Raw genomic sequence first — 57,671 nt, 5'->3', positions numbered from 1 at the left:
GTACAAATTTTTTTTCCTACAACCCTATTCAGGCACTTCCTGTAATTTTTTTGAGCTAAATGCTACAGGCTTGTCAGAAAAGAGGCTTTTTGTAAAAGCCCAGACTGATTTAAATAACTCAGAATCACGGTATTGATTTAAGGCGGATTCACTCTCCCAGTGCGAATAGGTCATGAAAATATTTTTTTTATTTTCATCGCGCCATAGTTCCAAATGCCTGCAACCGGGAAAATTTCGAATACTTTTTTTATGACTTTCAAAATTTTCCAAAAAGGCCTCAACCTTGTCCTCCTGAAAAGTCATCCTTACCACTCGAATCAGCATAGCCTATGGATTGAAATTAATGTACACCACGCTCTCAAATTTCAACCCCAATAGATTTCCTCCATGACCATGGTTGATCCCTATTTCTAAAAGATCCAAGCTATTGAAGAATGCAAAGCAATCACCAGGCTCTACCTGATCACAACCTTTGTGTAGCCTGTCCAAACTTTCTCTTCCAAATTCTATGGTAAAGCTTCCTGGGTTGAGTTTCTCAAAAATATCTTTCGGAATGTTGGTGATCAAATTGCCATATCGATCCACTCGCATGACATGCCCGATGATTTGCTCTCTCGTCGCTTTCGGGTTACGGGGCATCAACTTTCTGAAGTTTGACAATGGTCCGCCGAAGTCGTGAATTGCTGCTCCAGAGGCAACTTTTGCTGCAATGGGAGCCAAAATATCTTTGGTTGGGAAGGAGGTGTCTTTCAGGTGTATATCTGCAAACTGAACCATAATTCCTGGGTCATGATCTGCCAACAAACTTAAGATTCCATTATTCGGGCCGATAAAAATATGCTCTTCCAATTTGACACCGATATAACCTTGTGTCATGTTTCCGGTTGTATTGATAGCTACCAAATGAACGGTGCCTTTTGGGAAATCCCGAAAAGTAGCCTTCAAAATAAAGGCAGCATGAGCTAAATCAAAGGTGTCAATATTATGAGAGATGTCTATAATATTCAATTGCGGATTGATGGCCAACATTTTGGCTTTCACCGCAGGAACGTAATAATCTTTATCCCCAAAATCAGAGAGGAATGTCACTAATGCCATAGAAGCAAGTCAATTAAAATTATGTACTTTTGTTAGTGGGGGCAGGGACAAAAATAGAAATTTTATCGGTACCCTCTCAAGCATATTTAATCAAAGAAACAGTTTGGTAGAAAAAGTAATTACACTGGAAAATGTGCCACTGGCCGAGTTTTTAGGTCAAGCTAATGAAAATATTCGCCAATTGGCACAAGCATTTCCTCAATCCAAAATAATTTCCCGCGGAAATGAAATCCGCATTCAAGGAGGAGCGCCTGAAATTCTGAGGATTAATAACCTGATCAATTTATTGCTGGAACATGTAGATAGATTTGGTCACTTGACTCCTGAAAATGTCAAAGATTATTTGGACGTTGAAGGGGTTCCTTTCGAAGAAGCAAACAGAGATCAGGTAATTGTCTTTGGAAACAAAGGCTTGGTCATCAAGCCAAAATCTCCCAATCAGCGAAAACTTGTTGAAGCTGCCGTTAAAAATGATCTGGTATTTGCCTTGGGGCCGGCAGGAACCGGAAAAACCTACATAGCCGTTGCTCTTGCAGTACGAGCCTTGAAAAACAGGGAAGTAAAGAGGATAATCATCACCCGGCCTGCGGTCGAAGCTGGAGAAAATCTTGGGTTTTTGCCCGGAGATCTACAGGAAAAGCTAGATCCATATCTTAGGCCGATTTACGATGCCCTTCAGGATATGGTGCCACCGGAAAAACTGAAATATTATCAGGAAACAAGAGTAATCGAAATTGCTCCATTAGCCTATATGAGGGGAAGGACTCTACATGACGCTTTTGTCTTGCTGGATGAAGCTCAAAATACCACCTCTGAGCAAATTAAGATGTTCTTAACCCGTATGGGACCTAATTCAAAGGTGATTATTACTGGGGATCAAACACAAGTTGACTTGCCTGTAAGACAAAAATCAGGTTTGTCAGAGGCCTTGAGAATTCTAAAGGATGTCAAAGGTATTGGTATAGTCAACCTGAGTGGAAAGGATGTGATCAGGCATAAATTGGTGAAAGCGATCATCGAAGCATACGAAAAAAATCAAGCAGAAAAAGATCAGATTAAAAATGAGTCTCCTGGTAGAAAAAGTGACAGGTAAAGCTGGGATGGATCTCGCTCTCAACATAAGACATACAGTTTTCGTTATAGAGCAGGGAGTCAATCCGGAAGATGAATACGATCAATTTGAGGATGAGGCTACCCACTTTCTGGCTTCCCTGAATGGAAAAGCAGTAGGAACAGCAAGGTATAGATTTACTCCTTATGGAATTAAATTGGAGAGATTTGCTGTTTTAAAAGAGGCTAGAGGCAGAGGAGTAGGTCAGGCATTGGTCTCGGCAGTTTTAAGGGATTTGATGGTGAATGAAAAAGCCATCGGAAAAGTCAGATATCTCCATGCTCAACTTTCCGCAATTCCATTATATGCCAAGTTTGGCTTCAAGAAAGTTGGGGAAATGTTTGAGGAATGTGAGATTCAGCACTATAAAATGGAGCTGGCATAGAGTTACATAAGATTTTAATTTAGAAATATGAGAAAGGTATTATTTGGTATACTACTTACAGCCATTTTAGGACTCACGGCAGAGGCACAGCAGGTGATTTCCAGCAGTTCAGGGATTGGAAGCAGATCCGTCTATTCGAATGAGGTCAAAGTCAATTTTCTAAACTTGATTGCGCTGGGATCCATTGAGGTTGGGTATGAAAAGTTCCTCTCTGATGACCATGCTTTGGACTTACAAATCATGTTCAATGATCGCTTTGGATATAATTCCGAAGGACAGGGCAAAAATTACAAAACCAACTCCGTTCAGGCGGCCATGAATTTTTATTTTGGTAATAATCTGAATGGCAGATTCTTTATTTATCCCTTGGCAAAATTACGTTTTGGTGAATTTGAAGAGCCTTCTGACGGGGGCGTAAGAGTCACAAATATGAATTCGTTTATGCTTGGTGCTGGCGCTGGCTACAAATGGGAAGTATCTGAGCATTTTGCTTTTGGACCTTATGTTAGTATTGCTCGTGGATTTAGTGATGAAGTGGCTGATCGCTTTACTAGAATTGAACTAAATGGAGGGTTTAGTCTAGGGTATAGATTCTAATTTCTCCACTCTTTAATTTTAGCTCCTTTGCGGAGCTATTTTTTTGCTGTAAATTCTTTAACTTAAGAGTTAATTTTTAGAGTATGAGATTTTCTGAATTCCCTTTTTTGAGGTATTTGATATTTTTTCTTCTAGGGATAGGTCTGGCAAATAGGGATTTTGAATTTCAGCCAATTTGGGTTGGAGGAGTCTTAGGGATACTTTGGATTTTTTATGTTCTGGCAATATTATTTTTCAAAAATCGGATTTGGATAGCGCCACTAGCATACGCCCAACTATTTCTGGCAGGAGTTTTTGTAGTCCAACTTCATCAAAAGCCAAGCACTGAGCAACCTATACTCGGTACTCCTTTGATAGCAAAAACTTTACAGTTTGACATCGAAAAGCCCAGATCCCAACAAAACTTATTACAAGTTTATGCCTACCAAAGAGATGGAAAATGGATCAATTCAAAAGAAAAAATTCTGCTCTATCATCAGGATTCGATTTCATTGATTCCAGAGAGTATCCTGCTCATTAATAAAGCCCCAGAACTTGTTCAGGGTCCAAAGAATCCTGGAGAATTCGACTACAAAGCCTTTCTTCAGAAAAAGGAAATTAATTACACTCTATTTCATCCAGGAGGTTTGAAGTTGATAGATGATAATCATCTTACTTCAAATACCTGGCTTTCTCCTATTCATTGGAGGCAAGGATTGGCGAATTTGATTCAATCAAAATTAGCTGATCCACAGGCTCAAAAAGTTGCAAAGGCTTTGCTATTGGGGCAGAAAGATTCCTTGGATAAAAATATCAGAGCTGAATTTGCAGATGCAGGAGTTATGCATGTATTGGCCGTTTCAGGATTGCATGTTGGGATTTTAGTCTCGGTCTTCTTATTTCTGGTAAAGCCATTCAAGCTAAAGGGATGGAAGCTCAAAGTATATCTGATTGCGGTGGTAATCATCATTTGGCTTTATGCAATGATTACGGGTTTTTCACCTTCTGTCGTTAGGGCTTCTGTTATGTTTACCCTGATTACCTTGGGACAAATGAGAGACAGAAAACCTTCAATTTTTAATGTTCTTGCATTTTCGGCCATCTTAATGATAGCAATTGATCCTGAGGTAATTTTTGAAGTTGGATTTCAGCTTTCTTATGTTGCTGTTGCAGGGATCGTTTTATTGCAACCCATGATCACCAGATGGTGGTTACCTTCTTCTCCTTGGATTGAATATTTATGGCAACTGGCAGCTGTTTCGATTGCTGCTCAACTTGCTACCTTCCCTTTGACAGTCTTTTATTTTCATAACTTTCCTCTTTGGTTTTTACCTGCAAATCTTCTGATTATACCTCTGACTTTTCTGATCATGCAAATCGGGATTCCCTTTCTTATTCTAGGCTGGATTCCGCTATTGAGTGACTTTTTGGGTTGGGTACTGAATTCACTTTTTCAACTGGAGCTGTGGATTTTGAATCTTTTCAAAAATATTCCAGTCACAAAACTGGATGAGCTGACCATATTCCCTCTGACCATGTTTTGTGTTTGGGGCAATTTGTTGATATGGGCTAGCTGGGATTTGTTTCCAAAAAAGAGGCTAGTTTATATAGCTTGTTTCCTGACATTTTTATGGGCAGGCAATCGGGTTATTAATTCCTTGATCAAATCTAATTCTCAGCTGATTGTTTACTCCGGAAATGAAGGCTTCGCATTTGATTATTGGGATGGGAAGCAATTGAAATCTTGGAATCAAGGAGTAGGAGTGGAGGAATTGGATTTCAAGGTCAAGCCAAATAGAATTTTGAATGGCTGGGGAAAGTGGCCTGAGTCTCTGCAAGCCTTTAGCCTCGAAAAGAATCTCTTATTCTTCCCAGAACTGGAGCTTTTAATTGATATTGAAAGGGGAATGATTAAGCATGAATATGCTTCTTTTTCTAAAGTGGAATATTGGCAGGAAAATGAATGGATCGAGCAAGAAAAAAATGCACCTTTAGAAATAGGGAATTCCTCTGTCAGAATTCTTTTTTAACTACCTTTTTTGACTTTCCCTGAATCTCCTCCTAACTTGATTGCACAGAATAGAAAACCCAAAAAAATGGATAAAGCAGTATTAACACATATTGAAAATAGATTAGGGACAATCACACTGAATAGGCCCGAAAAGCGAAATGCTATGAGTCCGGACTTGATTCAAGCTATGAAATCGGCATTGGTCAATATGGAGCATGATCCGGCGGTCAAAGTAGTTAGGATTAAGGCTGAAGGAAAAGCCTTTTGTGCTGGCGCAGACTTAAGTTATTTGCAGTCCATGCAGAATTACTCTGAAGAAGAGAATCTGCAAGACAGCGAAAACTTAATGGAGCTCTTCGATCTCATTTACAACTTTCCTAAAATCATTATAGCACAAGTTCAGGGGCATGCATTGGCAGGAGGCTGTGGCTTAGTTACAGTTTGCGATTTTGCCTTTTCTGCGCCCGATGCATTATTTGGCTATACGGAAGTAAGAATCGGTTTTGTGCCTGCTTTGGTTTCTGTATTTCTACAAGAACAAATCGGAGCGGCCAAAACTCAGGAATTATTACTTTCTGGGGATTTGATTTCTGCAGAGAGGGCAGCTAATCTTGGTTTGATTACCCAGGTGACTCCAGCAGAGCATTTGGATCAGGTGGTTTTAGATCATGCGGCCAAGCTAATCACTCATAATTCGGCTAATTCTATGATGGAGACCAAGAAACTTTTGAGAAGTTTAAATAAAAAGGAAAGAAATCAATCTCTGAAGCATGCGGCGGAAATCAATGCCAAAGCGAGAGCTCATGAAGACTGTGTCAAAGGTATTTCATCATTTTTAAGTAAAGAAAAACCTACTTGGTAAGTGGAAAACCGGGCGCAAGAAATATTAAAGCAGGTTTTTGGATGGGATGATTTTAGACCAGTCCAAAAAGACGTTGTTTTTTCTGTTCTTGACGGAAAGGACACACTTGCTTTGATGCCCACTGGAGGAGGAAAATCTCTTTGCTATCAAGTGCCTGGGCTGGTAAAAGACGGTGTTTGCTTGGTTGTAAGTCCATTGATCGCCTTAATGAAGGATCAAGTGGATCAATTGAAAAGACGAGGGGTGTTGGCTGCCGCGATTTTTTCAGGAATGAGTTATCGGGAGATAGACCGAACCTTGGACAATTGCATCCACGGCAATTATAAATTTCTCTTTGTGTCTCCGGAAAGATTGAAGTCAGAGCTGTTCATCGAGCGGTTTCGGCAAATGAATATCAATCTCATTGCAGTAGATGAAGCCCATTGCATTTCCCAATGGGGATATGATTTTAGACCTCCATATTTGGAAATCGCTGAAATCCGAAAATATCATCCCAGTATTTCAGTTTTGGCTTTGACGGCTTCTGCCACTCCGCAAGTTGAGGCAGATATTTTAGAAAAGCTGGAGATGAAAAACCCGGAAATTTTCAGGCAAAGCTTTGCTAGGGAGAATCTGAGTTACAGCGTGCGCTTGGTGGAGAATAAACTTGAAAAGGGCTGTGAAATATTGAACCGGGTTTCTGGCTCAGCAATTTGGTATGTTAGGAATCGTCAGGCTACCCATCAAATTGCGAAAGCATTGAATCAATTGGGAATCAAGGCAGGAGCTTATCATGCAGGAATGTCCATGGCTGATCGGAGCAAGCAGCAGGAGTTTTGGATGAAGAATCAGCTGAGAGTCATGGTCAGTACCAATGCATTTGGAATGGGGATTGACAAGCCGGATGTTCGAGTAGTGATCCATTCAGACTTGCCGGAAAATTTGGAAAATTATTACCAAGAGGCTGGCAGAGCAGGCCGGGATAGAAAGAAGGCTTATGCTGTCTTACTCAGCAATGAGGCAGATTTTGAAAATGTCCTAGGCAGGGCTGCTTTGGTTTATCCTCCCATTGACTTTGTGAGGAAAGTATATCAATGTCTGGCCAACTACTTTCGAATTGCTGTAGGGAGTAATATGTTGAGCAGCTTTGATTTTGAGTGGGGTGAGTTTGCAAACACCTATAATCTTGGAGTATTGGAGACTTTTTATGCTTTAAAAGTTTTGGAAGAGGAGGGGTTTATTGGTTTGAGTGAAAGCTATTACAGTCCTTCAAAAATTCATTTTTTAGTAGGTCCTCAGCAGTTGTATGAAATACAGATTGCCCATGCCTCCCTTGATCCTGTGATTAAACTATTGTTGCGGACTTATGGGGGTAATCTCTTTTCCGAGTATATGAAGATCAATGAGTTCAAACTTGCCAAGGCACTGGAGACCTCAGAAGCTAAAATCATTAAATCCTTGGAGAAATTAGGGCAAATGGAAGTGGTGGATTATGAGAAAAGAAAGGATAAGCCCCAGATTACTTTTATTACCTCTCGGTATGATGCTGCCAAGTTGCCATTGAATACGAAAAGAATATCCTTGCGCAGAGAGTTGACTTTGGAAAAAGCTAAGAGCATGGTTGCATACGCTCATCAGGAGGTGATTTGTCGAACACAATTCATTCAGGAATATTTTGGAGAAAAGAGTGATTCACGTTGTGGAATTTGCGATTGGTGTGTGGAAAATAAGAAAATGGAGGATCCTGCCTGGGTGGAGAAAAAATTGAAAAAGCAGATTATCGAAACTTTGAGAAGTAATGGGGAGTTATCTCAGAGTGGTTTATTGGAAAGCCTGAGAATTTCTGCCAGCGAATTTACATTGGAGCTTTTGAGAAAGCTCACTGATGAAGGGGTCATAAGGCAGCACAAAAATGGAACTTTGAGTATCGACTAATATGGGTAATTTTCTGGATGATTTATTTGGTAAGGTCTTCAAAGGATCGGGCAAAGCTCCGGTTAACGTAAAGGAGAACTTTGCAATAAAGCCAGAAGATTTGGATGAAATTGATGATTGGTTAGAGTCAGAGGAGGGCTCTACTCTGATGAATTTGATTTACAAAAATTACCACCTGAAAAGAGCCCAAATAAACGCAAGTCCCCAAGTGCATGTATTCGAATCTCCTTATGCAAATGGCTTTGCAGTAACCTATGATTCCCCTTTGACCCAAAAATCTTTTTCCAATCTTTTCTTGGCTTTCTCCCGACGAGTCTTAGCTTTGGGATATCAGCAGGTAAGTTTGGACAGGAAATTAGAGGAAATCAATGAACAGGTGAAGTCTACCGAAAAGTTTTACCTCAAACCTCCCTTGCAAGCTCCTGCAGAAAATGAGCTGATTTCTCAGTTATATGGGAATGTCAGCATAGAAAAGGTGACTATTGACAATCAACCCAGCTACCTAAAATTATTGGTGACTGTCTATTCGGATAGGCTATACCAAAATGCGAAACCCTTCGACCAATTGATGGATCGATTATTCAATGCTACCTGATGGACAGAATAACACTTAAAGAACAACTCGAAAAATACCGAACTCCCTACGAGGAGGAATCGGCTTTTATTCAGGATTTTATTCAACTGACAGAAGATCCAATAGCTTTCAACAGAGAGCGATTGGCAGGCCATTTTACGGCTTCTTCCTGGATCGTAAACCCTGATCGAACCCATACCCTTTTGACGCTTCACAAAAAGCTAGGTAGATGGTTGCAGTTAGGAGGACATGCAGATGGGAATGAAAATCTCATGGAAGTTGCCCTGAAAGAAGCTGAGGAGGAGAGTGGTTTGAAAAATCTTCGTCTGGTAGAAAACAGCATTTTTGACCTTGATAAGCATATCATCCCTGAAAGGCCTCATGTACCAGAGCATTTTCATTATGATGTTCGCTTTATGATTGAAGCCGACCTGACAGATAAATTGGTGATTAGCAATGAAAGTGTTTCTCTTGCTTGGTTTACTTTTGATTCTGTCGTGGATATGATCGGATACAATCCTTCCATCCTGAGAATGTTGGAAAAAACCAGTAAATCAGAAATCTTACTTTGAGTATATGGAAATTGATCATCTCTTGAAAGAGTTTGATTTTTCTACCCCAATTCAAATCCGCTTCTCGGATATTGATGGGTACATGCATGTCAATAACGGCGTATATTTTAATTATTTTGAGCATTCCAGAGCTGATTTTTTACATAGCAGATGTGGCTGGAATATCATGGAAGTAGGGACAGTGGTTGCTAGGATTGAAATGGACTATTTCAAGCCCATTCACTTGGAAGATGAAATTAAGGCTTTCGTGAAATGTGTAAGAATTGGGAATAGTTCTTTTGTCTTAGAGCAATATTTGCTTGGAAATGATAAATCAGGACAACAGATCCTATTTGCTAAATGTATCTGCACCATGGTTTCGGTAGACATGAAAACCATGAAACCCACCCCAGTTCCTGAAATTTATAGAGCTAAATTGGCTTTTAATCCTGAAAAACAGGCCTGATTCCCTATCTTTGCGCCTTAAATCAGAATCACGTGAGAAATTTATATTTACTGGGCTTATTAGCTTTTATTCTAATTAGTTGCAGCCCTAGCGAAGAGGAATTGATGCAGGCTGGAATGGAAAAAATGGATGGTCAAGCCTGGGCTGAAGCTATTTCTTATTTCGATCGAGCGCTGGAACAAAACCCATCTAATGCAACTGCTCTCAACGCAAAGGGAGTGGCGCTTTTTCAACAGCAGAAGTATCAAGAAGCTATTCCTGTTTTTACCGAAGCAATAGAAGTTGATTCCAGCTCATATAAGCCGTGGTTTAATCGGGCAAATTCCAATTTGGAATTGGGGAATTTCAAAGAGGCAGTTTCTGACTACAACATGGCAAATGGCTTAGATCCTTCTCAGACAGATATTTATTATAACCGAGGATTGGCTCTTTTGGGGATGGAGGCATATGAAGATGCTATTTTGGATTTTGATGCTGCCCTTCAAGTGAATCCCAACCAAGCTTTAGTGTATTTCAATAGAGGTAAAGCTCAAATTGGTAATAATGATCCGATTGGTGCAATGGAATCTTTGACCAATGCCGTCAATTTAGATGGAAGAAATGGAGCTGCATATTACCTTTTGGGTGTAACCAGAATGAGTGCCTTGGGTGAGAGTGAAAAAGAAGAAGGTTGCGCCGACTTGAAAATGGCTCTATCCTTGGGTTATACAGATGCTAAATCCTGGATTGACGATTTTTGCAATTAAATGGCTGAAATCGGGAAAGATATTATTCGTGCTAAGTCCTTATTGGAGGCAGGAAAGCTGGTAGGTATTCCAACTGAAACGGTCTATGGCTTAGCCGGAAATGCATTAAATCCCGATGCAGTGGCTTCCATTTTTGAAACTAAAAAAAGACCCTCCTTTGATCCTTTGATTATACACTCCGATTCAATGGAGAAGATCAAAAGATGGGTGCTCGAAATTCCCGAGAAATTAAAAATCCTAGCCGATGAGTTTTGGCCGGGACCTTTGACTTTATTGCTCCCTAGAGAAGCTATAGTCCCAGATTTAGTCACTTCGGGTTTGGATCGGGTTGCTGTTCGAATTCCTTCACACCCCTTGACTTTGGAGCTTTTAAAAAGCCTGGAATTTCCTTTAGCTGCTCCCAGTGCTAATCCATTTGGCTATATCAGTCCGACAAGGCCTGAGCATGTTCAAAAGCAATTGGGCGATCAGATCCCCTATATTTTGGATGGAGGTGCCTGTAAAGTGGGTTTGGAAAGTACTATCGTTGGCATAGAGGATGAACAAATCTTTATCTACCGGTTAGGAGGATTGGACGTCAGGGAAATCGAAGCGCTAGTCGGGCCAGTTCAAATTAAAACCCACAGTTCAAGTAATCCAGCTGCGCCGGGTTTGTTAGAAAGTCATTATGCCCCTACCAAACCTTTTATTCTTGGAGATTTGGATCAATTGATCCAAGATCACCAGAATAAAAAGGTGCGAATGGGAATTCTTAGTCTTCAGCGAACCTTCTCTAACTTGCCAATAGAATCCCAAATGATCTTGAGTGAAAAAGGGGATTTAAAGGAAGCTGCACAAAATCTTTTTGCTGCAATGAGAGCTTTGGATGAGCAAGACTTGGATTTGATTTTGGCAGAAAGAATGCCAGATCATGGACTAGGCAAGGCGATTAACGATAGACTGAATCGAGCTGCCGCCAAGTAAAAACAGTCTACTTTACAAATTCATCATTCTAGAAAGTCGCTTTTTGCCTGAAACTTTGATAAATTCAGGCCTATTTTGATGATATTTTGAAAATTAATTCAATTCAATTTTATGAATCCAAGAATCAAGAATGTAGATAATCTCAGTTTCGAAGGGAAAAAAGCATTAATCCGGGTAGATTTTAATGTGCCTTTGGATGATAATAATAATGTTACGGATGATACCCGAATTCAGGCAGCAGTCCCTACTATAAATAAGATTTTGAAAGACGGAGGAGCTGTGATTTTGATGTCCCACTTAGGCAGACCAAAGTCTGGCCCTGAGGATAAGTTTTCATTAAGACATATTGTTGTTGCTCTGGAAAAAGCTTTAGGCACATCTGTAAAATTTGCTCCTGATTGCATCGGGGATGAAGCTAAAAATATTGCAGAGGGATTGAAAGGGGGAGAGGTATTGCTTCTTGAAAACCTACGATTCTACAAAGAAGAAGAAAAAGGCGATGAGGAATTTGCCAAGAAACTAGCTCATTTGGGAGATATTTATGTGAATGATGCCTTTGGTACAGCCCATAGAGCGCACGCTTCCACAGCAGTAATAGCCCAGTATTTTGACATCAGAGTTTGTGGTTATTTGATGCTATCTGAATTGAAGAATGCAGATATGGTATTGGGTAATCCAGAGCGCCCTTATACTGCTATTATGGGAGGAGCTAAGATTTCTGATAAGATTTTGATCATTGAGCGTTTATTGGACAAGGTAGACAACCTGATAATTGGTGGAGGTATGTCCTATACATTTGCCAAAGCTCAGGGAGGCACCATTGGGAATTCTCTATTGGAGGCAGACAAGATGGATTTTGTCTTGGAATTGATGGAAAAGGCAAAAACCAAAGGAGTGAATTTAATCCTTCCTGTCGACACAGTGATTTCAAAAGCTTTTGCAAATGATGCAGAGCAGGGAATGGCTACAAGTGGTGAGATTCCTGATGGATGGATGGGCTTGGATATTGGGCCTAAAACCCGTGAACTATTTGCGGAGACTGTATTAAAGTCCAAAACAATTCTTTGGAATGGTCCTATGGGCGTATTTGAAATGGATTCTTTTGATAAGGGAACTAAAGCAATTGCAGAAGCGGTGGCTCAAGCTACTAAAGATGGAGCCTATTCATTAATTGGCGGAGGGGACTCTGCGGCTGCGGTCAATAAATTTGGCTACGGAGAAGCAGTTTCCTTTGTATCCACCGGTGGAGGTGCATTGTTGGAGCATATGGAAGGGAAAGTTCTTCCGGGTGTGGCAGCATTGGAGCCCTAAGATAGAATCAAGGCTCCAGATTTTAGATAATAGAAAATAGTCATCTAATTTCTTTTGTTTATGAAGGTGAAAATGAAAAAAGGTCTCTGGAAACAGGGACCTTTTTTTATGAGAATCTAAAGAAAACCCTTCTAGAGGAATCAAGAAGGGTTTGTAATCATTTAAATCGGAATTATTGCCTAATAGAAATACTATGTAACGGAAAGATAGTTAAACCATTCTAGTCTTTTTCGTATGCTGGGGGATAAATAGAAGAAGTGATTTTTGGAACAGGTAGTGTTTTTAATTCCGAAATATCTAATCAAATTTTTTTAATAAATAAGAATTAGATATAAAACTAAAATAAAAGTAAAATTTCAACGAAAATATTTGTTTTAGTTTATTTCGGTTCTTATCATTGATTACTTAATCTTTTAATCAAATTTTTATGAAAAAATCTATCTATCTATCTATCTATCTATCTATCTATCTTACTTTTTGTAGGATTAGGGATTAGTTCCTGTCAAGAGCATGGGCAGGATATCACCGGTACGGATCTCACCAATACCCTAGAAATCTCAGATCCGGATCTCTATGAACAAAAGCTGAAACAGCTTTCCCTATATATGGGAGAGGTATTCAAGGATCGAGAAGCTTTGCGTGAGCTCTTTGAGCTGGCAGAGGCTGATGAACACAAGGAAGATATTGACTACAGCTTGAAGCGACTGTTTGAAACCAAAGAAAATCCAATGACCCGACAGCGTTCAGCCATAGTTAATGCCTTCTATAATAATGCAGCCAATCATCGGGCAAGTGGAGAGGACTTGGATCCGCAGGAGCTTATTGACTTTATCAATGTAAATGATATTAGCATGCTGGCGCCTTATATGATCGGCTACTTTCATCCAGACTCTATACAAGAGTTGACAGTATCTTGGTGGACCGAGAAGATGGAAGAAGAGGCTTTAGCAGTAAATCCGGAATGGGAAGGAGAGACACCGGGCTATCGACTAAGACTGGGAGAGGATAGAAATTTCATTCGATTCCGGAAAAGCTCTGCCAATTATTTCACTTCCAATCAATTACTAGTTGGGGATGATTATGCGGTTAATAATCCTACGGTGGTATTTGGAAACTTTGAGGATGGGATTCTGCCTCCTGATGATGGAGGAATTGGTGGAGGAGGGAGTAATGATACACTTTTTCCAATTGTAAATTCGGCTCGTTGTCAAGATTTAAACAGTAATAGTATTGTAAGGTTAACCATGCCAAAATTTAGATTGACCAGCTCAATAAGAGCATGGCCTCATCCAGACCGAATGACAGTTGTTGTAGTTTTAGGGACTAATCCAGGAGGTAGTGCATATGAAAATAGACCCTTTTTTGAAGCTGAAGTTACTAGAGGGGCAGCGAAGGACCAGCGATGGATTACAAGTCCTTCATCTTTTTTGGTTAATAATTGGCAAAACCGACAGGTAGATTTGGCTTTTGTGGTGTTTAATAGGAGACCTTGGTCAGGAAAGGAGGAATACAATGCAGTCGTTAAAATAAAAACTGATGAATCGGGGAATACTAATACAGAAATAACTCAAGAGTTAACAATTGGAGGGTGGCAAAGATCTCAAGTTCATGGTAACGCAACATTTAATAGGTGTGGTACTATTATTGATCCTTTTCGGGATAAAGGCTTTGGATCAGAGACTCATCAAAATAAATCCTACGGAATAGAAAAACTAAATAAGTTTGAGTTTTTGTTAGTTCCTGAAATTACTATCTAATGAAAACAGTTGTTTTTACAGTAATTGCATTTATGATTGTCGGAAGTCTATTTTCTCAAAATTTGCCTTCATTCAATTTGCAAACCCGCTTTGGAGTACAATCAGACCTTCCAAATGGCGAGTCTGTTTTTGGAGGAGGATTAGGGGGAGTTCTTAGGTTTGCTTCTATTGATAATCCATGGCAGATTGGTTTGTATGTTGATAAGTTTTCCAACGATGAATTATCAGAGCTGAATTATCATGGCTATAAACGCTGGTCTGCAATGATTTCTGTTGGAAAGATGTGGAAGACTGGGTGGAGAATTGCCAAAAAGCAATTAAGGATTGGGGGAGGGGTTTTGTTGATTTCAACTCTCCATCTTCGTGCAGCCCCTGGAGGAGATTATGCGACTGTTTCAGCACCCAGTTTCGGTGTTTATACTCGAATAAACTATCCATTAATAGAATTTGGGAATTCGGAGGTATTATTGTTCACGGATCACAGCCTTTTCGGAGAAGGTTTTATGCGTAACCTCCTCGGTATTTCTTATCCCTTGGGGAAAAAGTTAAATTGAACTAAGTAAAAATAATAAGGCTGACTCTTTATGTCAGCTTTATTTTGGTTCGATAACTGGGTTTGGGATTACCCGATAGAAATCCAGTTGAATGCAGAGACAGGCGTTCCTTTACTTACTCCGTCAAGGTATTTAGCGATGATTTGAGAGTTATCTTTTACAAAAGATTGGCTGAGTAAAGTGTTCTCTTTATACAACTTGTTCAATTTACCCATGATAATTGCAGAAGCAGTAGCTCAGGCTACTAAAAACGGAGCTTACTCTTTGATTGGCGGAGGGGACTCTGCAGCTGCAGTCAATAAATTTGGCTACGGAGAAGCAGTTTCCTTTGTATCCACCGGTGGAGGTGCATTGTTGGAGCATATGGAAGGAAAAGTTCTTCCGGGTGTGGCAGCTCTAGAGCCATAAAAAACCTGAAGTTATTTGAAACGGCTGGGTAACCTCAGCCGTTTTTTTTATTTCCATTAAATCAGGATTTGCTCCTTTTGGGCGGTGAGTTCAATTATTCTTAAATAAAAAATCTGTGCTAATCTGCGGGAATAGTATTGAACCACATAGGCCACAAAGATCACATAGGTTTTTATGGTTTTAGCTAAAAAGATGAGTAAAGTACTGCTAGGCTTCAGTTTTAGATTAGATTCCAGTTGTTTCTCCTTAGAAGAGCAGTAGTTTACTTTTTAAATAATCTGCGTTAATCTGCGAATCCAATCCGCGCTGATCTGCGGGAAAATTATTGAACCACATAAGCCGTATAGTCAACATAGTCTTAATTGTTATAGCCACAAATTGAATAGTGCACAGCTTGGTTTAGGTCTTGGATTAAGTTTCAGTTATAATTCCTGAGGAGAGCTATGGTTGTTGCTATTTGAATATGTGTTGCTAATCTAATTAATCCCTAAAGCATCGGAATTACCATTTTTACTTGATGAATCAAAAAAATAAGGGTGTTTTTAAATTGGGTTTTATATAAATAAAAGAATATAAAATGTAAATAAATACTGTTTAAATCTGTATGTTTTTTATAACTAAGAAAAAGTATGAATTAATATGTCAAAAGAATCTTTGATTAGTTACCTTTACTAAAGATTTAAATTACAGATTCATGTTTGAGAAAAAAATTTTGGTAGCCTTGGTTATGACTCTTCTGTCTTTTAAGGCTTTTAGTCAGGAAGAGAAAGGTAATAAGTTGATTTATCGAGTTGGGGCTGGGCCTTCCATAGAAGGGAATCAGGGTCAATGGGCAATTAATTTCATAAACGAATTGAGTTTTTATCCTTCCGAAAGATTTTCTATCAATCCCTCGCTTACATATTTTACTGTAGTTGGTGAGTTTGATGGAAGTGGGAGGTTTTGGCAAGATGATTTTGAAATGCAGGATTTTCAAGAATTCTCTTCCAGCCTTTTCACCGATGTTAGATTGAATTATGATGTAATTCGAACCGCAAAGGATTTTAGAGTCGGCTTGGGATTTGGTCCCTCCTTTCAATATGGGGGCGAATCCTCATTTGGTGGCTGGTTTCAGAATGAACAGGGAGAAATGGAAGGAATTATTAGTGTGGAGAGGTTTGCCCGCTTAGGATATGTCACACAGGTAGTGTTTGATTGGCAAGGTAAAAATGAAAACAGGAGAAATACCTTAGGGGTAAGTATGTCCTCCTTTTCTGGGTATTGGCCCTATTACCTGATGGTCAATTATAGGCTTGGTTTCAAGCTGAAGTGATTTGACTGCAGGACAAATCAAGTCAAAAAAAAGCTGACTTTATTCAAGTCAGCTTTTTTTATGTTAAATCGGTTAATTCAATTATCCGATAGAGATTCTTTTGAAAGCAGAAACAGTCATGCCTTTGCTTACATTGTTTAGGTACTGAGCGATAGTCAAGCTGCTGTCTTTCACAAACTGCTGGCTTAACAAAGTGTTCTCTTTGTAGAACTTGTTCAATTTACCCAAAGCAATTTTTTCTAGCATTTCTTCTGGCTTGCCTTCTGCTCTTGCTTGCTCTTTACCTACTTCGATTTCACGCTCTACAGTAGATGAGTCTACACCATCTTTGTCAACGGCTACAGGGTTCATCGCAGCAATTTGCATTGCTACATCTTTACCTGCTTCTTCTACATCGGAACCTGAAGTGTTGGTCAATCCTACCAATACACCCAATTTACCGTTGGAGTGAATGTAAGGAACTACTGCTTCAGCTTTCACTACTTCGTAATGAGAGATTTCGATTTTTTCACCGATTTTACCGGTCATTTCTACGATTTTCTCAGCAACCGTGATTTTTTCAAATGGAAGAGCAAGGATTTCTTCGATAGAAGAGGCTCCCTTTTCTACTGCTAAGGTCAAAAGAGTAGTTGCGAATGCACCGAATTCTTCATTTTTAGCAACGAAGTCAGTTTCGCAAGTCAAAGAAAGGATAGTGCCTGTAGCTCCATTGTCAGATACGTTAGTTACTACTACGCCTTCTTTGGTTTCTCTGTCAGCTCTGGAAGCGGATACTTTTTGTCCTTTTTTTCTGAGGATGTCTACAGCTTTATCGAAGTCGCCTTCTGCTTCTGTCAAAGCTTTTTTGCAGTCCATCATACCGGCACCGGTCATTTGTCTCAGTTTGTTTACTTCTTGTGCAGTAATTGCCATTGTGTGATCTGTTTGTATGATTAAACGATTTTTATTCTTGGTTTCAACCCCTAAATAGGGTTGGGGAATTTGGGCCTTGCTTCCAAAAGCTAGTCAAAGGCCGAGTAGAAACAAAAAATTGAACACCGACCGAGGCCTGATGTTCAATTTTTGTTAGTATATCAAATCAAGTGAGTTTTTACTCTTTGGTTTCAGCGTCAACAGCTCTTTTTGCTTCTTCCTCTTCAGAAAGTTTAGCATCTTCTTTGTCTTTCTTACGCTCAGAAAGACCTTCTTCGATAGCTGCTCCGAAAGCTTTAACCAATAAGTTTACTGACTTGAATGCATCATCATTGGCAGGGATAGGGAAATCCACCTCATTTGGGTTGGAGTTTGTATCTACCAATGCAAAAACAGGGATACCAAGCTTTTGTGCTTCAGCAATCGCAATGTGTTCTCTTTTGATATCTACGATGAAAAGAGCCGCAGGAAGTCTGCTTAGGTCAGCGATACCGCCCAATACAGTTTCCATTTTCTCCTTCTGACGAGACACCATCAGCCTTTCTTTCTTTGCCATGTTCTTGAAAGAGTCTTCCTTCATCATTTTCTCAAGGCCAGACATTTTCTTCAAGGATTTGCGGATCGTGGCAAAGTTAGTCAACATACCACCCAACCATCTTTCGGTTACGTAGGGCATGTTAAGACGACGAGCTTCATCTGCTACCAAGTCTTTAGCTTGCTTCTTAGTAGCGACAAACATTACTTTTTTGCCTGAGCGTACGATTTGCTTGATTGCTGCGGATGCTTCATCGAGGCAAGCAAGCGTTTTGTTAAGGTCGATAATATGGATTCCGTTCTTCTCCATGAAAATATATGGAGCCATTCTGGGATCCCACTTTCTCGTCAAGTGTCCGAAGTGAACACCAGCATCCAGTAAGTCTTTGTATTCGATTTTTGACATGAATAAAATTGTTTTCTATTGATTGAAGAAAAGATCCGATTAACGCTTGGAGAACTGGAATCTTCTTCTTGCTTTTCTACGTCCTGGCTTCTTACGCTCGACCATTCTAGGGTCACGAGTCAAGAATCCTTCTTTTTTCAATGGACCTCTGTGCTCTTCGTTGAATTCGCACAAAGCTCTGGAGATAGCCATTCTAGCTGCCTCAGCCTGCCCTTTGATACCACCTCCGTCTACATTGATTTGGATGTCGTAGTTTCCGTCTTCTCCTACCAAGGCAAGAGGCTGCTTTACCACAATCTGGTGCAAATCAAATGGGAAGTAAACTTCTAGTGTCTGATTGTTTACGGTGATGTTGCCTTTTCCCGGAGCCATGTAAATTCTGGCTACAGAGGTCTTTCTTCTACCGATTTTGTTGATCATTTCCATGAATTAGTCGATTAAAGAGTGATGGTTTTTGGCTGCTGCGCTGCATGTGGATGCTCAGATCCTTCATACACGTACAGATTTCCGTACAATTTCCTACCTAATCTGTTTTTTGGCAACATGCCTCTGACAGCTTTCTCTACCAAAATCGCTGAAGATTTTTCTTTCAACATTCTAGGTGTAGAGATTCGCTGACCACCTGGGTAACCTGTGTGACGCACATATACTTTGGCATCCCACTTGTCACCAGTCAATCTGACTTTGTCTGCGTTGATTACAATGACATTGTCACCGCAATCCACATGAGGAGTGAAGCTAGGCTTCGTTTTTCCTCTTAAGATTTTCGCTACCTCACTGGCTAATCTACCCAATACTGCTGCTTGGGCATCCACAATCACCCATTGCTTTTCTACAGTCGAGTTGTTAGCCGATACGGTCTTATAGCTTAAAGTATCCACTGTGTAACTGTTTAATTTTTAGCTTGTTAAATATATTCGACCCCCAAAAAGGGACACAAAGATAGAAGTATTTTATTTTCCATGCAAAATATTTCCAAGGCTAATCCTGATTTTCACAGGTTTAGCATAAAAACACCGAATTTTTTATTGCTTTTTCAGACTGATAATCAGGCTGTTTTTTCCAACTGATGGACCAAAACCTGAAAATCTTTGGGATAAGGAGCATTGACGGTGATTCTTTTTCCGTCCAATCCTTCAAACCCGATCGAAAAAGCATGCAAAGAAACCCGCTGCATGATGGGTAATTCTTCTGTCTCTTTTTTCAAATTGAAGCGGCGCTTGAGCGAAGAAAGGTATAATTGCTTACCTCCGTACAGCTCATCTCCGCAAATCGGAGATTGTAGGTAGGCCAAGTGTACCCGGATCTGGTGCAATCTACCCGTAATGGGTTTGCATTCGATCAATGAATGTGCCCTGTAGGTCTGTATCGTATGAAAGACCGTCTGAGCAGGCTTGCCTTCCTTGCTGACTTTGGCTACACCTTTGGCGGAAGCAAGTAGGTTACGATCCACTGTCAGGTGTTCGTATTCCCGGATGCCTTCTACCACAGCATGATAGATTTTGTCCACTTTTCTATTTTCAAACTGGATGGCCGTGTGCCTGTAGGCCTCTGGATTCTTGGCAATCACCAGACATCCGGATGTCTCCTTGTCCAAACGATGGCACAGCTGGGCATCTGCTGTGTGCATCTTGGCAAGGTCCAGGATGTTCTGCGCCTCATGTCTATCGTCTAAGCTCGACAGGTAAGGCGGCTTGTTGATTACCAGGTAATCCTCGTTTTCAAACAGAATGAGTTTTTGAAAATCTATTTTTTTCATGGATTCGCCTGTGCCTCTTCAAAGAGGCTGCAAAGGTAGGGAAATGATTGCTCAAAAAAAATCCTTCCGAGGGGAAGGAATTCTGCTTTCTATTCAAGGATGATTAGCGCCCTTTGGTGATTATAAAACCAGCTTTGATATGTGAAGGATCATTACTGTATTTTAACTCACCTTTATGAAAGACTTTTTGAATGTGTTTCTGGTTGAATTCTTTATCGTATACAATTTCTGAGTAAAGCGTGTCTGCCTCGTTTTCATTCCATTGAATCACTGTCACTTCGGAATCAATGATTAATCTCATTTGATGGTATTTTTCATCCACATGCGGAGAAATAATCCAAAAATTCCTTCTCATGTTGGAGTGCCCTCCATTAAAATACTCTTCCAGCTCTCCCGCTCGCTCATAAAAGATTTTGATGACATTTTCCCTGAAGGACTTAGCCCGTTTTTGATCCAAAAGGTCATTGCCTTCCCTGTCTTGGACTTTAAGGTTAATCGCATTATTGCCAATAGGGCAACAAGGATCCATATGCTTATCGCAGGAAAAAGTACCGAAAGCAAAAATAATTAATACTAGTTGGGTAAGATGTTTCATCAGTTCTAAAAATTAAAACGCAAGAACTAATGTACTAATTTTAAATAATTAATCCGTTGGACAATGAAATAAAAGTAAGATTGATATTTATGGCTAGTTTCATGTATTGAGAACACATTGATATCAAAGGGGGAAATCGAGGTTGAACTATTAGTCAACTTCTATGTTTTTTTCCAATTCCTTCTCCTTCACTAAAGGCAAAGAAAAACTAAAAATTGATCCTTTACCCACGGTCGAACTTACAGAGATCTTACTTTTATGACCTTCTAATATGTGCTTGACAATAGCCAGTCCGAGTCCGGTTCCGCCTTCTTTTTTGTTCCGGCTTTTTTCTACTCGATAAAATCGCTCAAAGATTCGCTTTAGGTCTTCAGGTGGGATTCCCTGTCCATCGTCTTTGATGTCTACTTGAATGTGGTTTTTCTGAGTCTTCAGAGATATTTTGACCTCACCTTCATCATGATTGTATTTGACGGCATTGAAAATCAGGTTTTGACAGACTCTATAGATTTTCTGCCTATCAGCATGGGTTACATAGCTTTTATCAGAGTCGTATTTAAATGAGATATTGACCTTTCTCTTGGATGCCTTATGCTCCAATTCCTCAATTACTTCATCTATCACTTCTTTTAAATCAAAGTCTGTGTACACAAACTTGATTACTCCGCTTTCCATTTGATTCAGGGTTAATAAATCCTGCACCAGATTATCCAGAGAATCCAGACTTTTGGCTGCCCGCTTGAGGAACTTCATCCGAACTTGCTTATCATCGATAGCTCCGTCCAGAAGTGTATGGATATAGCCTTGCGTTGCGAAAATTGGAGTCTTCAGCTCGTGGGAAATGTCAGCTATAAATTCCCTTCTGAACTCTGCGTTTTTTTGCAGCGCATCAATCTCTTTTTGCCTGGCTATCGCATAGGAGTTGATGACATTATTTATCCTTCTCAAGGGAGAAATAGAGGACTTGGAGCTTTTGTCAGAAATCTCTGATAAATCTTTCTTCTGGATTTTTTCCAAGAGGGAATAAATATTTCCGATCTCACGAAAGACCAAAAATTCCAAGGTAATATTGATCAATAAATAAGAAGCGGAAAAAGATAGTCCGAAAGCTACCAATATTAAGACAGGAGTAGAGTCTTGTAATAGTGATAAAAATGCTGCTACCATGACCGAAATAGCCACGGCTAAAATCAAAGAAATACCTCGGGAGCTTGCAAGCATGAATTAGGAACCCAAATCGAATTTATATCCTACACCTTTTACAGTAGTGATGTAGTCATCTCCGATTTTTTCCCGAACCTTCCGTATATGCACATCCACCGTTCTGGCAAGTACAAATACATCTGATCCCCAGATATTCTGAAGCAACTCATCTCTACTGAATACCATATTAGGGTTTTTGGCCAGGAAATACAATAATTCAAATTCCTTCTTGGGCAGCGTAATGGTTTTGCCGGATTTTTCAATGGTATAGCTACCCCGGTCGATCAATAAATCCCTGATTTTTATCTGAGCTAGATCCTGATCTTTTTTCGATTCTCTTCTAAAAAGAGCGGCAATTCTACTCATCAAAGCCCTAGGCTTAATAGGCTTGGTGATATAATCATCTGCTCCTACATCAAAGGCGGCTACCTCTGAATATTCTTCCATTCTGGCAGTCAGGAAAATGACAAAAGTATTTTTCAGCTCTGGGATTTCCCGGATTTGACGGCAAGTTTCCACCCCATCCTGGTGAGGCATCATAATATCTAAAAGTATCACATCGGGTTTGAACTTCGAAGCAGTTTTCACTGCCTTGATCCCATCTTCGGCAGTTGCTACCTCATAGCCTTCTTTTTGTAGGTTGTACTTTAGAATCTCAACTATGTCTGGCTCGTCATCTACGACCAGGACTTTGATTTTCTGTTTGTCGCCCATGGATTGTTTTTGTTAATTCTTTCAAATTAAAGAATATTTGGAGATTGCTGCCAATTTTATTCAGGGATAGGAAAAACTACGGGGTGTTTTTAAGCCAGAACTGCCCTAATTCCAATCCGAATGTTAAGTAAATATTAATTCTTTGGATTAATTGTAACGTAATCCTTTGGCAGATTTGATGTCCAAATTGATGGAGCCGAGGAATAAGTTGGCCTTGATTTTAACAGGGATTTTATTTTGATCCTGTGTCACCCACACCTTTACCGGATACTCACCTCGAAAAAGGTTGTTTTTAGGTAGCTGGGGAGAAAAAATGTAAGTATCCTTGGTGCCGATCTCTGTTTCGAGTTTTTCAGTTCCCTCGTAAATTAATTTTATGTTATATATTTCTTTATCAAAGAATCCACGAATGACCAATTGGTCTCCCGGCTTCAGATTTTTGAGGTTTAAGGTTCTCAAATAATAAAACCCACTGACCAAGTCCTGTACCTGTCCGGGTAGCTTAAACTCTCTTTCTTCCTTCAAAGACTTATTTTCCCGGTCATAGAGTTGCATGAAGGCTGTTTGATTTTTTTGATCAAAAGTTACTTTTTCATGCTTCCTGTATTTACCCTCTTCAATATGTCTATAAGATAGAGATGGAAGTTTGGAGTCTATGTCTATCAATGTTCCCCAATTGTCATTTACTTTTCCGAAAATAGTTGCGGCTCCTTTCGTCTTGCCATACACATCAATTTTGTAATGAGGCTTGCTATCTTGTAAATGAGGCTTCCGGGCTATTTCCATTTTTGCATCTGCCAGGTTGAACCAGCCATAGCTCACTTCGAAATTCAACTCCTCACCAAAGGTGTATGGCTCCGTTGCGGAATTTTGTGAAAAAACCGGATGAACGAAGAAAAAGAGGAGAGAGAAGTAGATGAATTTTGGGTTGAGCATAAATTTTTTGACAATACCTGACAAAAACAGTGTAATTTCAGATTATATACGAAAAAGCGTGCCGTTTGGGACTTAAAATTACGAATTTGTCAGAGATTTTAAGAGTTCGACAGTTTTTGGCGGAGGACTTAGCAATCTTTAACTTCATACTTTGATTCTATACTAATAAACACATGAGTAATAACGCAGAAAAATTAAAAGCACTTCAACTCACCATCGATAAGCTCGAAAAAACCTATGGAAAAGGGGCAGTGATGAAGCTGAGTGATAATAAGGTGCAGGACGTGCCGGCAATCTCCACCGGATCATTGGGCTTGGATATGGCTCTGGGTGTAGGAGGTATTCCTAGAGGTAGAGTGATTGAGATTTATGGACCTGAATCATCCGGTAAGACGACATTGACAATGCATTGTATTGCAGAGGCTCAAAAGGCAGGCGGTTTGGCCGCTTTCATTGATGCTGAACATGCTTTTGATAAGAGCTATGCAGAAAAGTTGGGAATTGATACCGAAAACTTATTGATATCTCAGCCAGACAATGGTGAGCAGGCATTGGAAATTGCGGAACACTTGATTCGTTCTGGAGCCATTGACATCATTGTCATTGACTCAGTGGCAGCATTGGTGCCTAAGGGTGAACTTGAAGGCGAAATGGGAGAGAGTAAAATGGGCTTGCAAGCTCGTTTGATGTCCCAAGCCTTGAGAAAACTGACGGGAGCTATTAATAAGACTGGCTGTGCTTGTATTTTTATCAACCAGTTGAGAGAGAAGATCGGGGTCATGTTCGGAAACCCGGAGACTACAACAGGTGGTAATGCTTTGAAATTCTATGCTTCAGTTCGATTGGATATCAGAAGAATCGGCCAGATCAAAGAAAGTGCTGATAATATTTTGGGTAACAGAACCCGAGTAAAAGTGGTGAAAAACAAAGTGGCGCCTCCTTTCAAAGTGGTGGAGTTTGACATCATGTATGGTCAGGGTATATCCAAAGTTGGAGAGATCATTGATTTGGGGGTAGAGTTTGACATCATCAAAAAGGCTGGATCTTGGTTCTCCTATAATGGAGAGAAATTGGGCCAAGGTAGGGATGCAGTTAAAAATCTATTGCTTGACAATCCGGAGTTGATGGAAGAGCTGGAAGGAAAAATCAAATCAGCTTCAGGGCTTTTGCCAACTGAGCCGGTTGCGGATATGGAGGAGTAAGTATAATTAAACAAAAAAAGGAGAGCTGTTTAAGCTCTCCTTTTTTTATGTTTAGTTGGATCGAATTGCTTCTACAGGATCCAATCTTGCAGCGAGTGTTGCGGGAACAATCCCTGACACGATACCAATCATTGAGGAAACGCCTAATCCTAGAATAATATTGGAGAATGAAAGGACTAATTCCAAACTCCCTAATTGTACAAAGCTGAGGAAATAAACTAGGATAATCCCTGTGCCTCCTCCTATTAAGCTGAGGCAAATAGCTTCAAATAGAAACTGAAAAAGAATGAAATAATTTTTTGCTCCCAGAGACTTTTGAATACCGATGATATTGGTTCTCTCCCGGACAGATACAAACATGATATTGGCGATACCAAATCCACCAACCAGAATAGAAAATCCACCGATGACCCAGCCTGCGGCTGAAATTACATCGAAAATTGACCCAATGGCATTTTGAATAAATTCGGTTTTATTGAGGGCAAAATTGTTTTCCTCTACTGGTTTTAGGCCTCTTTTGGCACGAAGGAGTCCGGTCATTTCATTTTCCAGAGCAACCAACCCAATGTCTTCTTCTCTGCCTTTTGCTGCAATCGTAGGCTCAATTCCATTTCTTCCGGTGTAGAAAAGTTTGGTAAAAGCTCCATAAGGGATCAAAGCAGCTTCATCTTTAGATGGTAAATCAAATAAGCCTTCTCCCTCTTCCTCAAATATTCCCACCACGATGAATTTCATTCCTTTCATCTTGATCTCCTTGCCAATGGCAGTTTGATTGGGATAAAGTGTGTTGGCAATGGTTTTTCCGATGATTGCCAAGTTCCGCGAGGCATTAATTTCCATTTCTGAAAAGTAGCGACCTTCTTCCAAAGCAATTTCATAGACGTCCTGATAGGTATAGGCTACTCCAGTGAGCTGAGTTCCCTGAAAAGCGTTGCTTCCGGCTTGAACAGTGGTGGTGGCAGAAGCTGAAATGGTTACTGCTTCAGCTGAACTTAGGCGTTGTTCCAGAAATCTATACTCAGCAACAGTGGCGCTTGGGCGTCTGAAATATTTCCACCAAGGATAATCCTGAGGACCAGATGCAAAAGGGAATCTATCCACTCGCATTACATTGGTACCAAGAAATGAAAAGGAAGATTTGATGTTGTTTTCCAAAGAATCCACCAAAGTGAACACTGCGATGATGGCGAAAATCCCCACTGTAACCCCTAGGAGGGATAATATGGTACGAGTCAAATTGGATTTGAGCGCACTGATTGCGAAGCGGAAACTTTCCCAGGTGAGTTGGAAAAAGAGCATGCTTTTGGGTTTTGATTAAAACAATTCATCAAGTTAGCGGATTTTGCCTATTATGTTATTATCTTTGCATTTTTTAGAGTAATTCTAAATCAAAATAATCAAGCTCTTACATCTAAAGCTTCTCTATGAAATTATCAGATTTCAAATTTGACGTACCAAAGAAACTTATCGCCCTTTATCCGACAGATAACCGAGATGAATCCCGGTTAATGGTGGTTCACCGGAAAACAGGAGAAATTGAGCACAGATCATTCAAAGATATCATCGAGTACTTCGGTGAAGGAGATGTATTTGTAACCAATGACACCAAGGTTTTCCCAGCAAGACTTTACGGAAATAAAGAAAAAACGGGGGCAGAAATTGAAGTTTTTTTGCTCAGAGAATTAAATCCTGAGTTAAGACTTTGGGATGTTTTGGTAGATCCTGCCAGAAAAATCCGTGTAGGTAATAAATTGTATTTCGGAGATTCCGACCTAGTAGCCGAAGTAATCGACAACACCACATCAAGAGGACGTACTATCCGTTTCTTATTTGATGGAACAGAAGAAGAATTCCACAAGACGATTGATACTTTGGGAGAAACTCCTCTCTTGAAGGAGATCATCGACCGAAAAATTGAGCCGGAAGACAGAGAAAGATATCAGACTGTTTTTGCTAAAAATGTAGGAGCAGTAGCCGCACCTACAGCTGGGTTGCACTTCACTCCGCATTTGTTGAAAAGACTGGAATTGCAGGGAGTAGAAGTAAGCCCAATCACTTTGCATGTTGGCTTAGGCACCTTCCGTCAAGTAGATGTGGAGGATTTGACGAAGCATAAAATGGACTCTGAGAATTATGATATCCCAGAGAAGACCGTGGGTTTGGTCAATGAGGCCTTGGATAATAAAAAGCGTGTTGTTGCAGTTGGAACTACTTCCTTGAAAACCATAGAATCTTCCGTGACTGCCAATGGCAGGTTGAAAGCTTCAAGCGGCTGGACTGATAAATTCATCATCCCTCCTTACGAGTTTAAAATCGCCAATGCTTTGATCACTAATTTCCACTTGCCAGAGTCAACGCTGTTAATGACAGCTTCTGCATTTGGTGGATACGATTTGATCATGAAAGCATACAAAGAAGCAATCAAAGAAAAATACCGTTTCTTCTCTTACGGGGATGCGATGTTGATCCTTTAAAATATAAAGCTCCCTTCATGGGAGCTTTTTTTGTATTTTCATTTTTTGATAATCTAAGGTTAAACTTGCTAAGCATCATACTGCCTACATTTGCCCAAAATTAGAATATGAAGAAAGCTGCTATTTTGGTTGCCGGAGGGAAAGGAACCCGGATGGGAGGTCCTGTTTCCAAACAATATTTACCAATTGCGGGAAAGCCTATTTTGATGCATACGCTGGAAGTTTTTTCAAAAGCCGAACCAGAGATAGAGTTGATCTTAGTCTTACCTGAAATGGATTTTGGGCTTTGGCAAGGATTGGTAGAAAAGCATCATTTTTCAATTGCACATCATATAGTAGCAGGGGGGAACTCCAGATTCCAATCTGTGAAAAATGGAATAAAGGCAGTTTCTTTCAACTCTGGACTGGTTGCCATTCATGATGGAGTCAGACCTTTCGTTAAGGCATCTGTAATTCAGGATAGCTTTCAGGAGGCTGCTCAAAAAGGAAGTGCCATAGCAGTGGTTTCCTTGAAAGACTCCATTAGAAAGTTAACCGATGATGGAAAATCATTCTATCAGGAGAGGCAGTATTTTCGCTTGGTACAGACTCCTCAAACTTTTCAGTTGGAAAAAATACGCAAAGCTTTCGAAACCACAGAACTCCCTCAGTTTACTGATGATGCTACAGTTTATGAGCATCAGGGTTGGCAGGTAAGTTTAATTCCAGGAAATCCTGAAAACATCAAAATCACCACCCCGGAGGATATGGATTATGCGGAATTTTTAGCCAGCAAAAAGTAAAGCTTAGAAACTATCTCCAAATCTTTTATAGTACCAGAAATCCTTCAAATAGTAGAATAAACCTTTGCTCTAGCGAAAGCCAATCCCCCTTTCAAAGTGGCAATTGGGATTTAAGTCAAAATATTTCTACCCAATCCTAATCCATACTAGTTTCTGGATTTTTCTACCGACAAGCCAAAACTTCAAGCATTTTCACCGACTTTTTGTATGTGTTCACCGACTTTTTGCGGGCTTTGCCTATTTGAGATTGGGCATATTGGCTTCTCAGGATAGTTTTGAGCATCATTTTAAACAAAAAAGCAATGGCAAAATATTCTAACCCTAAGTCCAGCAACGATGGAGGATTGGTTTTCGGATTTGTAATCCTCGGTATAGGCTTATTACTCCTTTTAAGGAAGCTTGGAATTTTTTACCCGGGATGGTTACTTTCCTGGCCAATGATCTTGATCGTGATTGGTACGGTCGTATTAATCAAGCATAAATTCGAGTCATTCTTTGGCTCAATTTTGCTCGGTTTTGGTCTCTATTTCTTGCTCGAAAGAGAGTTTGGATTTGATTTCGGAATCGAAAACTACATTTTCCCGGTAGCCTTAATTCTACTTGGTCTGTATTTGATTACTCAAAAGCAGAAGGAGAAAAGGATCTTGGATAATGTACAGGAGCAAATCCGAAATAAATCATTCAAGTCCAGTTCTGGAAGTTCTTTTTCTTCCTCGGATGTGGAAGACGCTCAGGTAGAGTCTGACAAGGATGACTATGGGACTTCTGCCACTGGAATGGGCGGAGTTTCAGGAATTTCCTACTCTGACCGCGTCAATATCGATGCGATTTTCAGCGGGGTGAATAAGAGAGTGCTTTCCAAAAACTTCCAAGGAGGTAAACTAACAGCAGCTTTTGGAGGCATAGATTTAAATCTTAGCCAAGCAGATCTAAATGGGGTGGTAACCATGCAGGTAGATGTGATTTTTGGAGGCATGAAGCTGATTGTTCCGCCTCATTGGGATGTGCGTACTGAAGTAACCAACATAGCCGCAGGGGTAGAGGATAAGCGTATCTACAGACAATCGGAAGTAGATCCTGATAAGGTGCTGGTTTTGCGTGGAACCATTCTATTTGGAGGTTTGGAAATCAAATCATTTTAACGAACTTCCTTCAAAACTTTAAGATTTTGTTTTCCAAAGCATTTTCTTCCCCTTCCAAAGCCAATTGGGTCATTCAAGGAGCCGGAGTAATCTGGCTCCTTGCCTGTATCCTCATTCTCCTTCATTATCAAGTTTCCTTCAAAATAGCATTGACCGATGCTGCAGTGTATACCGGCTTATTCATTGGTGCGGTTTTGATATTGGATCGTGTTTTTAGCTTTTATTCTCCAAAAGGGAGAAACGTCATCTTACTGTTAATCTTACCTCTCTTCCTCAGTTTAATCGGTGCTGTAATTCATCGCTTTGGGCTGCAATGGTTTTTCCAAGATGAAGAGGAATACTATTCATTTCTCCAGCAACATTTTTATCTCAGATGGGCCATCTTGGCCTTGGCTGAGGTCATGGTGACTTTGCTGGCAATTGTAGTCGCAAGATTAGAGCAGCAGGAGGATTCACAAAAGCGGGAAATTCACATGATGGAATTATCCCGAGAGGCTGAATTGTCCCAGTTACGGCAGCAGTTGCAACCTCATTTTCTATTCAATAGTCTCAATTCCATTAATGCATTGGTTGTTTCTCAGCCCCAAAAGGCAAGACAAATGGTTTTGCAACTTTCCGATTTTTTGCGTGGAACTATTCGCAAGGACTTAAAGGCTTGGCTTAGTTTGGAAGAAGAGCTTTCATTTCTCAAGCTCTATTTGGAAATTGAAAAAGTGAGGTTTGGACATAGACTTCAGGTAGAAATTGATGTGCCTGATCAAATATTGGAAATGAAAATCCCTCAGTTACTCATTCAGCCTTTATTGGAAAACTCCATCAAGCATGGACTGTATGGTGTGACAGGAGAGGTGATGATCAGTCTGAAGGCTTTCAAAGAACAGAATTACTTGATTTTAAAACTTACAAACCCCTTTGATCCGGAATCGCCCTCACCGGGAGGAACCGGTTTTGGACTGAGTTCGGTCGAACGCAGACTCTATCTTTTATTTGGAAGAAATGATCTCCTAGAAAAGTCCAGTGAAAACTCCCTGTTTTCCATTCAACTCAAAATACCCCAGCTGAAATGATCCGTACTTTAATCATAGATGATGAACCCTTGGCTGCTTCGGTAGTGGAGGAATACCTGCAAAACTATCCTCAATTTGAGATTCTGGAAATTTGTCAAGATGGCTTTCAGGCCATGAAAGCTATTCAAAAGCATGAACCTGATTTAATTTTTTTAGATGTTCAAATGCCGAAAATCACGGGCTTTGAATTATTGGAACTCTTGGATGAACCACCTGCTGTAATCTTTACCACGGCTTTTGACCAGTACGCTTTGAAAGCCTTTGATGCAAAGGCAGTGGACTATTTACTCAAACCCTTTTCACAAAGCAGGTTTGAGCAGGCAATAAATAAATTTCTGGAAAGCCGGAATGGAGGGGAGCCTACCAGTACCGAAAGAATTTCAGATATGGCTGAGAAAAGCAATCGTTTAGTCGTTCGAGTAAAGAATGAAATTAAGATCATTCCAGTTGCTGAAGTCCAGTATTTCGAGGCTCAGGATGATTACATCGCCATTCACACAGACTCAGGGAAGTATTTGAAGAAAATGACGATGAAGTCCCTCGAGGATGCTTTGGATCCAGATAGGTTTGCGAGAATTCATCGGTCTTTTATGCTCAATTTGAATTCTATCACCCGAATCGAACCCTATGAGCGGGACAGCTATTTGGTTTATTTAAAAAATGGAGAGAAGCTTCCTGTCAGTAAGTCTGGCTATGCCAGGTTGAGGCAGGTTTTAGGTTTATAAGCCCATAAAGAGGCTGATTAAAAACCTCAGTTTTAGTAAAATTCAGAAAAAAGCCCCGAAAAAATCCGGGGCTTTGGTATTAATATTCGTCCTCGTTGAAGAAGAAATCATCTTTGGTCGGGTAATCCGGCCAAATTTCTTCGATAGTTTCATAAGGCTCTCCGTCATCCTCCAGTTCTTGGAGGTTTTCCACTACTTCTAGTGGCGCACCAGATCGGATGGCGTAATCAATCAACTCATCCTTGGTTGCTGGCCAGGGAGCGTCCTCAAGGTAGGATGCTAATTCAAGTGTCCAGTACATAGTGTTTATTTTAAAGGTGTTCCGGATTTTAAGGTTGCAAAATTATCTTTTTTTTCTAATATGTAATCGTGTACTGATTATTTGTAAGAAAGTTGCTTCAAAATATAATTTTTTACGTCAACTTTTCTCTTTAATCCTGACAGTTTCTTCTTCATCATAATCTCGAAATCACTGCTTCTAACCTGGAAATTATCCGTATTTCCCTGAGCTGTATTGTATTCCGTTTGATCTCTATGAAGTAAGTCTTTCAGTAAAGCAGTTTTGATCTGATTTTGTTCCTGAGCAGATTTTTTATCAAAATCAGGATATTTTCCATGGACCAGTTTTTCCAGAAATGCTTTTTCAAAGACTATATCCGAAAAGAACTGAAATGATCTTGCCAGCAAGTTGGCATCTTTAGGTTTTCTAGGAGGAAGTTTTCTCCATTCCTGCTGAATCTCCTTAGCCTGATTGATCAATTCTGGAGTGGTAGGTTGACCTGCCAGCTTTTTGATCTCCTCAGTCAAGGTTTCAACTTTTTTCATCACCTCACGGGGATGCATCTGAGGGCCAGGGTTGAGCGTACGCTTATATCTGGAGAAAATTCTGTTGTTCAAGCGAGAAAACTCATCCCACAGAGGCTGCCTTTTTTCTGCAGGCACCTTTCCGGCTGATTTCCATTCTTTCTGAATTTTCTTGCTGATTTCGAAAGCCATTTTGGCGTCGGGAAGATCATGTGCTTCTCTTGCCTGAACAACCAAGGCTTCATAGACTTTGATGTTTTCTTCTGCCTGAAGAGCCATTCCTTCAAAGAAATGTCTTCTGTTTTCGAAGAAATGCTGTACAGCATCATTGAATTGAGTTTCAATTTCTTCCTGAATCTCCTTTTCAACTGGACCGGTTTTGATCCAGCGCATTTTCAAGTCTTTATAAAATTCGGTTGTGGCTTTCCAGTCAGTATCGTCCTTCATAGACTCTGCTTCCAGAATCAAGGCTTTTTTTACTTCCAGGTTTTTAGCCCGATTAGCCTGTATAATTTCATTCAGGTATTCTTCCTGCTGATTGAGTTCTTCGATCAAAGGGATAAAATCTCCCAAGGCATCTGATTCATACAAGGAATCTCTCAGGTGAATCAGTTTCATTAAAAAGGATCCCTTATTCTGGTTTTCCTGAATATCGGATTTCAATTTTTCTACCTTTTCTTTGATTTGCTCAAATCGATCCTCGAAATAAGCGATGGTAGAGGCTTCATCTTCTTTTACTTCACCGATCTCCCTATCTGCTTTTCCAAGAAATCCCTTCAAATAAACTTTATTGTCCTTAATGTATCCATACGGATGCTCCATTGTTCTACAGTAGGTTAGGTGGTCGTTTTCAATTTTCCGCAAATTAATTAATTCAAAAGCACTTATCCTAAGAAAGGGCTTTTTTTGCATCTTTGCTGTTTAACGCAATTTCTCAAGAAAAATTCATCGCATGAGCGCAGAAAAAATCATCTTTTCCATGGCTGGAGTCTCCAAAGTCTATCCGCCACAGAAAAAAGTACTCAAAGATATTTATCTCTCATTTTTTTACGGAGCCAAAATCGGTGTCCTTGGTTTGAACGGTTCGGGTAAATCTTCCTTGCTTCGGATTATTGCCGGAATTGATAAAGACTACATCGGAGAAGTAGTATTCTCCCCGGGGTACACTGTTGGAATGCTGGAGCAGGAACCCAAATTGGACCCAAGTAAAACCGTCAAAGAAATCGTTGAAGAAGCGGTAGCTGACACGGTCAATTTGCTAAAGGAGTTTGAAGAAATCAATGAAAAATTCATGGATCCGGCTCTAATGGAAGATCCGGATGCGATGGATAAATTGATTACCCGTCAGGGAGAGGTTCAGGAGAAGCTAGACGCCGCCAATGCCTGGGAACTGGACGTGATGCTGGATAAGGCAATGGATGCTCTTAGACTGCCTCCTAGTGACGCCAACGTGGCCAACCTTTCCGGTGGAGAAAAAAGAAGAGTGGCACTTTGTAGGCTGCTACTTCAGGAGCCAGACGTTTTACTACTTGATGAACCTACCAACCACTTGGATGCAGAATCTGTGCATTGGTTGGAGCAACATTTGAAAAACTACAAAGGAACTGTCATCGCCGTAACTCACGACCGTTATTTCTTGGATAATGTTGCAGGTTGGATTTTGGAACTGGATAGAGGAGAAGGGATTCCTTGGAAAGGAAACTATTCTTCCTGGTTGGATCAAAAGCAACAGCGATTGAAGCAGGAAGAAAAGACCGAATCCAAACGTCAAAAAACCTTGGAGCGAGAATTGGAATGGATCCGAATGTCTCCTAAAGCAAGGCAGTCCAAAGGAAAGGCACGTTTGAATGCTTACGATAAGCTAGTTGGAGAAGAGGCGAAGGAGAAAGAAGCCAAGCTGGAATTATTTATTCCCCCAGGGCCAAGGTTGGGTGCCAAGGTGATTGAGGCTAATAATGTTTCAAAAGCCTATGGTGATAAATTATTATTTGAAAACCTCAGCTTTGCATTGCCTCAAGGTGGTATTGTTGGGATTATTGGTCCTAATGGTGCAGGTAAATCCACCTTATTCAAACTGATTACTGGGCAGGAAAAACCGGATGCCGGGAATTTTGAGGTAGGAGAGACGGTGAAATTGGCATACGTGGATCAAGAGCACGATTCATTGGATGCCAATAAAACTGTTTACCAGACGATTTCGGAAGGAAATGAACTGATGAAATTGGGGAATAAGGAAGTGAATTCCAGAGCTTATGTGTCCAAATTCAACTTTGCAGGTTCGGATCAGGAGAAAAAAGTAGGAGTATTGTCTGGCGGAGAGCGAAACCGAGTTCACTTGGCTTTGACTTTGAAAGAAGGAGGCAACCTCCTGCTTTTGGATGAACCTACAAACGACTTGGATGTGAATACGCTTCGGGCTTTGGAGGAAGCTTTGGAAAATTTCGGCGGCTGTGCGGTGATCATTTCTCACGACCGTTGGTTCCTGGATAGAATCTGTACGCACATCTTGGCATTTGAAGGAGATTCTCAAGTTTACTGGTTTGAAGGAAACTTCTCCGATTATGAAGAGAATAAGAAGAAAAGGCTGGGCGATGTGACACCGAAACGAATTCGGTATAAAAATCTGAAGTAAGCTTGGAAGTCAGAAGGCTAAAATCAGAAAGCTGAAACAATGCCTCTCGAGGAGAAATCTTCGAGGGGTTTTGTTTTTTCAAATCGAATTTATTTTGTTAGTTTATAATTACTCAATCAATTTATCAACGCCTATTTTATCTTGGTAAATTTTCAATAATATCAGAGTTTTTGTTCTTAGTTTATCAAGTTGATCTATGCTAAAAATTATTCCGTTTTCTTTTCTTTCCTGTGGTGCGATTTGGGGGCTAAATTCATGATATGTTTTTTTTAAACTCTTCAAATGAATCTCGTGTAATCGGATTGATTGAAACCAATCAAACAAATGCTGGAATTATCTTTTTGGGATTTTTGGCTTTAGCCTTTTTTATTGACTTGATGGAAAGAAAATGAAAGATGAATTAACTTAATCAATTATGAACCCACTAATTTTTCTTTTTCCTGCTTTACTGATTTCTCAGCTTATCTTCATCCGATTTCAAAAATTGAGATTATTGGGTAAAGTACTTTATCTACTAATTGGGTGTATCAGCCTTGGATTTTGCATTTATATAATTCTTTTTCCATTTTATTTTAGAATTGAATAAAGCTCATGAATCAATCAACTATAAAAGAAGGTAAATCCATCTCTCGGGATTTCTTTTTTTCGTTAGCCTTAGCCTTCATGACGAAACTTCTAATTGAGGGGATGTCCTCTACCGAAGAGGTTACGTCTATTCACCTTTCTGTTATGACTACATCAAGTTTTATTCTAATAAGAACATTCCCTTTTCAAAAGTCGACAAAATGAACAGGTGAAACATTTAGTGCGAAAAGCGAATTTAGGCCTTCATTCCTTACTGGCTATGAAATAAAAATTAGTTGCTTATCTAAATTGAATAAACCTTTGTGGTATTGGGTTTTGATTGTTTTTTAAAGAACTCAAATTTTTTTGTTCTGATTTTTTACTGATCAAGAGCTTTTTTCTCCAGAATTATTCGTGATCTGCTGGAGTTTTGGAATAAAATTTCAAAAAAATTAGATTTAGGTTAAAGTTAGATTTAAAGGGTAAAAAATTGAACTAATTCTATTTTGGAAAAATAAAATCTTTTTTAGTTTTTAGTGTCTTCTTACAATCATTATTTCAATTGAAATGATTTTTCTGAATCTTTTTGACTCAAAATAAGGCGCTGAATTTTTCGAAGAGCGTAATTATAATTTGATCAATAAGAATTCATGAATCATGAATTAAAATTCTTTTTAAATCTTTATGGAACTGCTGTCCTATCTAAAGTCCTTTTTCAAAAACCCTACAATCAACGAGCCTTACACTCCTTTACCATGGAAAGATTTTGTTGTTTTATTGGTTTTAGTTTTGATTACCATTATACCGTATTCTTTTTTCCTAGAATTTTTGGGTATAGATCAATTTGATCATAAGCTATTAGATCTTCTAAAGAAGAATAAATGGCTATTTGCTTTTTTGGGGGTTTTCTTGGCACCATTAATTGAGGAACCAATTTTCAGATTGCATCTAGATTTAAAAAAATCTTCACTTTGGTGGAGTTTGGGGCTTTCTATTTTGGTGATTAGTGAACTTTGGTATCCAGCGGCATTACTAATGATCTATCTGATCCTATTATTAATAATGGTTTATCGTGGTGTTCAACCAAACAGAAAATATGTGATTTTTATTTCAGCCGCCTTATTTGGCCTAGTCCATATGATCAATTACACTGGTTTTGACTTTGGTAAATATTATTATTGGGTTCCTTTTTTAGTGGCTATTCAATTTTTTCTGGGATTGATTTTAAGTTATATCCGCCTCAAACACGGGATCAAATGGGCGATTATATTTCATGGTACTTACAATGCAATACTAGTGATTCCAGCTGTTTACTTTTTAGATCCGAATAGTTTGTGAGTAATTCTGGAAAAGAATGGAGAATGGGAGAAAAATAAATGGATGGAGAAATGATTAACTCAAAGAGCTTTAGTTTTTAAATTTATCAATTATGAGCAAGCGTCGACTCCATTTCCATCTTTCCATAATCTTGTTTGCTTTATTTATTGGTGGTCTATCAAATTGGCAATCAGGCTTTTGGATGGAGGGGCGGAATAAGGTTCCAAATTTTACTGGAATTACTATGGTCTTATTGATGATCGGGCGAGGTGGAATGGTTTTGAGAGGTTTTAAAAAAGGGAAGAATTAAGTTGATTCTATGGAAAAAAAAGATAGAAGTCTTTTAATCGCCTACACAGTTCTGTTCATTGCTTCCCTGTTAATTGGTGGATTTTCGTGGTGGCACAGAGGACTTGTGACTGAAGGCAAAAATTATCCGAATCCCATTATGGTTTCGATGTTTTTAAATTGTATTTGGTCCGGTGTGGGTATAGTTCAGCAGTGGAAAAAGGCAAAAAAATTGAATGAATAAGGCATAAAACTTGGGATCCTCAGTTTAATCTTTTTTCTCTTCTTTATTCAAAAAGCCGAAAGAGACCCTCGATTGGTTGGGAAATGGACAATGTTGTATTCCAAAGATGGAAATGGAGAAATCATCAAAGATGAATTTTACGGAAAGAGCTATGTGGAAACCTTTACAAAGGATGGGAAGTGGATCATTGATCCGCAGTTCTTTCGAGATGATGCAAAAAGGTTGGGGATAAATGCTCCTATTGACTATTCCGCCATTCCAATTTTCCAATGGAAGACAAAGGATAATCAAATCCTGGAAATGAACACCAGTGAAGGGAGTCAGACTATTCGATATGGCTTTTTAGGCGACACGCTGATTTTTGGCTATCCCAACGCACACACGAGATATCTTTTGAAAAGAAAATGAGTCAAAAAACATTCAAATACCTGCATGCTTTCATTTTTCTCAGCCTTGGTCTTTTGTTAGTTGTAAAGTACTTGGACTTGTTTCCACTACCTACATGGATTTTGGGAGTAGTTATAGCATGGGCAGCAATCGCTTTTTTTGCGGAGGGGATGAGGAATAGGAAGAAATAAATTTAGCTAGACTATTGAAAATCAATTGGTTTTAAAAGCTTGTATTGATAATACAAGATATTGAGGGCGGGATAAAGTTTAATTAGATCTTACTTAAAAAGTTAAAAAAAATACTCTGGAGGTGGGAATTTTGGAGGGTTTTTGAAATGAGAAAATCTCAATGTTTAGGTGCTTTAGTTCAATTGGATTACAAAAACTAAGCGCTGTAAACTATATAAAACTTAAAAGGATAGTTTTTCCACAACTTTAAATTTCAATTTTTAAAGAGTCTCGACAATTTCAATGTTATTTCCACATGTGTCGTTAAAAACTGCGAACTTCCACGTTCCCATGGTTGATGGTTTTACGCTGAACTCAACTCCAAGTTTTGTTAGCCGATCATATTCTTCATCGACACTTTTTACATCAAATTGTGTGTAAGGCATTCCTGCTTCCATCAATGCATCTTGATAGATTTTACAGGGTTCAAAATGGTTTGGTCCTGGCTCCAATAATAACTCCGGCCCGTCCTGCCATTCTGGTGAAACTAATGTTAACCATCTAGTTCCCTCACCTAATGGCAAATCTTTCTTAATTATGAACCCTAATTTTTCAGTGTAAAATTTTAAGGCCTTTGCTTGGTCTCGAATTGGAATGCTGATAAGTGATACTTTCATTTTGATTTATTTTTACCTCTTGCCAAAGTTGAGAATCATACTGTTAAATTACTTCTTGAAAGTTGCTGTTTTTGATATTCTCTTGGAGATTTTCCTGTTTTTGTTTTGAAGAGTGAGCTAAAAGAACCTAAACTCTCAAAACCCACTGCAAAACAAGTTTCGGTTACATTCAATCCATTTCTTAAGGTTTTCTTAGCCATTTCAATACGTTTATCTATTAAATATTGCCTTGGTGTAATTCCGTAATATCTCTTGAAAAGTCTAAGTAAGTGATATTTTGAGGTAAATCGAATGCTTGAAAGAAACTCCAAGTTCAGTTCTTTCTCATAATTATTGTCAATATACTTTCTTGTATTTATCACTGCCTCTATCTGCATATCGTTGGAAAAACAGATATTTTTCAAGTGGCTCAATTTTTCTTGGTAGAATGTCATTTCTAATAAATATACCTTTTATGGTTAATTTATTGGTAAACTCGTTTATTAAAAAATTTTCTATCGAAGATTATATATGAGCTAAAATTTGTTGATAGTTGTGTGCTCCATTCCCTATTTCCTCCTCAACTCCAGCACCGTAATCTCCGGCCAAATCCCTACCCGCCCAGGAAAGGCTAAAAATCCAAAGCCCCGATTGACGTGGAGGTATCTACCCAATTCTTCGTAGAGACCAGCCCATTTGGGATACCGGAGGGAAGCGGGACTCCATTTGATAAATCCAGGAATCTCTATTCCAAACTGCATCCCATGCGTATGCCCACTAAGTGTCAAATGAATAAACTGAGAGAAATTTTTCACTTGTTCATCAAAATGGGAGGGATCATGACTCATCAGGATTTTGAAGCTTTTTTCTTTAAGACTGCTCGCAGCTTTGGCTAGATCGCCATACTGCGCAAAGCCTTTCCCCCAGTTTTCCACCCCGATTAGATCGATACTCGCATTTCCTTTATTGATAGGAAGGCTTTCATTTCGTAGCAACCTGAAGCCCAATTCTTCGTGGACTTGGAAAAGCCGCTGCATATTCTGCAACTTGGCTTCACGACTCGGCCAAGACATGTAATCTCCATAATCATGATTGCCTAGGATAGAATATTTGCCCATTGGAGCCTTCAGTTTTTTAAAGGTCTCGATCCAAGGCTCCATTTCTGACGCCTGATTGTTGACTAAATCACCGGTAAACAAGATAACATCCGAATTCTGCTGATTAATTAGCTCTATGCCATATTCCAGTTTCTTTTTGTTGTCAAAACTACCTGAATGAATATCTGAAATCTGAGTCAGGGTGAACCCATCAAATTCCTCAGGAAGATCATCAAATTCCAAGGTATGCTTCATCACCCGATAACGGTACTTACCAATCAGCACTCCATGGAGAATCCCTAAAAAAGGAATAGCGGCAATTGCTAAGGCTGCTTGGCTGATAAATTTTCTTCGATCAGGTAAAAAATCTCCTTCCCTGTTTTCAGCCAAGGAATAATATCCGCCAGTAATAAATCGAAGTATATCTTCCCCAAAAAGAAAGGCGATAATAATCAGCTTTGGAATCAAAGACAGAAATAGAAGTGAAATCATTTTTCCATAAGCGGGGCTGAGCGCACCTCTTTCGAATGACAGAAAACTATAGATGACAAATAGGTAAATGAAAATGGAAAAAGCCCAATACCCAATTTTTACCCAAGTTTGAGAAGGGAAAAGCGTCTTAAAGGCTTGGAAAGAATACCAGTCAATTAGGCCAATAAATAGGATGAAAAGAGAGATTCGAATAAGGATTGAAAGCACGTAGCGAAAATATTTTTGATCATTCTAAATGAGTAACTTCATTCACTCTGAATTTACCTGAACGTACTGCAATATAGCAAGTTGGGTATTAACAAACTGAAGTCCTGAAAATAGCTGCGAATTTTCAAATTCCTTTTGTCGGAGGAATTCGGGATAAACTTTTTCAAGGTGAAAAAAACAAAGCCGGACATGTGCCCGGCTTTGTTGAAATTAAGGTTTAATCAGGTTTTAGTTTTTAATAATTCTATGAAGGGTGCCAAGATCTCCAACCCGGATAAAGTATAAACCATTTGCCAAGTCCTGCATAGCGAATTGAACATCTGTGCTGGTTGCTATCAATGATTTCACTAAGCGGAAATTGCTGTCATAGATATATACCTGTGCAGGTAGAATTTCCGGATGAATTCCATCTATCGTCAAGATATTGGAAGTCGGATTAGGATACATTCGAATCTGTTCATCTTTTCTGTCAAGTTCTGTTGCTACTTCCTGAACTTCTTCCTCCAGCTTTCTTGCTGCCTCATCCAAAGGTTGACATTCAGGGCTTGCATTTAGAGGTGCTAGATATTTTGGTCCTATGAAAGTAGATCCATCAGTAAACTGAACCTTATTTGCATAAAGCGTTCCTTCCAATACAGAGTTTTCTGCAAAATCCACTGAAGCAAAAGGAGCAAGGATATTTCCTTGGAAGAAGGTATTTTTAAATCTGACAGGTTCATTTCCTGAATAATGAATGCTCACCATACTTTGTGCTCCATCGCTTCCAGCGAGGTACTGCTGATCGGCATGAGGCAACCATTTTCTCACTTGAATCAAAATTGGTCCATTGCTCACATCGAAATTGATAGTGGTATTTTTGCCTGAAATTTTCCAGCTGTCAAAATTGTACACTCCGCTTTCCAGATTCAGTATAGTGCCTTCCAGCATATCAATGGATCGATAAGTGCCCGGTGCAAGGTCCAAGGAATTCCCTTTTTTCAATTGAATTTTCTCTTTGGAATTGTTGTCTGGTACTTCCAAAATCGGCTGGTCAAATGAAACTACACAGTCAGACTCTCTACTAATCGCACCCAATGGAAGAAGGGCCGACTTCTTTTGACTATCTACTTCTTTACCCAGTTGCATGTAATCAAAGACGACTCTTGACTCACCTCTTAAGATAAGCTCATTGGCCACATAGATATCGCCGACGATTGTTACAGGAGCTCCGCCTTGCAGGGATACATTTTCAAAAATCATGTCACCAGCAGATCCGACTGAACCTTGAGACTCTGAGAAGTTCTTGCTGAAGTATACCTGCTCGAATCCATAAATACTGAAGTCACTCAATTCATCTATGACTTCCGCGCCCAAGTCTACGGTGTTAATAATGTCTGGGCCCGTTATCTCCTGCGTACATTGGTTGAAATTATTTTCTACAAAAGTTCCTATTGGGCTTACCCCAGTCGCTTTTGCAAATACATCATATTCCACAGTTTCAAAGCATCCGGATTCAGAAATAGATGCGATTTCAGGAGTAATGATAACCAATACTTCAATGGTGAATGAATCGCCTACTCCAATTTGATTTCCATTGGCTAATAAGTTTTTATCGATTTCTCCATCAAATTCAGAATTAACGATCAATCCATTACTGCTAATGCAATTGACAAAGAAATTCGATGCATCTTGAAAGCTTTCAGAAAGGTCAAAAGTTGACTGTACTTCGCTGAGCAGAACATCACCTTCGTTGCTTAGCGTTATTTCATAAACCACCTGCCTTTGACCACCGCCGATATTCAGGATATCCTTTGTGATTACATCTTTGACTTCAATTACCGGATTTTCGGGATCAAGTAAGAAGCCAGGAAGGTCAAGAATTTGTGTTCCTTGAAGGTTGAAAGAATGGTCCAGTATCTTTTTCTTGTCTACTTCAACTTTTGGTGTTTCTTCGTCGATTAAGGTGAAATCAACAACTCCTGCAACCTTCACTTCTCCAAATCGAATCTGAGTGCTTTCAAATACCGTTTGACTGGATTGACTATTGAAATCGCCATTAATAAAAGAATTTCCAGTGACGGGTACCGGAGTACTGATATCTGGGAATTGAGCTTCGATATACTGTCCAGCTAATAGTTGTACTGAGTTGCCCGAAGAAGTATAAGAAATAGATCCATCTCCATTGTAAACTGTAAAGCTCATTGCCTGTCCCAAATTAACGACCAAGTTTACTTTAGGGTCAAACTCAAATGCCATTTCTTGATCTATTGTCAAGGTTGGCGAAACGTCCCCAGCATCAATGCTACCCAGGCCACTTCCCAAGCTTGCAGATGTCTTTATTCCTGCATAATCCAAAAAAGAAGTAATATCATAAGAAAGCCTTGAAATTGCTGATTTAGTACCTGCTACTTTTAATTTTCTCCCGCCATTTAAGGCCTCAAAATTCAATTCTGACGCCAATGAATTCTTAAATACTCCTTCTATTTCAGGTAGCGTGACGGGAGTTCCTTCAGGAAAATCCGGGAAGGAAATAGTCACCTGATTATCCCCTTGAAAAGTAGCTGCCTTTAAATCGCTTCCATTTCTTCTATTGTAGTCATTCAAAAATCTTTGTCCAATATTGAGGATAGGCTCAACACTAGACCATCTACAATTTAAGAGCCTTGACTCATTAGAATTTTGGCCAAAAGCATCTTCACAGAAATTGATCAATGGTGGCAAACTGGGTAAGCTTCCTTCCAACAATGTGAATGTTTTTCCTTCATTGAAAGAGACGATAGTCTCACATACACTACCGAGTGGGGTTGAAACTCCAATTGCTGCAGTGGCGCTCAGGCCAATTCGGGTTGAAAAAGAATAATCATCCAACAGGGGGCCCAATTCTTGATTGAAAAACGGAGGACTTACCTGAAGTTTATTCGGGTTTTGTGATTCCAATATTTCGTAGGAGGTTTTGATATGAATAGTCTCTCCACAGGCAAAAGTGTTTGCTTCGGGAAATTCTACCGAAACTAAAACCGGATAGTCTATGCCGATATCGGATGTCCCGACAGAATGAATTTGGTAAAAACCTCCTGCTTTGATCGTAGCCTCTGCACTAAAGGAGGGATTGATAGATGAACATGAGAAATCACCAGCTCCAGAAGCCAAATCTATAATAGCACTTGGTATACTAATTCCTGCTTGAGATAAAATCCTTTGGGCAGCGCTTGAACCTATACTTCTTGATTGGGGACCGGAAGAGAATTCATGCGTGAATGTAACCCTTGAACCACCTCCTACATTCGGATTAGGGTCTAGGTTTACATTATTAAACTCTTCCTGAAAGCGGAGATTTTGTTGCACCGAAGATGTGCTTCCTCTGGTTTGCCCAAAGGTAGTGAGGGGAAAGACTAGAAGGCAGATTAGCCCAATTAGCCTTGACAGGTAAAATTGTTTCATCGTTTCAAATGATATTTGGTTAGTGTTTGATTAAATGGTCAGGGCGATCATTTTTCAATAACTAATAATCCAAATACATTTTACTGCATATGAAATATTTATAAATATATGTGAAAATTATTTGATGCCAAAGAAAATTCTGTTTTTAAAACTCATCAATCATTCTCCGGTCTTTAAATTGTCAATTTTTGAAAGGAATTAAGGGTTTTAAAAAGAAAAACCAATTCTCTTTTCTGCTAAAAGCATTGAATATGATTTACTTTGTGGAGGAATTTTTCACTAGCCTATTGACCTATGAGACAGTTGCTGCTCCGCCCGGGAGCTGAGGAATTGAATTATGAAATCCGTGGAATCGTAAAGAAAGCACGGCAAATTGAATCCTTGGGATTTCCCATCACTTGGGAAAATATCGGTGATCCTATCCAAAAAAGTAATCAGGTGCCTACTTGGATGAAGGAAATCATTTCAGACTTACTCAAAGAAAATAAAACCTATGGATATGCTGATTCCAAAGGAATGCCTGAGACTAGAGCGTTTTTGGCAAACTTGACCAACCATCAGGGAGGTGTTAAATTGAGTGCTGATGATATCCTTTTTTTCAATGGACTTGGAGATGCAATTGCAAAACTATACCAATTTCTGATCCCTACAGCAAGGATAATCGGCCCATCTCCCGCCTACTCAACTCATAGCTCAGCGGAGGCAGCCCATGCCAATACAGCTCCTATCACTTATAAACTGGACCCGGATAATCAATGGCTTCCGGATATGGATGATTTGTACATGAAGGTCAAGTACAATCCCTCCATTGTTGGAATTTTGATTATCAATCCGGACAATCCTACCGGTATGGTCTATCCCAAAGAGGTATTGGAAGGTTTTGTGAAAATTGCTGAAGAGTTTAACCTTTTATTAATAGCTGATGAGATTTATCAAAACATCACCTACAATGGAGTTAAGGCAGTAGCTCTGGCAGAAGTAATCGGAGATAGACCGGCAATTTCTTTGAAAGGCATATCCAAGGAGTTTCCTTGGCCGGGAGCTCGCTGTGGTTGGATGGAATTTTACAATCGCGAAGCATCCAAGGAGTTCTCCAAACTTTGTCAAACATTGGAAAATGCCAAGATGATAGAGGTATGTTCCACCATCCTACCCCAACTGGCAATTCCTAAGATCATGAGTCATCCTGAATACAAAGCGTACAGGGAGAAAGCCAATGAAGCTATTGGTAAAAGAAGTGATTGGATGGCAGAGATTCTTGGCGATATACCTGGAATTAAATTCAACCCTACACAGGGAGCATTTTATAATACCATTGTTTTTGAAGAGGGAGTTCTTAAATCTGATCAGTCCTTAGAAATTGAGGACGCTAGGGTGAAAACCTTGGTGGAAGCATGGGTTGCAGATAAGCAAATGCCCTTAGATAAGCGCTTTGTTTACTACTTGCTTGGTTCCGAAAGAATCTGTGTGGTTCCTATTTCCTCATTTTGTTCTGATCTGCGGGGCTTCCGCGTAACGCTATTGGAAGAAAAAGAAGAAACCTTTAGAGATACTTTTGAGAGATTGGGGAAAGCGATTCGGCGTTATTTGAAGTCAAAAAGCTAAAATAAGTCTGAAGTCTGAAATCAAAAAGCTGAAAAAAAAGTCCCAGGTCTTAAGTGATGAACCTGAAATCAGGGTTCATCAAGAATTTCTTTTGGCATTGATCACCATAGATGTGAAAATGGCAGTGAGTTCATTTGACTCTTTGAGTAAAGGGAGAATTCTTTCTGAACCTAGTAGCTCGCTATCCATAATTAATTCAAGCCAAAATACAGTTTCGTCTGCCTCTTCTTGAACTACGGATAGTTTTGAGATAAACTCAGCTCTAGATCTGCCTCTTTGTGAGGATCGATAGTTGGCACCAACTGAGGTTCCAGACTTAATCGATTGTTTACCTAATTCGAAGCCTGCGGTATTTTTTGGCAATTCTGAAACAAGTTTGATTACTTCAAAGGCAAATGTTTTCGTTCTTTCTTTCAGATCTCTATCCATGATGTTTTTTTAAAAAGTTTCAGCTTTCATACTTTATCCTTCTGATTTCAATGCTCTCTAACCCTCAATTTCAGATCTGGATTGATTTCTTCCTCCTCCACATCTATAGATGGTAAGCTCTTCAGGTCTGGTTGCCCGGCATTGATCCAGGCGGTATACCAAAAATCAGCGATGGCTTTGATGCTTTTTTTCATCTGCCTCTGTACCATCCCGTCTAGTTTTTCAGCATAGGCTTCAGAAAATTCTTTAGAATAAACCCGTACGGTCAGATTATTCCGCTCCTCAAAACTGTACTTTCTATCCGAAGGGAACTCCCGGCTTAGCTCTTTTTCAAAAAGTAAGACTGAATCAACCTGGCTGTGTGTTTGGGCTACGATTTCCCAAATAGCATGTTGTGGTTTGGCTATATAATCAGCCTTTCCCACCCAAAGACTGTAATCAGTTGCCTGTAATTCAGGAATCCGACTCTCCCAAAAGCCATGAATGCCTTCTTGCCCGGTTAATTGCCCATTGTAATTTTTTGTCGTGTGAAGCGGTACATGCAGATCCCCTATATAATGTCCCAGATCGGCAGAGATTCTGAGAATGGCTGAATGATTCCTTTCAGAAAATGCCTTAGTCAGATTTAAAAAAGTAAAATAGGCTGCCCAAGGTCCTATGCCATTGGCGCGCAAACTATCTTCCCCAAATTTTTCAACTGCCTCATTCCAATAAATTGGCAAAATAAAAAGTGCAGAATCTCCGTAATGGTCCAAATCTATGTAGTGCTTTTCCGCCTCACCTTTTACAGCGTACCTTCTGCGGTCAGGATTGACTGCTTTCTCCGTGATGAACTGAATATGAGGCTTATACAAAACCATCATTTCCGGTGGTAAAGAATATACCGCCATTCTGTTGATTAAGCTGTGCGCATAAAAGCCCCAGTAAAATGGGCTAATTATGAAAAATGTCCCATAAAAAATGGAAAGGATAAAAATCTTCATACCTAAAATTAATCAGAATTTTCTAGGAGCAAAAGTTAAAAAATGCAGTATATTTGCACTTCGAAGCAGGTTTATTGTAGAATTTTCAATTCTGGAAAAACCATGCTAGCAAAGGATTGTTTGAATTTCCTTTGGCAGAATTAATTATTTACAATAACTTTGCACTCCAATTCGGTATAGGGGAACGTAAAAGAACTTTATTTAAATCAAGATATGGCAAATCACAAATCAGCTCTTAAGAGAATTCGTGCCAACGAAGCGAAGCGTTTGAGAAACAGATATCAGGCCAAGACCACCAGAACTTTCATCAAAAGACTGAAGGCTGCTACTGATAAGGTAGAAGCAATGGAGTTGTACCAGAAAGTCTCTTCTATGTTGGATAAATTGGCTAAGAAGAATGTGATTCACAAAAACAACGCAAACAACAAAAAATCAAGATTGGCTAAGTTCGTGAATGCTCTTGGTTAATACCTGATAAAAAATCTCTGAAAACCCTGCTTGTCGGGGTTTTTTTTATGCCTGAAAATCAATAAATTTAGTTTTCAAACTTTTTAATTGATCAGGTATGGAGAATTATACATCCCTCAAGATTTCTCAGTTGGCAGAAGAAGATAGGCCTAGAGAAAAACTTCTACTGAAAGGAAAATCCGCTTTAACTGATGCCGAGCTCATTGCTATTTTGATTGGTTCAGGTACGCCTTCGGTCAGTGCTGTCGACTTATCCAGGCATATTTTGGCTTCGGTCAACCATGACTTGGCGTCATTAGCTAGGCTGAGTATTCAGGATCTTAAAAAATTCAAAGGCATAGGAGAGGCCAAGGCTATCAGTATAGTCAGCGCCATGGAGCTAGGTAGAAGAAGAAAAGAAAACGAGCCACAGCGGAAAGTTAAAATTGGTAGTTCCCGCGATATCTATGAGCTTATGAAACCAGATTTATTGGATGAGCACGTAGAGCATTTTTATTTGGTTCTCCTTTCCCGCTCTAATCAAGTGATCAAAAAACATCTGATTTCCTCAGGAGGTACAGCGGGTACGGTCGTTGACGCAAAAATCATTTTCAAGGTGGCTTTGGAGCATCTCGCTCAATCGGTAATTTTGGTTCACAATCATCCCTCAGGTAGCCTTACTCCATCGGAGCAAGACAAAAGACTGACAGACCGATTGGTGAGAATAGGAAGAGATATGGATTTGCCTGTATTGGATCATTTGATTTTTACTGATTCAGGTTATTTCAGTTTTGCGGATGAAGGGATTCTTTAGGGTAAAGAATTAAGAGACGAGAGGCGAGAAGCGAGACACTCCAATTTGTAGTCAAGTAGAGATCTTACAGAGATTTGGTCAAATCCTGAAAAGGTTTCAGGATAGATTGTAATTTTGAGCAACACTTGAAGAGTCCTGCTGTTGGTAAAAGGGAGTGCGGGAAAATCGAAATAGATCCATGAAGACAAATCACATACTTCTCATCTTAGTATCCTTGGTAGTAATTGCTGCGGTAGCCTACATGCTAACCAGTGCAGAGAGCCCGGAGGTCTATCAGGAAAAAATTGAAGCGGAAAGAGAACGTCAGTACAAGTTTATCCGGTTTAATGTGGAATCCCCTTTGACAGAGGAGCAGAAGCGTGATTTTAAGGAATTGAATTTTTATCCGATTGACCCTAATTATAAGGTCAAAGCAAGGCTAATTCCTGTGGAAAACAGAAAAGTAAGGGAAGTTCCGATGACAGATGGTTCTGTGGAGCGTTATATAGAACATTCCTATGCAGAATTTGAGTTGGGAGGAAAAACCAATCGGCTTTTACTCCTGCAGTCTGTTAGTGAATCTGATATGCGTAATTTCTTCCTGGCTTTTGCAGACGAAACCAGCGGAAGAGAAACCTACGGTGGAGGGCGCTATATCAATGCCCGTCAAGATGGGAAGAACTCTATTACGATAGATTTTAATTTGGCATACAACCCATACTGTGCGTACAATCCCGATTATGCCTGCCCTTTGCCTCCCAAGGAAAATATTTTGAATATTTCCATCCAAGCAGGCGAGAAAAACTATAAGGATTAAATAAAAATTACAAATTTAATTTGGTTTTTCATTTTTTTTTTTTAAACAGAACTTTAAATATTTTATTCATTCAAATTAAAATTTTCTATGAAAAAGCTATTAAGTCTTACTTTTGGATTGCTATTTTTATTTAGCATTCAAGCTGTTCCTTGTACTGCTGAATTTGCTTGTGCAGACGGATCAACTATTAAATGTACTGGAAATTCTAGCTGTGAAGCTGGTGTTGATAGTGTAATTTGTACAAATCAAGACGGGACTCATTCTTATGCATCTTGTTAAAAAACTAAATGAGAAAGGATGGCCATCGATTTTTCAAGGTGGTCATCTTTTTTCTTTCATCCAAAACTGGCTTTTTTATTCTCTTCTTTTCCTGCTTTTCTCTTGTAATGATGTTTCAATAAAAGAGTTGCCGACGACCATTTTAGAGCCAAATTTGGTTTTTGATGAGTTTGAAGGTCCGATTTTTTTCACCAATGTTCAGTTTGAATCAGATAAAAATCATATTTATTTGATCAATGCTAGGCCATCCATGTTTATAGTTTTGAACAAGAAATTTGAAATTCAGTCTTTAGTTGAGAGGAGAGGGAATGGGCCAGATGATTTAGACTACCCTATTCAATTGCAAAAAAGCAAATATGGAGTATTGATTGAGGATCGGGGTAACTATAAAATAAGTATAGTAAGCCCAAAAGATGGTAGCCATATAGATGAAATTCCAATTCCTGAATCAGTGGGACACACTAGGTTTTTTTTCCAAGACGATACGTTTTATTTTCCAATGGTTGGATATAAATCAGACACATCATCTGTATTAAAATTTAATTTATTAGGAGAGCCAATTGGGAAAACAGGATTACTGATGCCTGAGGGGGAAAACGCAATCAATCGTCAGGCAAGGTTGATTCAGCCTCTTCAAGACAAATTAGTATTAATTGGGGTCAACCTTCCTTATATTGATATTTTATCTACTGGTGATAAGCATGAATTGGTAAAAAGGCACCGTTGGGATCAATTTGAGCCATTGAAAAGAGCATTGGATTCTTTAGAGAATGATTTTAATAAACCCGGATATGAAGTAAATGAAAGAGAGATAAAGTCAATTGTAATTGATGCCCAAATTGTTAAAGACAGGCTTTATGTGACTTTCACAGATCGAATTGGATTAGATCGATCAAAAGCGAGACATTTGCTGGAGTTTAAAATCGATAATTCTTCCCTTGAGTATGTTCGTGCAATCCGTTTTCAAACCGGGACACCGGATGATAATCTGCACCCTACTGCTTTTCATATCGATGAGTCCGCCAAAAAGATTTACACCCAAGGGTTGATAACAAAACAGATTTATGTTTTCGATTTGCCCTTAGATTAAATACTCTAAGGATGGTGTGGGAATTTATAGCAAAGATTTTTTAATTTTGAATTTTAAAAATGAGGGGTCATTGAACCCCTTTTGTTTATCTGGTAAATTTGGTTTTACCGAAGCCCATAAATCCATGAGAATTTCAATCAATCGATTAAAAAAATACATTGCTTTAACCCAATCACCGGAGGAAATTGCAGCACTTTTAACCCAGTCCGGATTGGAAGTAGAAGGGATCGAAGAGTTTGTATCCATCCCCGGTGGCCTCGAAGGGATCGTAATAGGAGAGGTACTGACTTGTATCAAGCATCCAGATGCTGATAAACTGAGTCTGACCACGGTGGATATCGGAGCGGACGAACCCTCGCAGATCGTTTGTGGAGCTCCCAATGTAGCAGCTGGACAGAAAGTGTTGGTTGCCACTGTAGGCGCCACACTTTACCCAACTGAAGGTGATGCATTCACCATCAAAAAGGCCAAAATCAGAGGTCAGGCTTCAGAAGGAATGATTTGCGCTGAAGATGAAATGGGAATAGGAACAAGCCATGCAGGGATTATGGTCTTAGATACGGACTTGCCTAATGGCACACCTGCATCTCAAATCATCCCTGTCACCCATGACCATATCCTTGAAATAGGGCTTACACCCAATAGAGCCGATGCGGCCTCTCACCTGGGAGTTGCCAGAGATCTGAAAGCGCTCTTAGGCAAAGAATTATGCATTGACTCCAGCCCTGAAATCAAAAAGGAGGCTGAAGGACCAAAAATTTCTGTCAACGTAGAAAATTCAACAGATTGTCCGCGCTATGCCGGTGTTACCATCACAGATTTGAAAGTAGGTCCTTCTCCTCAATGGCTACAGGATTTCTTGCGTTCTTTGGATTTGGAACCCATTAATAATGTGGTCGATATCACCAATTACATCCTTCATGATTTGGGACAGCCCCTTCATGCCTTTGATGCAGCTCAGATTTCTGAGGGGAAAGTGATTGTCAAAAAGCTTCCTAAGGATAGCAAATTTGTGACTTTGGATGAAAAAGAGCGTAAACTTTCCGGAGAGGAATTGATGATTTGTGATTCAAAAGGAGGCATGTGTATTGCTGGGATTTTTGGAGGAATTGGTTCAGGCGTAACAGAAAATACGACTTCCATTTTCTTGGAATCCGCATATTTTTCACCGGATGTGATCCGAAAAGGAGCGCAATATCATGGTTTAAAAACGGACGCTTCATTCCGATTTGAAAGAGGAACTGATCCCAATATGCCGGTTTATGCATTGAAGCAAGCGGTAAAGTTATTGCAGGAAATCGCGGGAGGAAAAGTGGCTTCTGATATCATAGATATCTATCCACAGCCAGTTGCAGATTTTGAAATAGACGTAGAATATGGTCATATCAATCGTCTGATTGGTAAAAAAATAGCTCCAACTGAGGTGAAGTCTATTTTGGAGTCTTTGGAAATCCAAGTAGAAAATGAAACTGAGCAGGGATTCAAGGCCATTGTGAAGCCGTATCGCGTGGATGTTACCCGTGAGGCAGATATCATTGAGGAGATTTTGCGAATCTATGGTTTCCAGCAAGTAGCGCTTTCAGAAAATTTACGAACAGATTATTTGGCTGAGCATCCTGCTAAAGACCTAAATAAGCTGCAATACCGATTATCTGAAATTCTTTCGGGTCAGGGATATTTTGAGATTATTACTAATAGTTTGACCAAGCCTTCTTATGCCGAGAAGTCTGGATTCTTGGATGCTTCCCAAAATGTGGAAATCTATAATAAGCTGAGTGAGGACTTAGGTGTCATGCGCCAAACCCTGCTTTTTAGTGGTTTGGAAGTATTATCCCATAACATTAATAGGAGGCAAACAGATATCAAGATTTTTGAATTTGGCACTGTTTATCAAAAAGGTGAAACTGGCTACGAGGAAGGCAAGCGATTGGCAATTTTCCATACCGGAAACAAATCTGCTGAAAGTTGGCTGGAAGAGGCCAAGCCTTTTGGTTTTGCGGATGTTTACAGCACCGTTGAGCGAATTTTGGAGAAACTAGGAATCCAGGTCGGTGATGTTTCCATGATCGAGTCTCAGCCCTTCACTTATGGGCTTCGCCTGATGTTGGGTCAAAAGGAGTTGGGTATAATCGGCCTGGTAGATGAAAAAATGCTCAAATTAGCCGAGGTAAGACAGGAGGTCTGGTTTGCCGAATTGAATTGGGACTTGATCTGTAAGAAAGCAAGTGGTCTGAAGCGATATCAGGAAATCTCCAAATTTCCAGAAGTAAGGAGAGATTTATCTTTGGTGATCGATAAAACCGTGAATTATGATCAGGTAAAATCTGTAGCTTTAAAGGCGGGAGGAAAATTATTGCAGCGAATTGGCGTTTTTGATGTCTACCAGGGTGATAAGATTGAGTCTGGTAAAAAGGCTTATGCATTGAGTTTTTACCTGCAGGATCAGGAAAATACACTAACGGATAAGGTTATTGATAAAACAATGAGTAAATTGATTCAAGCCTTTCAAAATGAGGTGGGAGCTGTAATACGAAGCTGACAAAATGATTCACGAGGAACTGCAAAAACTGGAAAAACTGGCCCATCAAGCGGGGCAGCGATTGCAACTGCTTTCGGAAGAAAATGCACAGTTGAAACAAAAATTAGCGGAAGTATCCGCTACTTTGGAAGAAAAAGAGCAGGAAATCGATCATTTTAAAAATAAAATTAAAATTAGTAACATTGTGGACAACCGACCGGTGAATCCCGAGGATTCGGCCGAAATGAGTGACTTAATCAATAATTATATACAAGAGATCGATCAGTTGATCACCTACTTATCCGAGTGATATGGAGACACTTGCCATACGTATTAAAATCGGGGATAGAGAATATCCCATGAGAGTGAAGGTTGAGGATGAAGCAAAAATCCGACATGCCGGCAAGTTGATTAATGAAAAATTGAGAAAATATAAAGCAGAATTTGGTTTGGATGATAATCAAGACCTCTTGGCCATGGTGGCCTTTGACTGTATGGTGGAATCTTTAGAAACCAACGAGGTCAATGCAGAGGACAGTGAACATATCCGTAGCAGTATAGCAAACATCAATTCCCTGCTTTCTAAAGTTGTATAGTTGTTGAATTTCCACTGATTTTCCGAGTTTTTTAGGATTACCCGCAGGTTCAATTTATATATCCAAAATACCTATGGGAGAAGTTTTATATATCATCCTGGCCGGCCTGGTAGGTCTGGGAGCAGGAGCCGCGCTAGCGGGAGTATTTATCAAAAATAAACACAAACAATTAGAGGAGGAGACTAAAGACAAAGTCAAATCCATGTTGCGTGAAGCAGAAATTTCTGCTGAATCTCTGAAAAAAGATAAAATGCTTGAAGCCAAAGAGCATTATCTCAAATTGAAGTCAGAGTTTGATGAGGAGATGTCCAATAAAAAGAGCATCATCATCACCAACGAAAACAAGGTCAAGCAAAGAGAACAGCATTTGGCTAAGGAACTGGAGCAATTGAAGCGAAAAGAAGCGGAATTGGACTCCAAAAAGGAAAACCTCAGCGCACAGCTTCATGCAGTGCAGGTTAAAAAGGAAGAACTTGACAAAATTACCAATCAGCGAATTGCTGACTTGGAGAAAATTGCAGGCTTGACCAGAGAAGAAGCTAGGGAGCAATTAGTGAAAATGCTCACAGAAGAAGCTCAGACCAAAGCTTCCTCTCAAATCAAAGATATTTTGGATGAGGCCAAATTATCTGCAACCAAGCAGGCTAAGAAAATTGTATTGGATACTATTCAGCGTACTGCTACAGAGCATGCGGTAGAAAACTGCGTGTCTGTATTCAATATCGAAAGCGATGATATTAAAGGTAAAATCATCGGTAGAGAAGGACGAAATATCCGAGCTTTGGAATCTGCCACAGGTGTTGAAATAGTAGTAGATGATACTCCAGAGGCCATCATTATTTCCGGGTTTGATCCGGTTAGAAGAGAGATAGCTAGACTTTCCTTACACAGATTGGTACAGGATGGACGTATTCACCCTGCCCGAATCGAAGAAGTGGTGGCCAAAACCGAGAAAAACATCGATGAGGAAATTGTCGAGATCGGGGAAAGAACCTGTATAGATCTGGGAATTCATGGCTTGCATCCAGAATTGATTAAGATGCTGGGAAGGATGAGATTCCGTTCTTCTTATGGTCAGAATTTGTTGCAACACTCCAGAGAAGTAGCAAACTTATCTGCAATTATGGCCGCTGAGTTGGGATTGAATGCCAAACTTGCCAAGAGAGCTGGTTTGCTCCATGATATTGGAAAAGTGTGGCCGGAAGAGCAGGAGTTACCTCATGCTATTCTGGGAATGGAATTGGCCAAGCGCTATAAAGAGCATCCTGAAGTATGTAATGCAATCGGAGCTCACCACGATGAAATTGAAATGACTTCGATGATTTCGCCTATCATTCAGGCTTGCGATGCGATCTCAGGATCCAGACCGGGAGCAAGAAGAGAAATCATGGATAGTTACATTAAGAGACTGAAGGAATTGGAAGAATTAGCTTTGAGTTTCAATGGTGTAAATAAATGCTTTGCTATGCAGGCAGGTAGGGAGCTTCGGGTTTTGGTCGATGCAGACAATGTAGATGATCAAACAGCAGGTCAGCTATCTTTCGATATTTCACAAAAAATAGAGAAAGAGATGCAGTATCCTGGGCAAATTAAGATTACTGTGATCAGGGAAATGAGAGCAGTGAATTACGCTAGATAAATCAAAAATTTATAGAAAGCTGTCTCAGAATTATTCTATTGTCAGCCTGAGTGCCTGCCTAACGGAAGGCAGGGAGTCGAAGGCCAGTCCTAATTATTTGGACTACATTTCGACTTCGCTCAATGTGACAACCCGAAATAATGAGACAGCTTCTTTTTTATCATGTTAGGTCCACGCTTTTTTATTTTTATTTCGGAAGTTCTGAGGCAGGTTTGGATCCTTGCTTTTCATTATCGTCTGAGCCAAGAGGATAAGGAAACCCTAGAAAAATATTTTCCCTACTATTCCAATTTAAAACCAGCTCATCAAAAAGAGTTTAGGCATAAATTACAACTGATTTTAACCCAGAAAAGATTTTTCGCAAGAGGAGGCTTGGATAGAGTGAGCGCTGAGATGAAAGTTCTTATCGGAGCCACAATTGTACAAGTGACTTTTGGCTACCGAAATGTGTGGCTTAAGCATTTTAATAAGATTCTGATTTATCCCAATACCTATTTTTCCAATATTTCCAAAACTTATCACAGAGGTGAGGTCAATCCCAGACATGGGATCATAGTTCTCTCCTGGGAATGTTTTGTTAGAGGGCTTGCATTGGACCATGATGGAGTGAATCTGGGAATCCATGAAATCGCTCATGCTTTGAAACTGGAAAATCAAATCCAATACAATGGTGAGAGTAATTTTTTTAATCCCAAACTTTGGCAGAAATACTCTGAGCTGGCAGCTCAAGAAAAAGAATTATTGAAACAAGGTGAGGATGATTTTTTTAGAGAAAGGGGAGCAGTTGATCTCCATGAGTTTTTTGCAGTTGCCTTGGAAAATTTCTTTGAAAGGCCTGATGAATTTAAGTCCAGAAAGCCTGAATTGTATCAGGTTTTGGTGATGTTACTGCAGCAAGATCCTCTAACCCTCAGAGCTGTTTAACTCTGATTCTAGCTTCTTAAGGGCTTTTAATAGGGTTTTTGCCAAACCAGGAAGTATATATAAATCCTGTCCCCACAGATTTTGGTTTTGAAGGATTCCCTTAATCGATACTGATCTATTTTCCAAATTCCAAGACCTTAAGAAGAACTCCAGAATTTCCGGATTATCCTTAAGAGGAAGGGCTTTTCCCTGGTTTTTCCCTTTGTAAATAAGGATTAATGCAGCAAAAGCAAAAAGCAGCTGCTCGGGCCATTTTTGGAATTTATTATGGTATTCTAAAATACTGGTAAGAACCCTTATACGAAATTTTGAAATGCTGTTTAATGCTATGCTTTCGAGCTGATGATCTAAAAATGGATTCTCAAATCGCTCTAAAATTGCTTTAGCATATGTTTTTAACTCAGATTCTTCCAAGTCCATACTAGGGACAATTTCCTGGAAAATCAGTTCTCTGATCCACTGACCTATTCTCTCATCGTTTATCGATTCTCTGACGGTTCTACAGCCCAATAAATAAGCAAAAGGAACCATAGCGGTATGAGCTCCATTGAGTATTCTGACTTTTCTTAATCGATAAGGGGAGATGTCTTTGACGAATTTCACATTCAAGCCAGCTTTCTCCCAGCCGAGTTGGTTTTTTATTTTTTCTCCTCGCTCGATGGCTAGAAAATAATAGGGCTCTGCCTGTACGAGCAACTGATCCTCAAAGCCAATTTCCTGCTGAATCTCAATAGCTTTATTCTTAGGATATCCAGGTACTATTCTATCTACCAAAGTATTACAGAAAATACAATTAGAGTCCAGCCATTGGATAAAAGCGTCCGACAATCCCCACAGTTTAGCATATTTAAGGACACAGGATTTTAATAAATCCCCATTATTTTCAAGTAATTCCAGCGGGATAATTCCAAGAGGCTTATCTGTTTTTTCAAATACCTGAAATCTTCTATATAATAAGGCGGTGAGTTTGCCCGGAAATGTTTTTGGAATGGATGTAAAATCAGAATCATTGGGATCAAACTCGATTCCTGCTTCTGTGGTGTTTGAAAAAATGAATTCTAAATCTGGATTTTCAGCTAGCTGCAAAAAGGCATCATAAGATTCAAAAATGGAAGAGTAGTTTTGTACACAGGAAATGAGGCTGTATTGCTGTGTTTTTTCCTGCTCATAAATCCCCATTTCTGCAACATGAAATAAGCAGTTCTGCTCTAGCATTCTTTGGTCAACCGCAGAGGAATGGATTTGAACAGAATGAATACCGCCCTTGAAATATCCCTGATCTATAGTTTTTTGAACCATCCAATCCAGGAATCCCCGTATGAAATTTCCATTTCCAAATTGGAGAATTTTAATAGGGAGTGATTGAGTTGTTATTTGGCTTCGATTAAGTGACTTCATGACTCCATACTAGGTCTAAAAAGAGATTAAAGAGACACCCCTCTTTTCCAAGGAATGAAATCATCCTGCTCCAGCAACATTGCTTTAGTATCCGTAATTCCACTAGCCACCTCAATAACTTTCTCTAAAATTTCTTCCCCCATCTCTTGTATGCTTTTTTCTCCGGAAATAATAAAGCCAGTATTGATGTCAATAATGTCAGGCATTCGCTTGGCAAGCTGATGATTGCTGGAAATTTTCAGCACAGGACAAATTGGATTGCCAGTGGGCGTTCCCAGTCCGGTAGTAAATAGAATCACATTGCTTCCTGCTCCTGCCAAGGCTGTAGTAGATTCTACATCATTCCCCGGAGTACATAGCAAATTAAGTCCGGGTGTACTCGCATACTCCCCGTAATCCAATACATCTGTAACAGGGGAGTTCCCCCCTTTTTTAGCAGCTCCAGCAGATTTGATTGCATCCGTAATCAATCCGTCCTTGATATTTCCCGGAGAAGGATTCATATCAAATCCAGAGCCTACAGCCTCGGCTCTGGAGGCATAGGATTTCATGAGTTGGGAAAATTTCTCCGCTTTCTTTTCATTGCTACATCTATTAATCAATTCCTGCTCTACACCGCAGAGTTCCGGAAATTCGGCAAGCATGGTTTTTCCTCCCAGCGCGACCAACAGGTCTGAAGCATAGCCCACTGCAGGATTGGCTGAAATACCGGAGAAGCCATCTGAACCCCCACACTCTAAGCCCATAGTTAGCTTGCTCAAAGGAGCAGGTTTTCTTTCAGCTTGGTTGGCTTTGACCAAGGCTTTGAAAGTTTCCTTGATGGCC

Annotated in this window: 58 protein-coding genes and 2 pseudogenes (1 of these 60 cut by a window edge); 37 read left to right on the top strand and 23 right to left on the bottom strand. The window is 39.7% G+C overall.

The window, feature by feature from the left end:
- Window positions 1–24: 24 nt before the first annotated feature.
- Together B2906_RS11265 and B2906_RS11260 are read right to left on the bottom strand one after the other, a co-directional pair.
- On the bottom strand, window positions 25–324 hold the full coding sequence (locus B2906_RS11265; protein ID WP_144607315.1) for a putative quinol monooxygenase: 300 nt from the start codon (window positions 322–324) through the stop codon (window positions 25–27).
- A gap of 3 nt (window positions 325–327) precedes the next feature.
- Window positions 328–1,098 carry an SAM hydrolase/SAM-dependent halogenase family protein gene (locus tag B2906_RS11260; RefSeq protein ID WP_219957925.1) on the bottom strand — a complete coding sequence of 257 codons (771 nt, stop codon included), beginning with the start codon at window positions 1,096–1,098 and terminating at the stop codon, window positions 328–330.
- Between the two features lie 103 nt (window positions 1,099–1,201).
- Here B2906_RS11260 and B2906_RS11255 point away from each other — a divergent pair, with 103 nt between their 5' ends.
- From B2906_RS11255 to B2906_RS11190, 14 genes are all read left to right on the top strand, one after another.
- Window positions 1,202–2,191, top strand: coding sequence for a PhoH family protein (locus tag B2906_RS11255; RefSeq protein WP_091654907.1), 990 nt, complete (start codon window positions 1,202–1,204; stop codon window positions 2,189–2,191).
- Window positions 2,160–2,594, top strand: a complete 435-nt coding sequence (locus tag B2906_RS11250; protein WP_144607313.1) for a GNAT family N-acetyltransferase — start codon at window positions 2,160–2,162, stop codon at window positions 2,592–2,594. The genes B2906_RS11255 and B2906_RS11250 overlap by 32 nt, the downstream gene beginning before the upstream one ends.
- 27 nt (window positions 2,595–2,621) lie before the next feature.
- Window positions 2,622–3,191, top strand: a complete 570-nt coding sequence (locus B2906_RS11245) for a DUF3575 domain-containing protein (protein WP_286939714.1) — start codon at window positions 2,622–2,624, stop codon at window positions 3,189–3,191.
- An 83-nt stretch (window positions 3,192–3,274) separates the two neighbouring features.
- Entirely contained in the window at window positions 3,275–5,200 is a 1,926-nt protein-coding gene (locus tag B2906_RS11240; RefSeq protein WP_286939713.1) for a ComEC/Rec2 family competence protein, read from the top strand.
- A gap of 66 nt (window positions 5,201–5,266) precedes the next feature.
- Entirely contained in the window at window positions 5,267–6,043 is a 777-nt protein-coding gene (locus tag B2906_RS11235; protein WP_144607310.1) for an enoyl-CoA hydratase/isomerase family protein, read from the top strand.
- Window positions 6,044–7,957, top strand: a complete 1,914-nt coding sequence (locus B2906_RS11230; RefSeq protein ID WP_219957929.1) for a RecQ family ATP-dependent DNA helicase — start codon at window positions 6,044–6,046, stop codon at window positions 7,955–7,957.
- Window position 7,958: 1 nt separating this feature from the next.
- Window positions 7,959–8,552 carry a hypothetical protein gene (locus tag B2906_RS11225; RefSeq protein WP_219957930.1) on the top strand — a complete coding sequence of 198 codons (594 nt, stop codon included), beginning with the start codon at window positions 7,959–7,961 and terminating at the stop codon, window positions 8,550–8,552.
- Complete coding sequence (locus B2906_RS11220) at window positions 8,552–9,103, top strand: NUDIX hydrolase (RefSeq protein WP_144607307.1); 552 nt, start codon at window positions 8,552–8,554, stop codon at window positions 9,101–9,103. The genes B2906_RS11225 and B2906_RS11220 overlap by 1 nt, the downstream gene beginning before the upstream one ends.
- Window positions 9,104–9,107: 4 nt before the next feature.
- Window positions 9,108–9,548, top strand: a complete 441-nt coding sequence (locus B2906_RS11215) for an acyl-CoA thioesterase (protein ID WP_144607306.1) — start codon at window positions 9,108–9,110, stop codon at window positions 9,546–9,548.
- Between the two features lie 32 nt (window positions 9,549–9,580).
- Window positions 9,581–10,294 (top strand): tetratricopeptide repeat protein, encoded by a 714-nt coding sequence (locus B2906_RS11210; RefSeq protein WP_250161387.1) that lies wholly within the window; start codon window positions 9,581–9,583, stop codon window positions 10,292–10,294.
- Window positions 10,295–11,257, top strand: a complete 963-nt coding sequence (locus B2906_RS11205) for an L-threonylcarbamoyladenylate synthase (RefSeq protein ID WP_219957931.1) — start codon at window positions 10,295–10,297, stop codon at window positions 11,255–11,257. It begins immediately after the preceding gene.
- 111 nt (window positions 11,258–11,368) lie between these two features.
- On the top strand, window positions 11,369–12,568 hold the full coding sequence (locus B2906_RS11200) for a phosphoglycerate kinase (RefSeq protein WP_219957932.1): 1,200 nt from the start codon (window positions 11,369–11,371) through the stop codon (window positions 12,566–12,568).
- Between the two features lie 605 nt (window positions 12,569–13,173).
- Window positions 13,174–14,325 carry a hypothetical protein gene (locus B2906_RS11195; RefSeq protein ID WP_286939710.1) on the top strand — a complete coding sequence of 384 codons (1,152 nt, stop codon included), beginning with the start codon at window positions 13,174–13,176 and terminating at the stop codon, window positions 14,323–14,325.
- Window positions 14,325–14,879, top strand: coding sequence for a hypothetical protein (locus B2906_RS11190; RefSeq protein ID WP_286939708.1), 555 nt, complete (start codon window positions 14,325–14,327; stop codon window positions 14,877–14,879). The genes B2906_RS11195 and B2906_RS11190 overlap by 1 nt, the downstream gene beginning before the upstream one ends.
- Before the next feature lie 68 nt (window positions 14,880–14,947).
- Here B2906_RS11190 and B2906_RS11185 read toward each other — a convergent pair.
- Window positions 14,948–15,100 (bottom strand): annotated as a pseudogene (locus B2906_RS11185) (elongation factor Ts); the annotation flags it as partial.
- Between B2906_RS11185 and pgk the strand changes: the two are divergent.
- Together pgk and B2906_RS11175 are read left to right on the top strand one after the other, a co-directional pair.
- Window positions 15,099–15,287 (top strand): annotated as a pseudogene (gene pgk, locus B2906_RS11180) (phosphoglycerate kinase); the annotation flags it as partial. The pseudogenes B2906_RS11185 and pgk overlap by 2 nt on opposite strands.
- A 694-nt stretch (window positions 15,288–15,981) precedes the next feature.
- Window positions 15,982–16,599: a hypothetical protein gene (locus B2906_RS11175; protein ID WP_286939707.1), complete on the top strand. Its 618-nt coding sequence runs from the start codon at window positions 15,982–15,984 to the stop codon at window positions 16,597–16,599.
- An 81-nt stretch (window positions 16,600–16,680) separates the two neighbouring features.
- Here B2906_RS11175 and tsf read toward each other — a convergent pair whose 3' ends face one another.
- The 9 genes from tsf to B2906_RS11130 all read right to left on the bottom strand — a co-directional run bounded on the left by tsf (window position 16,681) and on the right by B2906_RS11130 (window position 23,658).
- A complete protein-coding gene (gene tsf, locus B2906_RS11170; RefSeq protein ID WP_286939705.1) occupies window positions 16,681–17,511 on the bottom strand; it encodes a translation elongation factor Ts in 831 nt (276 codons plus the stop codon).
- 178 nt (window positions 17,512–17,689) lie between these two features.
- Window positions 17,690–18,451: a 30S ribosomal protein S2 gene (gene rpsB, locus B2906_RS11165; protein WP_144604447.1), complete on the bottom strand. Its 762-nt coding sequence runs from the start codon at window positions 18,449–18,451 to the stop codon at window positions 17,690–17,692.
- A 39-nt stretch (window positions 18,452–18,490) separates the two neighbouring features.
- Window positions 18,491–18,877, bottom strand: coding sequence for a 30S ribosomal protein S9 (gene rpsI / locus B2906_RS11160; RefSeq protein ID WP_091654891.1), 387 nt, complete (start codon window positions 18,875–18,877; stop codon window positions 18,491–18,493).
- 11 nt (window positions 18,878–18,888) lie between these two features.
- The gene (rplM, locus tag B2906_RS11155; protein ID WP_144604445.1) at window positions 18,889–19,332 is read right to left on the bottom strand and encodes a 50S ribosomal protein L13; all 444 of its coding nucleotides are present in this window, start codon (window positions 19,330–19,332) and stop codon (window positions 18,889–18,891) included.
- Window positions 19,333–19,499: 167 nt separating this feature from the next.
- Window positions 19,500–20,210, bottom strand: coding sequence for an RluA family pseudouridine synthase (locus B2906_RS11150; protein ID WP_219957936.1), 711 nt, complete (start codon window positions 20,208–20,210; stop codon window positions 19,500–19,502).
- 103 nt (window positions 20,211–20,313) lie between these two features.
- The gene (locus tag B2906_RS11145; RefSeq protein ID WP_219957937.1) at window positions 20,314–20,805 is read right to left on the bottom strand and encodes a hypothetical protein; all 492 of its coding nucleotides are present in this window, start codon (window positions 20,803–20,805) and stop codon (window positions 20,314–20,316) included.
- A gap of 150 nt (window positions 20,806–20,955) precedes the next feature.
- On the bottom strand, window positions 20,956–22,026 hold the full coding sequence (locus B2906_RS11140; protein ID WP_286939703.1) for a sensor histidine kinase: 1,071 nt from the start codon (window positions 22,024–22,026) through the stop codon (window positions 20,956–20,958).
- 3 nt (window positions 22,027–22,029) lie between these two features.
- On the bottom strand, window positions 22,030–22,722 hold the full coding sequence (locus tag B2906_RS11135) for a response regulator transcription factor (protein WP_091654886.1): 693 nt from the start codon (window positions 22,720–22,722) through the stop codon (window positions 22,030–22,032).
- A gap of 147 nt (window positions 22,723–22,869) precedes the next feature.
- The gene (locus B2906_RS11130; RefSeq protein WP_286939701.1) at window positions 22,870–23,658 is read right to left on the bottom strand and encodes a DUF3108 domain-containing protein; all 789 of its coding nucleotides are present in this window, start codon (window positions 23,656–23,658) and stop codon (window positions 22,870–22,872) included.
- A gap of 173 nt (window positions 23,659–23,831) precedes the next feature.
- Between B2906_RS11130 and recA the strand changes: the two genes are divergently transcribed.
- Entirely contained in the window at window positions 23,832–24,860 is a 1,029-nt protein-coding gene (gene recA / locus B2906_RS11125; protein ID WP_091654884.1) for a recombinase RecA, read from the top strand.
- Window positions 24,861–24,911: 51 nt separating this feature from the next.
- Here recA and B2906_RS11120 read toward each other — a convergent pair whose 3' ends face one another.
- A complete protein-coding gene (locus tag B2906_RS11120; protein WP_286939699.1) occupies window positions 24,912–26,159 on the bottom strand; it encodes an ABC transporter permease in 1,248 nt (415 codons plus the stop codon).
- A 125-nt stretch (window positions 26,160–26,284) separates the two neighbouring features.
- Here B2906_RS11120 and queA point away from each other — a divergent pair, with 125 nt between their 5' ends.
- From queA to B2906_RS11095, 5 genes are all read left to right on the top strand, one after another.
- Window positions 26,285–27,334, top strand: coding sequence for a tRNA preQ1(34) S-adenosylmethionine ribosyltransferase-isomerase QueA (queA, locus tag B2906_RS11115; protein WP_091654882.1), 1,050 nt, complete (start codon window positions 26,285–26,287; stop codon window positions 27,332–27,334).
- Between the two features lie 107 nt (window positions 27,335–27,441).
- Window positions 27,442–28,116, top strand: coding sequence for a 2-C-methyl-D-erythritol 4-phosphate cytidylyltransferase (locus tag B2906_RS11110; protein WP_286939697.1), 675 nt, complete (start codon window positions 27,442–27,444; stop codon window positions 28,114–28,116).
- Between the two features lie 302 nt (window positions 28,117–28,418).
- A complete protein-coding gene (locus B2906_RS11105; protein WP_219957941.1) occupies window positions 28,419–29,258 on the top strand; it encodes a LiaF transmembrane domain-containing protein in 840 nt (279 codons plus the stop codon).
- Between the two features lie 26 nt (window positions 29,259–29,284).
- Window positions 29,285–30,325, top strand: coding sequence for a sensor histidine kinase (locus tag B2906_RS11100; RefSeq protein ID WP_286939695.1), 1,041 nt, complete (start codon window positions 29,285–29,287; stop codon window positions 30,323–30,325).
- Complete coding sequence (locus tag B2906_RS11095; RefSeq protein ID WP_286939693.1) at window positions 30,322–31,050, top strand: LytR/AlgR family response regulator transcription factor; 729 nt, start codon at window positions 30,322–30,324, stop codon at window positions 31,048–31,050. Before B2906_RS11100 ends, B2906_RS11095 begins: the two co-directional genes overlap by 4 nt.
- 79 nt (window positions 31,051–31,129) lie before the next feature.
- Here the strand turns inward: B2906_RS11095 and B2906_RS11090 are convergent, their stop codons facing one another.
- Window positions 31,130–31,351: a DUF2795 domain-containing protein gene (locus B2906_RS11090; protein WP_026952747.1), complete on the bottom strand. Its 222-nt coding sequence runs from the start codon at window positions 31,349–31,351 to the stop codon at window positions 31,130–31,132.
- 77 nt (window positions 31,352–31,428) lie between these two features.
- Window positions 31,429–32,676, bottom strand: coding sequence for a DUF349 domain-containing protein (locus B2906_RS11085; protein WP_286939687.1), 1,248 nt, complete (start codon window positions 32,674–32,676; stop codon window positions 31,429–31,431).
- Between the two features lie 130 nt (window positions 32,677–32,806).
- Between B2906_RS11085 and ettA the strand changes: the two genes are divergently transcribed.
- The 4 genes from ettA (at window position 32,807) to B2906_RS11065 (ending at window position 37,307) form a co-directional block, all read left to right on the top strand.
- Window positions 32,807–34,486 (top strand): energy-dependent translational throttle protein EttA, encoded by a 1,680-nt coding sequence (ettA, locus tag B2906_RS11080; protein WP_219957944.1) that lies wholly within the window; start codon window positions 32,807–32,809, stop codon window positions 34,484–34,486.
- Window positions 34,487–35,734: 1,248 nt separating this feature from the next.
- Window positions 35,735–36,388 (top strand): CPBP family intramembrane glutamic endopeptidase, encoded by a 654-nt coding sequence (locus tag B2906_RS11075; RefSeq protein WP_286939684.1) that lies wholly within the window; start codon window positions 35,735–35,737, stop codon window positions 36,386–36,388.
- Between the two features lie 298 nt (window positions 36,389–36,686).
- A complete protein-coding gene (locus B2906_RS11070) occupies window positions 36,687–36,899 on the top strand; it encodes a hypothetical protein (protein ID WP_286939682.1) in 213 nt (70 codons plus the stop codon).
- A gap of 90 nt (window positions 36,900–36,989) precedes the next feature.
- On the top strand, window positions 36,990–37,307 hold the full coding sequence (locus B2906_RS11065) for a hypothetical protein (RefSeq protein WP_286939681.1): 318 nt from the start codon (window positions 36,990–36,992) through the stop codon (window positions 37,305–37,307).
- Window positions 37,308–37,737: 430 nt separating this feature from the next.
- Here B2906_RS11065 and B2906_RS11060 read toward each other — a convergent pair whose 3' ends face one another.
- The 4 genes from B2906_RS11060 to B2906_RS11045 all read right to left on the bottom strand — a co-directional run bounded on the left by B2906_RS11060 (window position 37,738) and on the right by B2906_RS11045 (window position 43,328).
- A complete protein-coding gene (locus B2906_RS11060) occupies window positions 37,738–38,133 on the bottom strand; it encodes a VOC family protein (protein WP_286939680.1) in 396 nt (131 codons plus the stop codon).
- Between the two features lie 35 nt (window positions 38,134–38,168).
- Complete coding sequence (locus B2906_RS11055; protein WP_286939679.1) at window positions 38,169–38,537, bottom strand: helix-turn-helix domain-containing protein; 369 nt, start codon at window positions 38,535–38,537, stop codon at window positions 38,169–38,171.
- Between the two features lie 144 nt (window positions 38,538–38,681).
- Complete coding sequence (locus tag B2906_RS11050; protein WP_286939677.1) at window positions 38,682–39,908, bottom strand: metallophosphoesterase; 1,227 nt, start codon at window positions 39,906–39,908, stop codon at window positions 38,682–38,684.
- A gap of 228 nt (window positions 39,909–40,136) precedes the next feature.
- Window positions 40,137–43,328 (bottom strand): T9SS type A sorting domain-containing protein, encoded by a 3,192-nt coding sequence (locus B2906_RS11045; RefSeq protein WP_286939676.1) that lies wholly within the window; start codon window positions 43,326–43,328, stop codon window positions 40,137–40,139.
- A 294-nt stretch (window positions 43,329–43,622) separates the two neighbouring features.
- Between B2906_RS11045 and B2906_RS11040 the strand changes: the two genes are divergently transcribed.
- Window positions 43,623–44,933 (top strand): pyridoxal phosphate-dependent aminotransferase, encoded by a 1,311-nt coding sequence (locus tag B2906_RS11040; protein ID WP_219957949.1) that lies wholly within the window; start codon window positions 43,623–43,625, stop codon window positions 44,931–44,933.
- A gap of 78 nt (window positions 44,934–45,011) precedes the next feature.
- Here B2906_RS11040 and B2906_RS11035 read toward each other — a convergent pair whose 3' ends face one another.
- A complete protein-coding gene (locus tag B2906_RS11035; RefSeq protein WP_219957950.1) occupies window positions 45,012–45,362 on the bottom strand; it encodes a four helix bundle protein in 351 nt (116 codons plus the stop codon).
- A gap of 47 nt (window positions 45,363–45,409) precedes the next feature.
- Window positions 45,410–46,345 carry a zinc dependent phospholipase C family protein gene (locus B2906_RS11030; RefSeq protein WP_255590466.1) on the bottom strand — a complete coding sequence of 312 codons (936 nt, stop codon included), beginning with the start codon at window positions 46,343–46,345 and terminating at the stop codon, window positions 45,410–45,412.
- Window positions 46,346–46,558: 213 nt separating this feature from the next.
- Here B2906_RS11030 and rpsT point away from each other — a divergent pair, with 213 nt between their 5' ends.
- The 10 genes from rpsT (at window position 46,559) to B2906_RS10980 (ending at window position 55,448) form a co-directional block, all read left to right on the top strand.
- On the top strand, window positions 46,559–46,813 hold the full coding sequence (gene rpsT / locus B2906_RS11025; RefSeq protein ID WP_144604410.1) for a 30S ribosomal protein S20: 255 nt from the start codon (window positions 46,559–46,561) through the stop codon (window positions 46,811–46,813).
- Window positions 46,814–46,910: 97 nt separating this feature from the next.
- Entirely contained in the window at window positions 46,911–47,606 is a 696-nt protein-coding gene (gene radC / locus B2906_RS11020; protein ID WP_144604408.1) for a RadC family protein, read from the top strand.
- 178 nt (window positions 47,607–47,784) lie between these two features.
- Window positions 47,785–48,402 carry a DUF1684 domain-containing protein gene (locus B2906_RS11015; protein WP_219957951.1) on the top strand — a complete coding sequence of 206 codons (618 nt, stop codon included), beginning with the start codon at window positions 47,785–47,787 and terminating at the stop codon, window positions 48,400–48,402.
- Window positions 48,403–48,489: 87 nt separating this feature from the next.
- Complete coding sequence (locus B2906_RS11010; protein ID WP_219957952.1) at window positions 48,490–48,681, top strand: hypothetical protein; 192 nt, start codon at window positions 48,490–48,492, stop codon at window positions 48,679–48,681.
- The gene (locus B2906_RS11005; RefSeq protein ID WP_219957953.1) at window positions 48,668–49,771 is read left to right on the top strand and encodes a hypothetical protein; all 1,104 of its coding nucleotides are present in this window, start codon (window positions 48,668–48,670) and stop codon (window positions 49,769–49,771) included. The genes B2906_RS11010 and B2906_RS11005 overlap by 14 nt, the downstream gene beginning before the upstream one ends.
- A 124-nt stretch (window positions 49,772–49,895) precedes the next feature.
- Window positions 49,896–52,310 carry a phenylalanine--tRNA ligase subunit beta gene (gene pheT, locus B2906_RS11000; RefSeq protein WP_286939672.1) on the top strand — a complete coding sequence of 805 codons (2,415 nt, stop codon included), beginning with the start codon at window positions 49,896–49,898 and terminating at the stop codon, window positions 52,308–52,310.
- A 4-nt stretch (window positions 52,311–52,314) separates the two neighbouring features.
- A complete protein-coding gene (locus B2906_RS10995) occupies window positions 52,315–52,599 on the top strand; it encodes a hypothetical protein (protein ID WP_091654868.1) in 285 nt (94 codons plus the stop codon).
- 1 nt (window position 52,600) lies between these two features.
- Window positions 52,601–52,885: a cell division protein ZapA gene (locus B2906_RS10990; RefSeq protein WP_144604401.1), complete on the top strand. Its 285-nt coding sequence runs from the start codon at window positions 52,601–52,603 to the stop codon at window positions 52,883–52,885.
- A 73-nt stretch (window positions 52,886–52,958) separates the two neighbouring features.
- Window positions 52,959–54,524: a ribonuclease Y gene (gene rny / locus B2906_RS10985; RefSeq protein WP_219957955.1), complete on the top strand. Its 1,566-nt coding sequence runs from the start codon at window positions 52,959–52,961 to the stop codon at window positions 54,522–54,524.
- A gap of 162 nt (window positions 54,525–54,686) precedes the next feature.
- Entirely contained in the window at window positions 54,687–55,448 is a 762-nt protein-coding gene (locus B2906_RS10980; RefSeq protein WP_255590468.1) for a zinc-dependent peptidase, read from the top strand.
- Here B2906_RS10980 and B2906_RS10975 read toward each other — a convergent pair.
- Window positions 55,428–56,846, bottom strand: a complete 1,419-nt coding sequence (locus B2906_RS10975; protein ID WP_286939670.1) for a tagaturonate reductase — start codon at window positions 56,844–56,846, stop codon at window positions 55,428–55,430. The genes B2906_RS10980 and B2906_RS10975 overlap by 21 nt on opposite strands.
- Window positions 56,847–56,872: 26 nt before the next feature.
- Window positions 56,873–57,671, bottom strand: the end of a protein-coding gene (locus tag B2906_RS10970) for a UxaA family hydrolase (protein WP_219957957.1). The gene runs 848 nt beyond the window's last position; 799 of the gene's 1,647 nt are visible here — the last part of the coding sequence; the start codon falls outside the window, past its right edge; it ends in the stop codon at window positions 56,873–56,875.

The organism is Algoriphagus sp. UBA3586 (assembly GCF_002376385.1).
GTDB classification, from domain to species: domain Bacteria; phylum Bacteroidota; class Bacteroidia; order Cytophagales; family Cyclobacteriaceae; genus Algoriphagus; species Algoriphagus ornithinivorans.
Note: the sequence above shows the minus strand (reverse complement) of the source record. Positions and strands in the feature narration are given on the sequence as shown.

What these genes read in the sequence shown, in the direction of transcription:
- B2906_RS11265 (WP_144607315.1), bottom strand. Translation starts at nt 324, where the DNA reads ATGCTGATTCGAGTGGTAAGGATGACTTTTCAGGAGGACAAGGTTGAG.
- B2906_RS11260 (WP_219957925.1), bottom strand. Translation starts at nt 1,098, where the DNA reads ATGGCATTAGTGACATTCCTCTCTGATTTTGGGGATAAAGATTATTAC.
- B2906_RS11250 (WP_144607313.1), top strand. Translation starts at nt 2,160, where the DNA reads ATGAGTCTCCTGGTAGAAAAAGTGACAGGTAAAGCTGGGATGGATCTC.
- B2906_RS11245 (WP_286939714.1), top strand. Translation starts at nt 2,622, where the DNA reads ATGAGAAAGGTATTATTTGGTATACTACTTACAGCCATTTTAGGACTC.
- B2906_RS11240 (WP_286939713.1), top strand. Translation starts at nt 3,275, where the DNA reads ATGAGATTTTCTGAATTCCCTTTTTTGAGGTATTTGATATTTTTTCTT.
- B2906_RS11235 (WP_144607310.1), top strand. Translation starts at nt 5,267, where the DNA reads ATGGATAAAGCAGTATTAACACATATTGAAAATAGATTAGGGACAATC.
- B2906_RS11225 (WP_219957930.1), top strand. Translation starts at nt 7,959, where the DNA reads ATGGGTAATTTTCTGGATGATTTATTTGGTAAGGTCTTCAAAGGATCG.
- B2906_RS11220 (WP_144607307.1), top strand. Translation starts at nt 8,552, where the DNA reads ATGGACAGAATAACACTTAAAGAACAACTCGAAAAATACCGAACTCCC.
- B2906_RS11215 (WP_144607306.1), top strand. Translation starts at nt 9,108, where the DNA reads ATGGAAATTGATCATCTCTTGAAAGAGTTTGATTTTTCTACCCCAATT.
- B2906_RS11205 (WP_219957931.1), top strand. Translation starts at nt 10,295, where the DNA reads ATGGCTGAAATCGGGAAAGATATTATTCGTGCTAAGTCCTTATTGGAG.
- B2906_RS11200 (WP_219957932.1), top strand. Translation starts at nt 11,369, where the DNA reads ATGAATCCAAGAATCAAGAATGTAGATAATCTCAGTTTCGAAGGGAAA.
- B2906_RS11195 (WP_286939710.1), top strand. Translation starts at nt 13,174, where the DNA reads ATGGGAGAGGTATTCAAGGATCGAGAAGCTTTGCGTGAGCTCTTTGAG.
- B2906_RS11190 (WP_286939708.1), top strand. Translation starts at nt 14,325, where the DNA reads ATGAAAACAGTTGTTTTTACAGTAATTGCATTTATGATTGTCGGAAGT.
- B2906_RS11175 (WP_286939707.1), top strand. Translation starts at nt 15,982, where the DNA reads ATGTTTGAGAAAAAAATTTTGGTAGCCTTGGTTATGACTCTTCTGTCT.
- tsf (WP_286939705.1), bottom strand. Translation starts at nt 17,511, where the DNA reads ATGGCAATTACTGCACAAGAAGTAAACAAACTGAGACAAATGACCGGT.
- rpsB (WP_144604447.1), bottom strand. Translation starts at nt 18,451, where the DNA reads ATGTCAAAAATCGAATACAAAGACTTACTGGATGCTGGTGTTCACTTC.
- rpsI (WP_091654891.1), bottom strand. Translation starts at nt 18,877, where the DNA reads ATGGAAATGATCAACAAAATCGGTAGAAGAAAGACCTCTGTAGCCAGA.
- B2906_RS11150 (WP_219957936.1), bottom strand. Translation starts at nt 20,210, where the DNA reads ATGAAAAAAATAGATTTTCAAAAACTCATTCTGTTTGAAAACGAGGAT.
- B2906_RS11145 (WP_219957937.1), bottom strand. Translation starts at nt 20,805, where the DNA reads ATGAAACATCTTACCCAACTAGTATTAATTATTTTTGCTTTCGGTACT.
- B2906_RS11140 (WP_286939703.1), bottom strand. Translation starts at nt 22,026, where the DNA reads ATGCTTGCAAGCTCCCGAGGTATTTCTTTGATTTTAGCCGTGGCTATT.
- B2906_RS11135 (WP_091654886.1), bottom strand. Translation starts at nt 22,722, where the DNA reads ATGGGCGACAAACAGAAAATCAAAGTCCTGGTCGTAGATGACGAGCCA.
- B2906_RS11130 (WP_286939701.1), bottom strand. Translation starts at nt 23,658, where the DNA reads ATGCTCAACCCAAAATTCATCTACTTCTCTCTCCTCTTTTTCTTCGTT.
- recA (WP_091654884.1), top strand. Translation starts at nt 23,832, where the DNA reads ATGAGTAATAACGCAGAAAAATTAAAAGCACTTCAACTCACCATCGAT.
- B2906_RS11120 (WP_286939699.1), bottom strand. Translation starts at nt 26,159, where the DNA reads ATGCTCTTTTTCCAACTCACCTGGGAAAGTTTCCGCTTCGCAATCAGT.
- queA (WP_091654882.1), top strand. Translation starts at nt 26,285, where the DNA reads ATGAAATTATCAGATTTCAAATTTGACGTACCAAAGAAACTTATCGCC.
- B2906_RS11110 (WP_286939697.1), top strand. Translation starts at nt 27,442, where the DNA reads ATGAAGAAAGCTGCTATTTTGGTTGCCGGAGGGAAAGGAACCCGGATG.
- B2906_RS11105 (WP_219957941.1), top strand. Translation starts at nt 28,419, where the DNA reads ATGGCAAAATATTCTAACCCTAAGTCCAGCAACGATGGAGGATTGGTT.
- B2906_RS11095 (WP_286939693.1), top strand. Translation starts at nt 30,322, where the DNA reads ATGATCCGTACTTTAATCATAGATGATGAACCCTTGGCTGCTTCGGTA.
- B2906_RS11090 (WP_026952747.1), bottom strand. Translation starts at nt 31,351, where the DNA reads ATGTACTGGACACTTGAATTAGCATCCTACCTTGAGGACGCTCCCTGG.
- B2906_RS11085 (WP_286939687.1), bottom strand. Translation starts at nt 32,676, where the DNA reads ATGGAGCATCCGTATGGATACATTAAGGACAATAAAGTTTATTTGAAG.
- ettA (WP_219957944.1), top strand. Translation starts at nt 32,807, where the DNA reads ATGAGCGCAGAAAAAATCATCTTTTCCATGGCTGGAGTCTCCAAAGTC.
- B2906_RS11075 (WP_286939684.1), top strand. Translation starts at nt 35,735, where the DNA reads ATGGAACTGCTGTCCTATCTAAAGTCCTTTTTCAAAAACCCTACAATC.
- B2906_RS11070 (WP_286939682.1), top strand. Translation starts at nt 36,687, where the DNA reads ATGGAAAAAAAAGATAGAAGTCTTTTAATCGCCTACACAGTTCTGTTC.
- B2906_RS11065 (WP_286939681.1), top strand. Translation starts at nt 36,990, where the DNA reads ATGTTGTATTCCAAAGATGGAAATGGAGAAATCATCAAAGATGAATTT.
- B2906_RS11060 (WP_286939680.1), bottom strand. Translation starts at nt 38,133, where the DNA reads ATGAAAGTATCACTTATCAGCATTCCAATTCGAGACCAAGCAAAGGCC.
- B2906_RS11045 (WP_286939676.1), bottom strand. Translation starts at nt 43,328, where the DNA reads ATGAAACAATTTTACCTGTCAAGGCTAATTGGGCTAATCTGCCTTCTA.
- B2906_RS11040 (WP_219957949.1), top strand. Translation starts at nt 43,623, where the DNA reads ATGAGACAGTTGCTGCTCCGCCCGGGAGCTGAGGAATTGAATTATGAA.
- B2906_RS11035 (WP_219957950.1), bottom strand. Translation starts at nt 45,362, where the DNA reads ATGGATAGAGATCTGAAAGAAAGAACGAAAACATTTGCCTTTGAAGTA.
- B2906_RS11030 (WP_255590466.1), bottom strand. Translation starts at nt 46,345, where the DNA reads ATGAAGATTTTTATCCTTTCCATTTTTTATGGGACATTTTTCATAATT.
- rpsT (WP_144604410.1), top strand. Translation starts at nt 46,559, where the DNA reads ATGGCAAATCACAAATCAGCTCTTAAGAGAATTCGTGCCAACGAAGCG.
- radC (WP_144604408.1), top strand. Translation starts at nt 46,911, where the DNA reads ATGGAGAATTATACATCCCTCAAGATTTCTCAGTTGGCAGAAGAAGAT.
- B2906_RS11015 (WP_219957951.1), top strand. Translation starts at nt 47,785, where the DNA reads ATGAAGACAAATCACATACTTCTCATCTTAGTATCCTTGGTAGTAATT.
- B2906_RS11010 (WP_219957952.1), top strand. Translation starts at nt 48,490, where the DNA reads ATGAAAAAGCTATTAAGTCTTACTTTTGGATTGCTATTTTTATTTAGC.
- B2906_RS11005 (WP_219957953.1), top strand. Translation starts at nt 48,668, where the DNA reads ATGCATCTTGTTAAAAAACTAAATGAGAAAGGATGGCCATCGATTTTT.
- pheT (WP_286939672.1), top strand. Translation starts at nt 49,896, where the DNA reads ATGAGAATTTCAATCAATCGATTAAAAAAATACATTGCTTTAACCCAA.
- B2906_RS10995 (WP_091654868.1), top strand. Translation starts at nt 52,315, where the DNA reads ATGATTCACGAGGAACTGCAAAAACTGGAAAAACTGGCCCATCAAGCG.
- B2906_RS10990 (WP_144604401.1), top strand. Translation starts at nt 52,601, where the DNA reads ATGGAGACACTTGCCATACGTATTAAAATCGGGGATAGAGAATATCCC.
- rny (WP_219957955.1), top strand. Translation starts at nt 52,959, where the DNA reads ATGGGAGAAGTTTTATATATCATCCTGGCCGGCCTGGTAGGTCTGGGA.
- B2906_RS10980 (WP_255590468.1), top strand. Translation starts at nt 54,687, where the DNA reads ATGTTAGGTCCACGCTTTTTTATTTTTATTTCGGAAGTTCTGAGGCAG.
- B2906_RS10975 (WP_286939670.1), bottom strand. Translation starts at nt 56,846, where the DNA reads ATGAAGTCACTTAATCGAAGCCAAATAACAACTCAATCACTCCCTATT.